Consider the following 57671-nt stretch of genomic DNA (forward strand, 5'->3'; position numbering starts at 1 on the left):
CTTGACACCCTGTATCATACCAAGGGGACTTTTTTTGTTTCAAATCTCATTTTTCCTCATTACAGGAATGCTCCCTTTATTTATTTTTTATGTAGAAGTACATAGCTTTTGTTCTTTTCCCAAACCCCCCTTTCAAAATATAAAAATGCCTCTTTCCGAAAGAAAGAGGCATGAAGGACACATTCTTCAAACCTCTTATCTCCCAGGAACTTTTCATATGCTCCTGTTGGATTTAGCACCGTGCCTTCGTGTAATATACACGGCCCCTAAAAATTAGGTGCCCCGCCTCACAGCGGTATTACGGTCGGTTGCTGCGGCTTCATCGGGCCAATTCCCTCCGCCAACTCTCGATAAGAGTGTTCAGCACGCTTATGCAGTTTTTATGAAGATATTACCTTCAATGGGCGAAAGTGTCAATCATTTTTTTCATTTTTTATAAAATATTTTTTTACTTCCTCAACGGTATGAACAGGTTGTTGACAAACAAATTGTTGGCAAATTTGAACGGTCCACTGCTTTGATACGTCTTCTTGTTTTTGAAAAACAGTAAACGGAAGAAAGCTCGTCCGCAACCACTGAAAAAGTTCTTCGTCTTTTCGTTCGTCTTTGCCCGAAACCACTACTTCCTCGCCACCATGACTAAGAGCCATGGCCGTTTGAACGGTACATAAATAACCGGAAGGATAGTGGGTGACTTCGTTAGCTGCTGCTTGTAACAATTGTTTAACCGTGGTGAACATTTGCTCATCATTTGTAAGCTTATATAAACGCCATAACTGATACGATGCGATGCCATTTCCAGATGGAATCGCTCCATCGTACCATTGCTTTTCCCGGACGAGTAGTTGTTCTCCGTTTTCATCAGTAAAATAAAAGCCTCCATTCGGGTCCCAAAAGCGGTTCATCATCTCTCGATACAACTTAAGAGCTTGGTGAAGGTAGGTTGACTGACCTTCAGCTTGGAATAATTCAACATACGCCCACAATAAAAAGGCGTAATCGTCAAGATATGCTTGGTATTTGACTTCTCCATCGCGGTAACGTGCCTTTAAGCCCGATTCGGTCCACAAGTGTTGTTCAATGAATTGAAGCGCACGGTTTGCCATTTGGAGAAAAGTGGCTTCTTTTAATGCGGCACCAGCTTTGGCAAGTGCTGCAATCATGAGACCATTCCATGATGTTAAGACTTTATCATCCACATGCGGATACACACGTTGTTGTCGTCGTTCGAATAAGGTCTTTTTTCCTTGCTGTATAATTTTCTCTACTTGATCGATGGAAATATTATGTTTAGACGCTAATTTTTCTAACGAAGTGCGAATCAAGTTTAATATATTTTTTCCTTCGAAGTTCCCTTGTTCCGTCATATTAAAGACGTCACAAAACACTTCGCCCTCTTTCGGTCCCAAAAGGTCGATGACTTCTTGTTTCGACCAAATGTAGTACGTTCCTTCTTCTCCCTCGCTGTCAGCGTCAATGGCGGAATAAAAGGCTCCTTGAGAATCGGTCATTTCCCGTTGTATAAACGAAACTACCTCTTTAATGACTTGTTTATACCGTTCATTCTTCGTTATTTGATATGCTTCTGTTAAAGCAAATAACATTAACGCTTGATCGTACAGCATTTTTTCAAAATGAGGCACCAACCACTTCCCGTCAACGGAATAACGAGCAAATCCTGATCCGAGCTGATCATAAATGCCCCCATCCAACATTGCATCAAGCGTCTTTGTGACCATTTGCAGCGCTTGATTGTTTCCGGTCCAATAATAATATCGCATCAAAAACAAATGTTGATGCGGCAACGGAAATTTAGGTGGTTGACCAAATCCACCGTAAATGGCATCAAATTGGCGTAATAGTCCATTGTACGCCTCATGAACATGCGTTTCTTGTATTCCTTTTGAAGTTTGGGCGTCTGGTCGTTCTTGTAGGGCTTCTGTTAGTTGGGAAGTAATTTTATCAATGCGTTGCGGATTACTTTTGTACGCGTTTGCAATTTGCGGTAGTAAATCGAGCATTCCCGGCCTGCCGTACTTACTATGCTTTGGAAAATACGTGCCCGCATAAAACGGTTTTTTGTCAGGTGTTAAAAATACCGTCAGCGGCCAACCACCTTGCCCCGTCATCATCTGGCATACTCGCATGTAAAGCGAATCAATATCCGGTCTCTCTTCACGGTCGACTTTTATAGAAACAAAGTTTTTATTTAGCAGATTAGCGACCTCTTCGTCTTCAAACGATTCTCTTTCCATTACGTGGCACCAATGACATGTACTATATCCAATACTTAAAAAAATAGGTTTATTTTCCCTTTTTGCCCTTTCGAATGCTTCGGGTTCCCACTCATACCACTCTACAGGATTGTAAGCATGTTGTAATAAGTATGGGGATTTCGAATTGATTAGGCGATTAGGCTTACGGTTGTCGTTCATCATTTCAGCCCCTTTCTACTTGATAGGTTTATTTTAAACCATTTATATCCATTTACAAACATTCTAATGGAACAAACGGTTATGCGCGACGTCATTTGTGTCACATTCGCCTAGATTGAATACAATGTATCGAGGATTATCGAAAGGGTGAATGAACTTGAATTATCAAAAAGCGTTAGAACAAATTATTCATGGACTTAATCTTGATTTAGCATGGGAATATGCAGCTGGGATTCAATATGCCCAACATACCAGCAAGCTTAAAGGGACTGTTTTTTATTCAATTGCTGAAGAATTAGAAGAACATTCAAAAGACGAAATTGGTCATGCTCACGTTTTAACTGAGCTGATTCAGTATCTTGGAGGTATTCCAACCACACAAGTAGCCTCGGTATCTACACCTATGGATCATAAAGAAATGCTACGTCAAGTCTTACAGGGGAAATACGATGCCATCAGCCGCTATTTGCAACGAATCTACCAATTTGAAGCGCTTGGGATGTATGACTCAGCACAAAAAATCAGGGATATTGTTGTTACTGAACAAAAACACGCCAAAGACCTCGAAATTGCCTTAGGTATTGAGAAAACGTTGGTTCAGCCTATTAAGTTGTCAATTGACTAATTTTACAGAACAGTCCCGTTCATTGGACAGCTTTAATCTAATTCATTTTTTAATAAATACTTATTTAGTTTAAAAAAATCATTTCATGTGATTAGAAAGGGTGAACGCTTTGTTCTTTTATCATCCGTATAGATATGTTAACCATCCTAATTTTTACGGTATCATTCAAAATGACCAAAATGTCTATCTTGAAAGAAATAACGGGGGAAAATGTCAACAAATTTTCAATGCTATACTCGACGCTATAAAAGGCGAAGCTGCGGCCATCGATTTTTACCCTCGACTTGTGCAGTTGGCACCAAATAAAAAGCATCGAGAAGACATTCTACATGCATTAGAAGATGAAAAAATCCATTTAAAAGAATTCACGAAACTTTACACGGACCTTACAGGAAAGAAGCCAATATATCAGGTAAAAAAAACCACTTTTCAATCCTATGAGGAAGGTTTAAGAAAAGCTTATGAAGACGAGCTGGAGGCTTATGAGGATTATCGAGATAGTTATTTATTAACTCAGAATCCACCTGTACGAGATGTATTTTTAAGAGCTTTTACCGATGAAATTGAACACGCCACCCGTTTTGGATTTTTAATATTGGGGCTATATTAGTCTTTTGATTCAATTTACGTATAGATGTCTATATAATAGTCGTCATTGATGATATGACGGCTTTTCTTTGTGAATTTTTCGTTCAGCTTCTTTATCTAATAAATTCCTTGTAAAAAAAACTCCGGTTCAATTCCCACCCCTTCCCAATATATTGTCTCCAATTAAAGTACATACTAACAATCGAACTTCTTATTCCAAAGCTTTTTTACCCATGTTCGATTTAGACCTGCATGTACGTTCGGCAGTTTAGATTACAGTCAAAAATAAGGATGGTGTTTTTTCGTTGCAATTGTCACCTAGAATATATCATAACTTTGTTCGTCAGAAATGGTTTAAAAAAATATATATTGAAAACATGGTTCGTAAGCATTTTGATTTGAAAGATAAAAAAGTACTGGATTTTGGTGCCGGTACAGGAGCAAATTGTTCCTTGTCTGAGCCGGATTACTACTATGGAATAGATCCCGATGAACGACGAGTTGTTTATGCAAGGCGACTATATCCTGAATATCGGTTTGATGTATTTTCAGGTAACAAAATACCCGCTGACAATAACAGCTTTGATGTTATTTTAATTATTGCCGTTTTACACCATATACCGCCTGACATCATTCCAGCTTATGTAAAAGAATTTAAAAGAATTTTAAAGCAAGATGGAAAAATTGTAGCAATTGAGCCTTGCTTATTTGACAATTGTTTTGTTAGCAATTGGTTTATGAAGAAATATGACAAAGGAGAATATATCCAAAAAGAAGCGGATTATTTAAATTACTTTACTGCTGAAAATTTTCAATGTAAAGTTCTGAAAAAATTTAAAAAATGTTTTCTTTATAACGAATTGTATTTTACCGCTTCGCATTAGTTTACTATTTCATTTCACAAAATATGAGGAGGAACAAAGGTTGTCCTCCTTTTGATTTGCACTTCAGACTGCGCTCCAGTATTTACCTCTAATTCTCCATCCTATTTTCTTCTATAATTTTGTTATAGGAGGAGATGGAAAAAGGATGATTATACTATCTATAATTTCGATTGCTATTATATTATTTTGGTATCGCGCCAATAAAAATACCCATCAAGTTATGTTAAATCAAATTCGTTTAAGTGATTCAGAGGGCAATGGCAGACCATCTACCGAGTTAAATGTCCTTCAAGTCTCAGATATGCACCTTGAAAGAATTTCGATTACACCTGAAGAACTATACAACAAGCTAAAAAATGAAAGGATTGACTTAATCGCTCTTACTGGCGATTATTTAGATAAAAAAAGAAGTATTCCTAAGCTTGTTCCCTATTTAAAGGTTTTCAATCAATTAAATGCTAAGTACGGAATTTACGTCGTTTTTGGAAATCACGACTACAAGCTAAAAAAGAACGATTTTACGACCCTTTTTAAAACATTTGAGAATTACGGATGTAAAGTATTGCAAAATCACAATGAAACGATTTTCGTGAAAGGAAAACAAGTCAATATTATTGGTATTGACGATCACTATTCGAATAGAAGTGACATTAAAAAATCATTTGTAGGGGTTAAAAAAGGATTCGACCTAGTATTAACTCACGACCCAAGCATCATTTTACAAATGAAAGATATACACTTTGACTATCTCCTATCCGGCCACTTCCATGGCGGGCAAATTCATTGGCCTAAGCCGTTCCATCTTGCTCATATGTCAAAGGAAATGATGGACATGAATATGATTAAAGGACTGCATTATTATCACGGAAAACCTTTTTATATCAGTGAAGGTTTAGGCCAAACATCTCTTAATATTCGGATAGGCAGCCGTCCTGAAATTACTCTACATCAAATTCTTCTTGATATAGAACTACAAGAAGTTGAAAAGACTCTAACAGCTATCTAACTGTTAGAGTCTTTATATGTATTAATAAAATGAAGTACTGTAATAGAGGGTGTAGGTTTTAATAATTTAAAGGGGTGAGGGACAGTCCCCTTGTCCTTTAAAACTTTAACAGAACGCGGGACTGTCCCTCACTACTTTAGCGAGTAAAAAAACCAATTGCCAGATAGAGATTGGTTAAGATACTTTAGAGATGGTGGATTGATCATCAGCTTTGACGTGTTGAAAGATGTTCCAGGCAAATAGGATAATGCTGATGGTTGTTAATGTGGCGCCGAATGGGATTAGGATATGTAAGGCTTCGTTACCATACATGAGGAAGCCAAGTCCAAACATCATAAGAGGCAATCCGATATTATGAAGCCAAAAATGAATACGCGCTAAAACTGTGGAGCCCGCTTTTGGAAAAAGCACATAATAAATACCAGCTAGCCCCATTGTTGCCCACCCAAGTAGATTAATGTGGGTATGAACGGGACGTAATTGGAATGTTTCAGACATGGACATGTACATCCCCATCAAAATACCAATCACTAAATAAAATGTCGCAATTTTAATAAGTTTAACACCAATCACTTTCTTATCCCCCCTTTTTCCTTTTTAATAGTACGCTTTCAATATACCATTTATGATAAAAATTTACTATATTTACATTATTTTATAGTAAAAAAGATGCAATTCTATGTGTTAGGGGACAGTCCCGCACTGCTTTAAAGCAGTGCGGGACTGTCCCCTAATCATTGTCCCCTAATCATTGTCCCCTAATCATTGTCCCCTAATCACTTCAACTCTTCTAACAACCGTTGAAGGATTTGGGCATGGCGTTGTTCATCGAAAGCGGCCTGGGTGAAGCGGCGTTTGATTCTTAGGTCATTCGTTCGTGAGGCGATGGAGAAATAAAATGGAGCTGTTTCGGTTTCGTCGCGAATCGATTCTCTTAACCCTTGCCGATACGAATTAGGAAATTGCTGGTTAAAAATATTCAGTTTCGGATACTTTCCAGATAATTGATAAAAGCTTTTTGTAAATTGATAAAAGTGACGAATTTCATCTTGACGAATACCCAATATTTCTTCTTTTGCCTTTTCAATAGGTGCTAGTTGAGCCAGTCTTGTATAATATTGGATTGCAGTATATTCATCATTAATCGCTTTCTGAATATCCCGCTTTTCCCGTTTGGAAACTTTCCCAATTTTATCATCATCTTGTTGAGCTTCTTGCTCTCGTTTCTGTTGATTCGCTAAAGAATGGGGTGGAACCATTGGCAATTGAAACGGTGGACTTTGAACGTATGGCGTATAATAATAACGCATCCTGACACACCCTTTCTTTCATTCAAATGGGCCATTTTCCTTCTATTAATATGTATGTGAAAAAGAGCTATGCATTCCCTATAAAATGCTCCCTTTCATTCGTTTAAAATCCATTGTGCGGCTTCCAATAAGCTACCACACGTATAATCTGCCAGATGAATAGCGGAATCATCTTGACGAGTAGATATCCATACCGTTTTCGTCCCCGCTTCCCTTCCTGCTAATAAATCGACATCGCGGTCGCCCACCATGTAGCTTTGAGATAAGTCAATGTTATATTTTTGTGCTAAATCTCGAATCATTTTCCCAGAAGGCTTCCGACACGCACACCCTTCATTAGGTCGATGAATACAGCAGGCGATCTCAACAATCTTTCCTCCTTCTATTTCTATATCGTAAATAAGTTTTTCATGGATTTTATCCAACAGTTGTTTCGTCATATACCCAAGTCCAACGCCACCTTGATTCGTGACAATAAACAATTGAAAACCAGCTTCTGTTAGCATTCGCATTGCTTTTTGTACACCTGGTAATAAATACAAATCTTGTGGTGTATTCACGTACTTTACCCGTTTTGTCAACACCTCATTGATTACCCCGTCACGATCTAAAAACACCCCGCGATTCATCAACGTTTCCCCCTTTTTATAAAAGTTTTTCCAAATCACACGAAACGTTTTTACCTTGCAAATGCTCTTCTTAAATAATCCAATAAAATGTGGCGATGACTGTTCCCTATTACGTTGCTTTTTTCGCTTTCGCTGTTGTTTTTCTTCTGGTTCGTTTTGGCTTTGCTTCTGGTTTCGTTCGGTCGATTGAGGCTTGTAAGGCAGCCATTAAGTCCGTTATTGGTTGTTCTTTTCTCTCGGCAGTAGGGGCAACTACTTCCATTCCTGTCTTTTTATTCTCAATGAGTTGCAACAATTGTTCTCGATATTCATCCACATATTTTGTCGGTTCAAATGGGTTCGTCAGTTGTTCGATTAATAATTTTGCCATATCTACCTCTTTCTTTGTTAGCTCCAAACTTTCTGGGACATTCGGTACATCATTTGCAGAACGAATTTCATCAGGGTAATGAATCGTCTCCATTAATAACGTTTTCTCATAAGGACGAATAACGGCTAATTTTTCTTTTGAACGAAGAATAATTTTTCCAATCCCTACCTTCCCTGAATCCTTTAAAGCTTGATGAAGTAACGTATACGCTTTTTTTCCACCTTCGTTTGGAGAAAGAAAATACGTTTTATCAAAATAGATCGGATCAATTTCGTTAATTTCGATAAACTCAACAATTTCGACCGCTTGATCTTCTAAAGCTTTTTTCAATGGTTGTAAATCTTCGTCTGTCACGATGACATACTTCCCCTTTACAACTTCATACCCTTTTACAATTTCGTCATTACCGACTTCCCGATCACAAACGGGACATGTTTTAACATATTTGATTGGACTGTGACATTCCTCGTGCAATGAACGAAACGATATATCTTTATCATCGGTCGCTGTATGAAGCTTAACCGGAATACTAACTAATCCGAATTGAATACTTCCTTTCCAAATCGTATGCATATTCTCGCCTCACTTTTTATTATTTAGTGTGAGAAATGAATCTCTCGTTCATACGAATCGTTTCATGGTAAATCGTGCACGTTATAGGTAGAAATTGAAAGCGGGGCGATGAAGTTGTTAAAACCGATGCTACCAACGTTAGTTACTGAACCACCACTTACAGATGACTGGCTATACGAAGTAAAATATGATGGGTTTCGGGGTTTACTTTTTTGGTCACACGAAAAAATAGAGCTGTTAAGTAGAAACGGAAAAGCGTTACTTCCCTTATTTCCAGAAATAGCGGAGTGGTTGGAAACATTTTCAACGAAAGCAGCACCATTTTTCCCTCTCGTCTTCGACGGAGAGATAACGATTTTAGACAATGATATGAAAGGAAGTTTTGAGGCGATTCAGCAACGAGGACGTTTGCGCTCACCTGACCGTATCACCCATCTTGCCAATGGTCGACCTGCGCATTATTTAGTGTTTGACCTATTAAAAGTAAATGGTGAATGGATCACGAATCAAACGTTTCTTCATCGAAAGGATAAGTTAAGACAATTATTTACAGAACTTGGATGGCCGATAGACGTTTCCCGCGTCCATAACAGTCGTGTTCAATATATTCCATTTTCCCCTTCATTTTCAGCGATTTGGGATCGTGTTGATTTATTTCAAGGAGAAGGAATTGTTGCGAAAAAGAAATCTAGTTCATGGGAAGCTGGAAAAAGGTCATCGAATTGGAAAAAAATAAAGCGGAAAGTAATAGGTACATGCTTTATTACTGCATTTGACGAGACAAATGATTATTATACAGTTGCCGTATTTGCCGAAAACCATCACATTGAGACGATCGGGCAAGTGAAACATGGTTTTTCTAAACATGACGAGCAAACACTAAAAGAAGTGATTCGATTAAACGGGAATAAGCAACATAACTTATGGACGATTCATCCGAGCATTTGTATCGATATTTCCTATTTAGAGCAGTCAAAACAGCAATTGCGTGAACCATCTTTTGAACGTTTTCGGCTTGATTTTCCTGTTCATCAATGTACGATAACTTCTTTTCGCTTACAACAACTTCATTTACCAGACGATGTGAATATTACTCATCCCGAAAAAGTCATTTGGCCTCTAGATGGTCGCACAAAATTAGATTACTTGCACTATTTACGTGAGATGGCTCCATTTATGCTCCCTTTTTTACACAATCGTCCATTAACGGTTGTTCGTTATCCAGATGGTGTGGACGAGGAATCTTTTTTTCAAAAAAATTGTCCATCTTACGCTCCAAGTTTCATTCAAACCGTGGAACACGACGGCCAACAAATGATGGTATGTCAAGGATTAAAGGAACTCATTTGGCTTGGGAATCAAGTAGCTATCGAATTTCATACACCGTTTCACCATTTATCAAACGAATATGTGAGTGAAATTGTTCTTGATTTAGATCCACCGTCTGAACAAGCATTTCCACTTGCCATTCACGCTGCGTTATTGCTAAAGGAAAAACTAGATGAATTTGGATTAATTTCGTTTGTGAAATATTCCGGCAAAAAAGGATTACAAATTTACGTCCCTCTTCCACTTCATACGTATCGGTGGGGTGATACCGCACCATTTTTAAAAACCTTAGCGGAATGGCTTGTATCACAACATCCCGATTGGTTTACGACGGAACGTATGAAAGAGCGGCGTGGTGACCGGTTATACGTAGACTACGTACAACATCATCGAAAAAAGACGATCATTTCTCCTTATTCCGTTAGAGGGACGTCAAAAGGTCGAGTCGCTGCTCCTTTATTTTGGGAAGAATTGAAGGAATCCTTTCAACCAGATCAATTTACAATGGACTTTGTTCGTGAAAGAGTCAAAAAAATCGGCTGTCCGTTTCAGCAATTCGATACAAGCCGAAACAAACAGCCGTTTGAACCTATTCGGCAATTTTTTACTAATGGTCTATCATAAAAATTAATTACTTTTGAAATACCATCTCCTCAACGACTTTTTGACAATGTGCTTGCAGTTGTTCATATTCTTGTTCTTCGTTCAGTTGTTCTCTTTTTACTACTTGGAATGAATTTACTTGATTAAGGTCGATTACTAATCGCTTAATATACGTAGCATTTCCGATTAAATCGATTGCTCGTTGATCCCTATGGACCACACAACGGACCTTACCGCCATTATTGTATACGTCTATTGGTTGATCCCAATTGTTAATACCTTCAAGACAAGTGACTAAACTGGAAGCAGACATTGCCGTTCCACAAGCATTCGTAAAACCTACACCACGTTCAAACGTGCGAACATATATTTGTTGTACTCCAAGCGGTTTTACAAAGCTGACATTGACCCCGTCTGGAAACCAATCGTTTGGTCCGTTAACGTATTCCGCTAGTTCTTTTTGTACATTCGATTGAATGATTTCTGAATCGACAATACTAATTAAATGAGGATTCGGTACAGCTACCGCCGTAAACGTCAACCGTTCTGATAATTCTGGGATTCGTTCATTTCTACAAGTCGGTTTATCAAAATTCATCGGAAGTTGAGACACATCAAATAAAATCGGGGAAATTTCAACTTGATAGGTTGGTAATTGACCAAAAATCGGTTCTGCTTTTTTCACTCGTAGATCAGCTTTCATCGTTTCGACGACAAATTCGTCTTCCCCAAATTTTTCTGCTACATAGCGAGCAACACAGCGAAGACCGTTCCCACACATCGATGCTTCCGATCCATCGGCATTGAAAATACGCATTTTTGCTAACCCAGTATGACTCGGTTGTACGAATAAAATCCCGTCTGCTCCTATGCCATTTTGCCGATCACATAACGTTTGGGCGAGCTGTTGGCGTTCCTCATCCGTCCAAGTCGCCAAATGTTCAAGCTCGTCAATTAATAGAAAATCATTTCCTGATCCATGACAATGAATGATTTCTCGTTGCATATCGTTCCTCCTGCTAATTAACGTTTCATTTTTCCCTTAGAATGACACAAGAAAAGAGGAAATTCAACTGTTTTTCGTTGCAGCCGTCTATTTTTTACACCGTATGGATATTGGTTTGAAACAGGCCAACTTGGTTGAGCAATTTTTTCAACCCGAAACCAAACTATTATTTCCTTCCATTCTCCAATAATATATCAACAACTACAAGTATCGTCTATATTTTTCCATCCGTATGATAGCCCTTTTTTCTTTATAAAAAAGGGCTTTGTTCTATTTCATTTTTGATTTTTAGCAAGTTGTTCACACGGCGGCGCCTCCAGCGGGAACAAGAAGCCGCAAGACCCATACTTGAGCGTAGCGAGGAAAGCGGCTTGCACCTTGCCCGCGGAAAGCGTCCGCCACAAGCGTAATGTATACATATCAACAGTATCGTTTAACAGACAACCATGCCAATAAAAATTGGCACATCGATGAATAAAATAACAGCAAAAGTTATCCACAGTTATTTCAGGGTAGAGCTAGTAAAAAAAGGAGTTAACACGTAACGTTAACTCCTTTTTTCATTATAGTTGTACAGAATGTAGCACAAAATTGATAAAGAATAACCCAGCAATCACATACAAAGGGAACGACACATCTTTACCTTTCCCACTCGCCACTTTTAAAATTGGATATAAAATGAATCCGATCGCAATTCCATCGGCGATACTAGATGTAAATGGAATCATTGCGATAATAAAAATGGCTGGGAAGGCTTCCGTGAGATCCTTCAGCTCCAAATTCCGGACGTTTTGAATCATTAACCCACCAATAATCATTAAAATGGGAGCAATGGCGTTATCCGGAATATATTTCATGTATGGAATAAAGAAGATGGAGCTTAAAAACAGTATCCCTGTTGTCACAGCTGTTAGGCCGGTACGTCCACCGCTAGCCATAGCAGCTGCACTTTCCACACTCGAAACGGTCGGACTCGTTCCGAATACCCCTGAAAGCATCGCAGAAATAGCATTTGCTTGGTATGCTTTTTTAAATTTCTCCGGTTGACGCAAAATCGTCACATGTCCATGAACAAGACCAATATTTTCAAAAACTATAACCATCGTGATGGAGAAGACCGCTACCCAAAAAGGTAACTCCATCCACGACGCAAAGGACATGTTAGCAAATACTTCTTGATAATCACTAAAACGAAATTTTGATGAAGATGCCTGTTTCGGTAATAAATCTAGCCACCAAGCAAGCAAGGTTCCAAATAAAATGCTCCAAAGAAAGTTACCCGGAACGTTTCGTAAAAATAAAATCATCGCTACAAAAAAGGAAATCACTGTAGCCATAACAATCGGTTCATTTAATTGGCCTAGTGCGATAATAGAATTGTCTCCCCGTTCGACGATGCCGCCTTTTTCTAATCCAATTAACATTAAAAACAACCCTAATCCAACGGTAATGGCTTCTTTTAATGTAGCTGGGATGGCATCACTTAACAGTTGAGACAAGCGTGTAAACGCTGTTACGACAAATAATGCACCCGAAATAAACACTACGGCTAATGCTTCTTGCCATGATAGACCCATTGATTGTACAAGAGTGTACGTAAACATAGCGTTAATGCCCATTCCAGGGACGAGAATTATTGGCGTATTTGCCCAAACCCCCATCAATAGGCAAGAAATGAAGCAGGTCAATATTGTTGCCAAAACGGCACCTTCAAGCGGTATACCCGCTTCAGACAAAATGAACGAATTAACTGCAATAATATACACCGTAGTCATAAAACCAATGACACCAGCGATGATTTCTTTACGAAGCGTCGAACCGTGTGCGTCGAGCTGAAACCAACCTCCTATTCGTGATTGTTTCATCTTCCATCCTCAAATTTTTAAGTCCCTCTCCCTACCCACTTTACCTTTTCAAGAAGGCAAGCCACAGTTTAGGATTTTATCAAATTTTGTCGAAAATGCAATCCTTATGGAAAGTGTCAATGAAGTAAAAAAATTATGTAAAAGAAAACAATCTCCCTCTGAATTGATACCATACACAGTAAAAAAACACCTTCCGCCTTTGTTCGGACAGAAGGTGTACATTCATTATGCGAGTTCCCGATAAAGGTTGGCCATTTCGATTGCGTTAACGGCTGCTTCCCAACCTTTGTTCCCTGCTTTCGTCCCAGCACGTTCAATCGCCTGTTCAATCGTATCAGTGGTTAAGACACCGAAGATGACTGGAACTCCAGATTGTAGTGCCACATTGGCTACACCCTTAGCGACTTCGTTAGAGACGTAATCAAAATGCGGAGTGGCCCCGCGGATGACGGTCCCTAATGTAATCACGGCATCGTATTTTTGGGACTCTGCCAATTTTTTTGCCGCCAAAGGAATCTCAAAGGCACCTGGCACCCATACGATGGTTACATCCTCTTTATTCACCCCATGGCGCTTTAGCGCATCTTCTGCTCCGCTTAATAATTTACTCGTAATAAATTCATTGAAACGTGAAACTACAATAGCAACTTTAACTCCTGTACCGACTAAATGACCTTCCAATACTCGTTTCATCTCATTATCCTCCTTAAAATTTTAATAAATGGCCTAATTTTTCATATTTTGTGCGTAAGTATCGCTCGTTAGCTTCTTTCGATGGCATTTGAATTGGAACACGTTCTACAACTTCTAATCCGTATCCTTTGAGTCCTGCGATTTTTCGTGGGTTATTGGTTAACAGTCGCATCTTACGTATGCCAATGTCACGCAAAATTTGAGCCCCGATTCCGTAATCGCGAAGGTCCGCTCCAAATCCAAGTTTATGATTGGCTTCAACCGTATCCAATCCTTCTTCTTGGAGCTTATATGCCTTTAATTTATTGATGAGTCCGATTCCACGTCCTTCTTGACGCATGTACAGTAAAACACCTTTTCCTTCTTCTTCAATTTGACTTAAAGCAGCAGCAAGTTGCGGGCCACAATCGCAACGATGCGAGCCAAACACGTCGCCCGTTAAGCATTCCGAATGAACTCGGACTAAGACAGGCTCATCTCCTGAAATCTCCCCTTTTACTAGCGCTACATGCTCTTTACCGTCAATGTCATTTGTATACCCAAACACGCGAAATGTACCAAAATCCGTTGGCAATTGAATTTCCACTTCCCGATGAACAAGCTTTTCTTTTATCCGACGGTAAGCAATTAAATCTTGAATGGTAATCATCTTCATGTTCCATTTTCGAGCCATCTCTTGTAATTCTGGTACCCTTGCCATCGTCCCGTCATCTTTCATAATTTCACAAATGACTCCAGCAGGTTTTGCTCCACATAATTTTGCTAAATCGACGGCTGCTTCTGTATGACCGGCTCGTCGTAACACCCCGCCTTCTTTCGCCACCAGCGGAAAAATGTGACCTGGCCGTTTAAAATCGTCAGGCTTAGCCCCCTCTTCAAGCATCGCTAACACGGTTGTTGAACGCTCAAATGCACTAATCCCCGTATGGGTAGATTTATGATCAATACTTACTGTAAAGGCGGTTCCATGCGTATCAGTATTAACGGTAGTCATCGGCTGAAGATCAAGCTTATCGGCTAACTGTTCCGTAATCGGTACACAAATGAGCCCCCTACCTTCTTTTGCCATAAAATTAATGACTTCGGGAGTCGCTTTTTCTGCTAATGCGACAAAGTCACCTTCATTTTCGCGGTCTTCATCGTCCACCACGATAACCACTTTTCCTTGCTTTAAATCTTCTAACGCTTCTTCGATTGAATGAAACATTCCGGATCACCTCATGATAAAAATCCGTTTTTTTGAAGAAATTCCATAGTAATTGTCTCTTTTTTTGTAACCGAACGTTGTAGCATATGTTGAACATATTTAGCTAACATATCTCCTTCAATATTGACTATGTCGCCGACACTTTTTTTCGCTAAAACAGTCATTTCTTGCGTATGTGGAATTAACGACACAGTTATTTCTCCATTTTTCACGTCAAAAATCGTTAACGATGTACCATCAATGGCCACCGATCCTTTTTCCATCATCAACGGTTGTAAAGAAGAAGGGATGTCGATCGTTACGTAAAGTGCATTATCAACGGCTTTCTTTCTTTTAATCGTTCCGGTCGCATCGACATGTCCTGAAACAAAGTGCCCACCAAATCGTCCTTGGGCATGCATTGCTCGCTCTAAATTCACTGGTGAACCTTTTTTTAACCATTTAAGCGACGTGTGGTGAAACGTCTCAGGCATTACATCCACATCGAACGTTGATTGGGTAAAAGAAGTAACGGTTAAACAAACACCATTAACGGCAATCGAATCGCCTATATGAACATCAGACAATACAACGGAAGCTTCAATGGTTAGTTTTAACGATTGTTGGCCTTGCTGAACCGCTAAAACTGTTCCAATTTCTTCTATAATCCCTGTGAACAAGCTGTCACCCACCTTTCGTTCAAATCGATTGACAATTAGTAAGTAAGGAATAGAAATGGAAGGAAATGCATCGAATGGGTTTTACAATTGGGGCACATTTGGGAGAAACCGTCGCGCAAATTGATGGATTATCTTAATGATAAAGTGGATCGACTTTTTAAAATTAATAAAATGCATAAAAATAAACAACAGTTCCTTTCCTCTTCTTCCACCATTTGGACTCTTTATTCGAGAAGAATAGATACGATGACACTTTTTCATCAAATTCGCACCTCCTTTCGAAAAAAATCACCCCTTTTTCAGCAAGGGGCGATAAGAAGGCACGACGAAATAAGCGTCTTATGAACCCTTTTTCAAACGGCTGTCACATCACAACTGTTGACAGTGGTATTTCATGTAGTAGGTCAAAGATCTATTTAGACGCTTCCTTTTCCTTCTCCCATCCAGACTATTACTGTCGGCTTTGGAATTTCACCAAATCCACCGTTTTCTTTGTTAAAGAAAACGGGTCACGGGCTAAGAGGAATGACCTCATCACCGCCGGTCGGGAATTTCACCCTGCCCCGAAGGAAAACCTATTCGATTTAATGCTATCGTACCATAATTATTAAAAAATTGCATCTTTTAACGAACTTCAAATGAAAAAGTTTGTTATTTAATGATTCTAAAAATAAACGGAATACGATATTCCTCTCCTTCAAACGCCTTAACGGCGGCCACAATGGTAAACACGATGGCTAAAATTCCAAGGATCCCTAATAAAAGTCCCCCTATCAGAACTAATACAAGGATACAAGAGACGAGACCGTACACGGAATAGCTAATAAAAAAGTTGAAATATTCTTTTCCATGATAGTCAACGAACGGAGAATCGTCTTTTTTGATGAGCCAAATCACAAGCGGACCGATAAAGGCAGTAACAAAACTAATTAAATAAATGGCCGCTGCAAAGATTCTTTCATCTTTTGAAGGCATGATAATCATCCTCTCTTTATTCGATTTCTCATTTATTCTACGTTACATCCTACCCGATTGTTTCACCCATTGAAAAAGTACGTCTTCCTTTTCGTTTGATTTCATATGACTATATATAGCTAAGACAAATCTTTTTCACGGATTGAACGCCAAACGGCTGTTTATTTTTCTTTCTTTTCCACCCGTAATTGGAGGAATTGTTGATGAATTCTATGGCTATATGGAAATATGACTTTTCCAAGTCTATTCATAGAAACAGTAGCGGCATCACTTTACAGTTATATAGCAATTGTATTGATGGTTCGTTGGATGAAAAAACTATCCTTGAAATGGTTTACCGGGCACGTGTTGTGAGTAGGAGCGATCATTAGGATGTTTTATTAAATATTTAAAAATTTTTATATTCAAATCTCTTACTTTTCAAATACTTCAAAGAATATAATAAGTTCATCTATGTGCAAAGGTGGAGAAAAAATGACAAAACGGTTACTGAAACAAGCGAAAATCATTCGGGTCACCTCACCAATGATGGAAAAAGGAGATGTTCTCGTTCAAGATGGAAAAATTCGCGCTATAGCTCCATCAATTGAACCAACGAGCGATATGGAAATTATTCTTTGTCAAGGCTATTATTTACTACCAGGGTTTATCGACGTTCATACACATCTTGGGTTGTATGATGAAGGTACAGGTTGGGCAGGAAACGATGCCAATGAAACAAATGAACCTTTAACTCCACATATCCGTGCGTTGGACGGAGTATATCCTCTTGATCCCGGATTTCAAGATGCCATTCGTCACGGGATTACGACAGTCCATGTGATGCCTGGAAGTGCTAATGTAATCGGCGGAACGACTTCTGTCATCAAGACATTTGGAAAAAGTGTCGATCAAATGGTTATCAAACGGACAGCAGGGTTAAAAATTGCCTTAGGGGAAAATCCGAAGCGTATACATAGTAACGGAAACAAAGATTCCATTACCCGAATGGGTATTATGGGGATGTTAAGAGAAGCCTTTTATCATGCAAAAGTTTCTAAGGCAATGGATGATATACGAGTGATTCCCCTTTTACTTGCGCTACGGAAAGAAATTCCCGTCCGAATACACGCCCACCGTGCCGATGATATTTTATCAGCTCTACGATTGGCTGATGAATTTGATTTAGATATACGGATTGAACATTGTACAGAAGGTCATTTAATCGCAGACAAGCTACTAGGTCGAGGGTTACAAGTTAGTGTAGGTCCTACCTTATCAAGACGCTCGAAAGTGGAATTAAAAAATAAAAGCTGGTCAACTTATCGTATTTTAACCGAACATGGAATATCTGTCTCCATCACAACCGATCATCCGTACACGCCTATCCAATATTTAAACGTTTGTGCAGCATTGGCCGTTCGAGAAGGTTTATCTGCTCAAAAAGCAGTAGAAGGAATTACGATAAACCCTGCCCGAAATTTACAGCTGGACAACCGAATTGGAAGTATCGAAGTTGGAAAAGATGCCGACTTAGTCCTATGGAGCGAATTTCCTTTCCATTTCATGGCTAAACCAGTATTAACGATGGTGGATGGATACATCGCCTATATTCAACGAGAGAAGCTAACAATCCAGCCAAAACAATAAAATCGAATTTCATAAAAAATTAACATTTTCCCTATTCCCCTTTTTATGATTTTTTTGTATGATACAGAAGAAACGATGATGAACCAATTTCATATGGTAATTGAGGGAAGGCAAATGGTGCGCCACCAGTTTTCGAACTGGTTCTAGTGGGTTCGATTCCCACCCCGAAATTTTTTATGCAACTTTAAAAAATTTCGAGGGTGGGCCCACTTGGACCGCCCTCTAGTGGAGGGATGATTTTGCTTAAAAAAAGAGACTTAACTGATTGTCATGTGCTGTACGAGCTGATGACGCATCCGGAGGTCTTCCCTTTCGTGCGTCAAAAAGCATACTCATACGAAGAATTTCTTTTCATTACAAAGCAAAACATTGAAGCTGAAGAACGCGGAGAACTAATTTCGCGAACGATTTTGGATGAGTGGGGTAATCCAATCGGTACAATAAATTTGTTTGATATTGAAAACGGAGCGGGCTTTTTAGGTACTTGGCTAGGAAAGCCGTTTCACGGAAAAGGCTATAACCGCCGAGCAAAAGAAGCATTCTTTCAGGAATTGTTTTACGAATTAAACATCCACACGGTTTTTATGCGTATTCGAAAAGAAAATATCCGCTCACGAAAAGCTGCCGAAAAACTTCCATACGTCATTTTAGCTAACGAAACGCGACCTCTCTTATACCAACAAGTAAATCAATCTTCCCATAGTTATGATTTATTTGAAGTTCCAAAAGATTTATTTCAACTATATGATCGTCGTCAATATCATTCCCTTGACGATAATCAAACAGCTTTGGAAGCATGAAAAACGAGTCATTCAGTTGACTCGTTTTTCGCTTGTCGTCCTTCATTTACATATTGAGCATAAAGTTGTCGTAGAATCGGAGTTTTGTATAATTCAATTTTTCGGAAATCTTGAGGATGGTTCCTTACTCCAGCTTCCTTTAATTGTTGCACAAACCATCCTTTTGAGTACTTAAACGCCATATTCTTCCTCCTTCACTAGGCTTGTCCCTTCCATCCTATGAAGAAAGGAAGCAAAATATGATATGTAAAAAAGAAAATCGTATGGTATAATATTTCACATTCGTTGGAAGAAGATGGAGTGAGCAGCATGATGGTTCAAACGTATACGAAAGGTCAAAAATTAAAGCAATTTTTTCTAATATTATTACCAATATTAATTACTCAATTATCGATGTATGCGATGAATTTTTTTGATACGATAATGGCTGGAAATTATTCATCCACCGATTTAGCAGGTGTAGCCATCGGCAGTTCGATTTGGGTCCCTATTTTTACAGGGTTAAGTGGTATTCTTTTATCTATTACCCCTATTGTCTCCCAATTAATAGGAGCAGGGGAAAAAAAGGACGTTTCGTTTTCTGTCATACAAGGAATCTATGTTTCTACTGTGATGGCTTTCATCGTAATCGGTATCGGTTCGATTTTTTTAGACCCGTTTTTAAACATGATGCAGTTAGATGATAAAGTGCAACAAATTGCCCATGATTATTTAGTGGCGCTATCTTTCGGAATCTTTCCTTTGTTTATGTATCAAGTCTGTCGATCGTTTATTGACGCTCTTGGAATGACCCGAACGACGATGATCATCACACTTCTTTCCTTACCGGTTAATGTTGCCTTAAATTACGTGTTTATTTATGGGGCACTATTTGTTCCTCCATTTGGAGGAGTAGGTGCCGGATATGCTTCGGCCATTACTTACTGGTTCATCTTATTTGTAGCCATTTGGATTATCGACCAACGTGTTCCTTTCCAACAATTTCGAATTTGGCGACAAGTTCAGCCAGTTGATTTACGAAAATGGAAAGAAATATTGATAATTGGTGTGCCCATCGGTTTATCGATTTTTTTCGAAACGAGTATTTTTTCAGCAGTCACCTTATTAATGAGTCCATTTGGGACAGTTACCGTGGCCTCTCACCAAGCAGCATTAAATTTTGCTTCGATGCTATATATGGTTCCATTAAGCATCTCAATAGCCTTAACGATTGTTGTTGGATTTGAAGTGGGAGCAAGAAGGTTTAAAGATGCCTCAACTTATAGCTTTTTAGGAATTAGCATTGCGGTCGGACTCTCATTTTTTTGTGGTTTATTGCTTTTTATATATAAAGATGTGGTAGCTGCGTTATATACGGATGATTCGAACGTCCTTACATTAACGAGCCAGTTTTTACTGTACGCGGTCTTTTTTCAATTATCAGATGCCATTCAAGCTCCCGTCCAAGGAGCGTTACGTGGATATAAAGATGTCAATGTAACTTTTTTAATGGCTTTTATTTCTTATTGGATCATCGGTCTTCCTCTTGGGTATATGTTAGCCAATTTCACTCTCTTAGGTCCTTTCGGGTACTGGCTTGGGTTGATTACTGGCTTAGCTGCTGGTGCTGTTACGTTGTCCTATCGATTATGGTGGGTACAAAAAAAATATCGAAAACAACACTCGATATAAAAACAGGATGGGAAATCCCCATCCTTCTTTATAACAGCATATCGGGTAGTAGGCTTTATTGTTGATGATACACTTTGCCGAGAACATCTTTTCCTCCCGTGACTGGAATAATACTCCCTGTAATAAAACTTGACTTTTCATCACAAAGAAAAGCAATGACACGTGAAATATCCTCGCCGGTCCCTGGCCGTCCTACTGGAGAAGACGAATCTTTATAAGTAATCGCTTCATCGATGCTTTTTTCTTTCCAGTCCCCGATAATGTCACCCGGACAAATCATATTAACGGTAATCCCATTGGGTGCTTCTTCTAAAGCCAGCGTTTTTGTTAAGGAAGCCAGTCCAGTTTTCGCTGCGGCGAAAGCCGAACGATAAATCCACCCAGGTGCGGATTCAACGCGGTCAAAACCGAACGTAATAATTCTTCCCCAACGATTCTCTCTCATTTTTGGAAGTAGCAGTTTCGTTAAATAAAACACACTTGTTAAATTTCCATTTAGTAAATAGAGCCATTCGTCTAACGTATATTGCTCCATCGTTTTTCGTTCCTTAATGTATGGTCCAGCATTATGAATGACAATATCAATGGAAGAGACATGTTGAGAAGCTTCGTGAATCATCTGTTCACATGCTTGTGGATTCGCAACATCTCCTTGAATGGTCCAAACGTTTATTCCATATACCTTTTTTAAGTTGGCTGCTAAATATTCCGCCTCTTGTTCACTTTTCCGATAATTAATAATGAGATCATGACCTACTTCGGCTAGCGTATACGCACTTCTCCTCCCAATTCCTTTTGATCCCCCGGTTATTAATGCCGTTCTCTTTTTCACAATCAATCCTCTCCAATGAACATGTACTTATCATTATAGTAAAAACAGTTGCCGTAAAATGCAAATAACTAATGTGTTATTCAAATGTACGATCGATGATACCATGGTCTTTCACATTCACCTTCGTGTGAACATTTATTTTTGACTTAGCAAACTCTTTGGGCCAACGATCTTCTACTTTTTTCCAGTGGTTATATGCATACGCTCTCGCATATACCCCTAGTCCTAATGGATCAATTTCTTCCTGCTGCAGTTTTTTAATTAATTCTTCTGTTTGCTTTTCAATTTGTTTTTCAATTAGCTTTATTAATTCCTTCTTATTTTTTATTGGATGATTATCTGATGAAACTTCCTCAATTGATACGTCCATGTTTAAATGTAAATCAAACTGAAGTTGTCCATTAACAGTTTTTACATTATTGTTATAATTCGTATTGAATATGTTCATTGTTACAACTTCTTCTTTCGTCGGAAGTTGAACAACGAAGGGAACAGGCTCATCTACTTGACGTGTTAGTAACAACAATAACGCACTTTCATAAATGTCAATGGATGTTACGTATTTACCATTTTCATCCAATAATGCAATACCTGTAACGCGAATACCATCTTTCACGATTTTTAGCTCAGCTATATATGGCGTGATTCCTTTTTCACTCATTTGTTTTCGAAACGTAGCTGCCGTTGTTTGCGCTGTTGTTTCATTTTTATAAGAACTATTAATTAAGTTATTTAAAAATAATCCAAAGCGGGGTTTGTCAGGGGTTTCAAATCTCATGATTTCATCTAATGGCCCATTGAACATTACTATTTGTGCATTTGCACTACTTTTGGCATCACGATAAATATAATCAATAATATTCATCGGTTCATATTTTTTTAGTATCTCTTTTGAAAAGATAATGATTTGGATTTTACCAGTGACTACGGTTCCATTACTCATCACGTCAAAATATTGTTTAGCTTCCCGTAAAGAATTTGCTTGAACTTCTAACAATTGGCTTTTTTCGGATGCTTCTTTTGAAAACACAGGACTCATTTGATAGATGGTAAATTTTTTATCTTTCCCTTCATCGATACCAAGGACAAGCATCACAGTTGTGTCCTCGATGTACAATACATCTCCACATCCACCCCCAAAAAGAAGGAGAATGAGCAAAGGAAAAGTAAGCAACTTTTTCATAAGCCAATCCCTTTCTTTTTCCATTTATTTTTTACATACATATACATGAGTAGAATAGGAGGAAAAACGAGGATTAACCATATTCCGAAATTTGCCCATTTCTCCCCTAATGATGAGACTGTATCGTACGAAGGATTAAAAATTAACGTTACGATGATTAACAGAACGGCAAATACATACAAAACGTATTGGTGATCTTTCCACCCAATGATTTGAGATATTCCAAGGGTCGTAAAATACAAAAATGGAATCCCGGTGGTTGAAATTTGAAACAAATAGGCTGAGAGAAAGACGATCTCCATCCGTTCTAAAAATTGGAAAGAAATTGGCTTTAATAAACTAAGCGTCGGCCAAATTAAACTGTTTAAATCCTCTAAACTAAAAACAACAAAACAACTAACCGTAATTTGTAAAAAAACTAATAGCGTAATCGTGTTGGCAATAAAAATCCCGAGATAGGCTCGTTCTTTATTTTTCAAAAAAGGATAAAGAATAAAAGCTACCTCAAATCCAAAATAGGAAAACATGGTGGTTTTCACTCCAACAAAAACCTCTTTCCAATTATCCTGGATAACCGGTAATAAGTTAAGCCAAGTCGCATCTTTGAGCGATATTAATAAAATCATTGGCATCCAAAGTGTAAGAAAAAACACTAATTGTGTGTATCTACTAATAATACGTAATCCGTTTCGAGCAATAAATACCCACGGAACAAGAACAAGAAATGCTAACAAAAAATAGAGGGTTTCTGGAAGAACCCAGATGACCATAATACGGATCGTTGCCGTTAAGAGAAGGAAACTTGCAAAAGCAAAATAACAAATCCAAACAATTGAAATCAGCCGGCCAAAATATTTCCCAAAATAACGATTTAGTAAGTCAAAAATCGTATCATTCGGGTGCTGCTTCATTATCGTAATAATAATAAAACTCGCTAAAATAGATATTATCCAACCAAATATAATTGAAATCCATCCGCTCGTGCCAGCGACACTTGCAATTTCCCTTGGAAGTGTTAATACACCAATTCCTATTTGGATACCATTAATGGCAAAAATATATTGTAACAACGTAATATCGTTAAATGTCGTTCGGTTCATATCAACCACCTAACTGTCTCGACGGGCCTTTTCGACTAACTTATTTCCCGTTTTTGGTAATCGTATAATTAAATCTCCCCAATGTTTAAAGCGAGTAGGAGCGAATGGATTTCCATACGGTGTTCCTAAAGACTCTAGTGAAATTACATGCCCAATCAAAATCATAACCCCAAACATCATTCCTACCATCCCAAAAAGAGCGGAAATAATCATAAACGGAAATCGAAGAATTCGTGCTCCTGCCGCAAAGTCTTGATTTGGTAAAATAAACGATGATATCGCCGTAAGCGCTACGATAATGACCATGATATTACTTACAAGCCCAGCTTCAACTGCTGCTTGTCCAATAACAATACCACCAACAATCCCAACCGTTTGTCCGATTGGGGCTGGTAAACGTAACCCTGCTTCTCTTAACGTTTCTAATGTGATTTCCATAATAAACGCTTCAATAATTGGTGAAAACGGAATGGCTTCACGTGATTCTGCCACCGACACATATAAATTAATCGGAATGACTTCATAGTGAAACGATAAGACCGCGATATAAAGAGATGGTAATAAAATCGATAAATAAAAGGCAATAAATCGTAACACCCGAATAAAAGAGGTGACATTCCAGCGAATACTATAGTCATCAACAGTATGAAAAAATGAAGAAAATGTAGCGGGGCCAATTAAAACAGCCGATGAATGATTTATTAAAATCGCTATTCTTCCTTGTAATAAATGCATGCCTACCGTATCCGGACGTTCTGTTGAAATGAATTGCGGCAACGGAGAGTAAGGATTATCTTCAATTAATTCTTCTAACGTTCCAATGGTTAACAACGTATCGACGTTTAATTGTTGAATACGTTTCTCTAATTCTTTTACCACATCCTGATGAACGAGGTCTTGTAAGTACATAATCGCAATCGTATTCTTTTTTCTACTTCCAACTTGGAAATTTTTTATTTTCAATTGGGGACCATCGATGAACTGGCGGATCATCGAGATATTGTCTTCAATAACCTCAATAAACCCTTGATGGATTCCTTTTAACATCGATTCCGTTTGCGGTTCTTCAATGGAACGTTTCGGTATACCTGTCGTGTTAAAGACAAACAGTTTATTCAATCCATCAATGATTAAAATTGTATCCCCGTGTAATAACTTATCTATAATATCCTCTAATTTTAGTTCCTTGACTTCATTATATTCATATAATGCTGCAAGTGGATTAAATTGATCAGAGTGGTGTTCATACATTAGCGGGTGTAAAATTTTCTCTTGAATTTTTTTCTCATCAGCCAAACCTTTCACAAACAAAATCGCTGCTTCTTTTGTATGGTTAATAAGAAATTGCCGATGAATTAAATTAGCAATTTGAAGCTGATTTTGTAAAAGCTCTAAATTATCTCTTAAAGAGTAGCTCCATTTCATATCATTAGACTGTTGTTTCGTAGTTGTCGGCTTTGAGAAAAGCTTATTTTTCTTCCACTTCATAACCATTGATGAAACCCACCTTTTTTTCATCCTGTAGTCCCTATTATCTACTTATAGGTAACAATTATGCGCGATGGGTAAATCTTGCTTTCCAGGGAACATTAAGGATAGGAATCGATAGAGGGGTTTGAAAAGATATGGCCAACGAATTGATTTTCATCATCATCTTGACGATTGTTTCTGTCCACCTTATTGGTTTTCTAATCCTCTTGTTCGGTTGGAAAAGGATTGTGAAAAACATCGTTCACTCCATGGGGAAAATAGTGATTACTGACTCTTATGAAGAAAATATCACTGAATTAATACCAGGTGTGAAAAAGTACGGGTTATTAAGAATTATCGAAAATAGTTTGCGTGCTGAACGCCCGGAAGTACTTCACCGCCCGCTTGGATCCGTTCGTGAGTGGCCCAGTTTTGATGCCATTACCTTTATTCCAGCTCAAACCGGCCCATTTCCGATTGATAAAAATGTAGAAATCGATATGAAAGTATTTATTGGCCCAAAGGCTAAAAAGCCTTTACGAATTGGCATTCCTTTAATGATTACCGGGATGGCGTATGGAGTTGGATTGAGTGAACAAGCAAAAATTGCGTTAGCACAAGCCTCTGCAAGGATGGATACCGCTATTAATAGTGGTGAAGGGGGCATTCTACCAGAAGAACGGCAACATGCCAAATACTATATTTTGCAATTTTCCAAAACGGAATGGGCAAAAGAAGAAGAGCATATAAAAAACGCCGATATGATTGAAATAAAATTCGGACAAGGAGCTTTAGCAGGTATGGGTTCGGTGATTCCTCCTGAAAAGTTAAAAGGGAGAGCACGAGAGGTGATGAACTTACAAGATGGGGAGGATGCCATTATCCATGAACAATTTTTTGAAAATCAAACATTAGAGGATTTTAAAGAACTGATTGACGAATTACGAACTTTTACAAAAGGTATTCCAATTGGCGTCAAAATGATGGCTGGTGGTAAAATTGAGCAAGATATATACCATTTATTACAAATAGGCGTGGATTTTATTACGATTGATGGCGGCCAAGCAAGTACTCATGATGCCCCACCGATTTTACAAGACGATTTTGGAATTCCGACGTTACATGCTTTGATAAGGGCTGACCAATATTTGAAATCGATCAAAAAAAGGGAAGACGTTAGTCTCATTGTTTCGGGCGGCCTTTCTTCTCCCGGTGATTTTTTAAAAGTACTTGCTCTAGGAGCCGATGCGATTTATGTCGGTTCGGCCATTTTATTTGCCTTAAGTCACGCCCATAGCGTTAAGCCGCTTCCATTTGAGCCACCTACACAAATGGTCTGGTACAACGGAAAATTTGCTAATCAATTTAATATACAAAAAGGTGCGGATGCCGCCTATCGTTTCCTCTATTCTAGTACGGAAGAAATGAAAATGGCTTTACGGGCGATGGGCAAAACTTCATTAAAGGAATTAACGCGCGATGACTTAGTGACGTATGATAAAGACTTAGCCCAAGATGCCCATATCCCATATACGTTTCATCCTTTGCAAAGTGAATAAATAGAAAAGAGGACTGGCCCCGCTTGGTAGATGCCAGTCCTTACACGTACAGTCGACGATGGGATTTATTTTCCAATAAACATTTGTGTCCAATAATGACCATTTTCTACATATCCAACACCGATATGGGTAAAGTTCGGATTTAAAATGTTTTTACGATGCCCTTCCGAGTTCATCCAATCGTTTACTACCTGTTCTGGTGAGCGTTGACCCATTGCAATATTTTCTCCAGCTGTTCGATAGCTAATACCAAATTGCTTGATCATATCAAATGGAGAACCGTACGTTGGGCTTGTATGAGAAAAATAGTGATTACGAGCCATATCATTCGCTTTTTCACGTGCAACTTTAGCTAACTCCGGTTCGAAAGTTAATGCTGGAAGTCCGTATTTTGCTCTTTCGTTATTCGTTAATTCAACTACTTTTTGTTCAAACGCTTTTACTTCATATGAAGAGGAGTTTGTTGGCTGATTGACCGATGGCACTTGTTGTGGTGGCGTTGTCACAGTTGAATTGGATTCTGGAACTTGAATCGTTTTAGGAACCTCTGTACATTTAGGCTGTGTCCCCTCTTCTACTGGAATTTGCTTATAGAACTTCGAATTTTTTGATTGATAGCTTGCTAAAATGTCATCAATCCATTGATGAACCTTTTGAACGTCCTTGTCGGTCATTTGGTAAACATACACTTTTCCATGCGTAGTCATATGACCTTGTGCGGCTTCAGCTTTTCCCACTAGCGGAGAAACAAGTAAAGCGAACGAAGTAACAGTTGAAAGCAACGCTTTTTTCTTCATCTTTTTATTACCTCCGACGTTTTTGTTTGCACCATCATCATATCATCGTATTTTTGTAACATTTGATAAGCGATTGTTAAAGAGTGATGAGTCAATTTTGGAATGGATGAAAGAGGAAATAAGGAAGGCGTTTAGTTTCTTGAAAAAGAAGTAACTCAATGGTTCTAGTGGTTTAAAGAAATAATTAGAAACAATACAAATTTCATCTAAAGAATTAAATTTTTTTCAACTATCCCAATAAATATATCGGAATTCACCCTTGACAAGTTATTCTGTCTCCTAGTTTTCTAACAATTTTTGCTGTCATATAACAAAAGAACAAATTTCATAACAATTCTATCTATTAAGTAAAGGCTCTATTAAACGATACTGTTGATATTTATACATTACGCTTGTGGCGGACGCTTTCCGCGGGCAAGCCGCAAGCCGCTTCCCTCGCTACGCTCAAGTATGGGTCTTGCGGCTTCTTGTTCCCGCAGGAGTCGCCGCCGTGTGAATAACTTGCTAAAAAACAACAATGACATATAACATAGCCTAAGTAAAAAAGACAGCTTGAACGTAGAAAAAGCTGTCTCTGTAATAAATAAATTATTTAGAAGATTTTATCGCGTCTAACGTGTGTGTATACAACTGGATAAGCGATAGTTGATCGTTCTGAGAAAGCTCACCACGAAGCACGCGCTTAATAGCTATGTAATATTTTTCCTCTGGTTTTATCCGAAGACGCGGATGCGTTCGCTCATCCAATAGTTCAGTTTTCATTAAACTATATAATCGACTTTTCGCGTCAGCGTCTTCCTCATTCGATAGGGAAAGGTGAAGAAGTTTAGCATATTGATTAAGTAAATGGTTAAAATCCAACACAATCTCCCTTTCTTATACATAAAAAAGAACTTGTGATAAATACTAAAATTGATTTATTCATCTACCGTAAAGGAGGTATACGATGTCTTCACCATACCGTTGTCCAAATTGTAAAACAAACCGTACACGCTTTAACTTAATAGAACAAGTCCCTACGGCAGTCAAATTAGATCCAATGACTGGAGAAGTCGTTCAACAATACGAGAATGGGCATTTAGATCCGTTTCATACACCATATCGGGGTCCCCATTTAAAAGTTCAATGTGCTGCCTGTGGACTCATTGAAGATGAACGGACATTTATTAAATTTGGCGAACAAAAATAATTAGACTGTATTACACATGCATATTTGGGATGTGTATCAACTTTGTTCTAACTTTTTTAATTGCGAATACAGTCTTTCTTGATCCAATTCTTCTCCGATAATGACTAAAGTTAAAGGCATTTTCATATATTCTGGCATATAAACAGGCATTCCATATGAATATTGAAACAAAAATGGATATGAAGAATGGGTAAAGGCCACATATCCTTTCATCCGATAAACAGTAGACGGTAATGACCGAATCCACTCTTCAAATTGGATTTGTTCAATCGGTTTCGAAAATTCATAGACTACTGATTGTAAATGAAGATGGTGATGATGGGTTGTTTCATGATGCCCTTGTTGAACTCGCTTTAACTTCTTTAATTGATTGATCGAAATGTTTGCGTGTTGCGTAAAAACACAAGTGGCGTGTGAATTTACTTGTTGAATTTCATACACGAACGTACTTAATTCGAATTCTGAAACAAGATCGGTTTTATTAACGATAAGTAAATCCGCATGAGCAATTTGTTCATGATATAACTGCAACACTTGTGGTGATAATTGACTTCTCTCCTTCCACCGTAGCACATCAATGACTGTTATGATACCTTTAAATTGTAATTGCCCAGCATATAGGGGGGACATGACAGCATCCAACGTTTCAACTGGGTGGGCTGCCCCCGTTGTTTCAATATAAATAGCATCAATAGGGTACGTACGTAATAAATCCGCAATTTGAGCTTCTACTTGATCCGATAACGTACAACACACACAGCCCCCCATCAACTCTTTTAAAGGAGTCCGGTCGTCTATCGCATTTGAATCAATGGAGACTTCTCCAAGTTCGTTCATCAATACCGCGGGAAATCTCCCTTGTTTTTGTTCTTCTTTCAACAAATGTTTGAGTAACGTTGTTTTTCCACTACCTAAAAACCCAGACAAAAGATAAACTTCCACTAGCTTCCCCATTAAACTTGTTCCTCTCCTTCATCGGTCATCATTTCTTCAATCGTGTGAACAATCGTTTGCCTTAGTTCCTCAATCGAAAACGGAGTTGAGTAACCTATTCGTTGGCACCATTCGTTCCGACACTTCCAAATGGTAATGTATTGATAAGAATAAAACTCTTCGTCTCGTTCGATTCCTATTTCAATAAACGATTCATATCCTGGGTCAAACATTTCGGTGGCAGATGCTATTTTACATTTCTTTTTCCGTAAAAAATCAACGACGAGTTCACCGGAATTTTTAAAACAATCTCGATACTGATGATATAAATCTTGACAAAGTTGTTCACATTGTCGTTCAAACGAAATCATCCGAGACTTAACCTCTTCGTTCATGCTTGTCAGTTGCCTCATATGACCACCTCATGTTGCTTCTCGAAGTCACCTCAAATTGTTATTCTATCGAATTCTAGTCCGTATGACAATGAAACAAACTTCATTACGTTGTGTTTTTAATGGTCTGACAACGACAAGGATTCTTGACCGTGTAAAAATAGGCGAATCGCTTGTAAATTCTCTTCCAGGTCAAAATCTAACACTAAACCTGCGGATGCAGTTCTTTTATTTTGGTACGAATTTGGAACAGGAATACGCAATGTTTCAACCGTTTCTATTGGATTCGAGAGGAACGTTAAACCGAGCTGAACAAGTTCTACAAATGAGGCGTCTGTTTCTACATAATGAGTGCATTTCCGAACTAGTTGTAAAAGGAGTGGTACATTTTTTTTGGTGATAATTTCATCTTTTACAACTTGAAAAATTTGCAAAAACACTTCCTGTTGACGTTCGACACGTCCGAAATCACTTTGCCCATCTTTTCGAAAACGGACATATTCCAATAGTTCCTTTCCGTGTAATGTTTGTACTCCCGGAGATTTGTCCCATTGATAATATGAAATCATTTCAGACGTTACGTTTACTTCTAGTCCTTCAGGTACCAAAACGTCCATCAAGTGAATAAACCCTTGAAAATTAATGGTCACGACGTAGTCAATCGAGAGTTGAAAATTTTTTTCAATGGTCGTTTTGAGCATTTCTGCTCCCCCCCAATAATATGCATGATTAATTTTACTTAATCCTACTCCGGGAATTGGTACATAGCTGTCGCGCATAATAGAAATGATTTTTAACGACCTTTTGAATGAATCATAATTTCCTACCATTAGTACATCTGCTCTCGCTTGTTCATCATTTCGTTGATCCGTTCCAATTATTAAAAAGTTGATGTTTTTATGTGATGGAACAGCTGGATCTTTCTCTTGTTTGTTAGGAGCTTCTAATTCGGAGGACAACGGTACAAGAGGAGAATTTTTGGAATGAGAAGGTTGTTCTCTTTCAGGATCAGTGAACGTAGCATGATCATGAAGGTATGTCTGGAAAAGCCATCCACATACTAAAATAGCAAGAATTACCCGCAGTTTCATAACATCACCCCCTAATTGGATGTATTCTCATTGTTGGAAGTGGGGTCATACTTTATTCAATTCGATTTCATTTTCAACAAAAAAAAGTGACGCATCTTAAAGACGCGTCACCTATTCGTTTTCTTCCGTACTCGTATTTGTCATTAACAGTTCCATCGCTTTTTGTATTTGGGTATCATTGTCGATGATCAGTTGCCGAACTTGTTCCATCAATTGAACGGTTGATGATCCTGTAAGCACTCCCGTCGGTTCTAGCTCATTTTCTTTTTGGAAAGCCATAACCGCTTGTTCAGTCTGCTCGTCAAAATACCCATCTACTGTTCCTGGTGTAAACCCTAATGCTTGTAACATTTCTTCGGCCGCTTTCACATCTTTGGATAAAGTCGATACCTTTAACTCTTTGTCCGGTTGAATGTATGGTAAGTTCGCATATGGAGGAAGTTGCACTTCATAATCAGGCTGAATGCCTTTTTCATGAATCCATGTTCCGTTAGGTGTTAACCATTTTGCTGTTGTAATTTTCATATTTGATCCATCAGAGAAATCTGCAGCCGATTGGACTGTTCCTTTACCAAACGTCGTTTCTCCAATCAATGGAATATTGGCGGATTGACTCACAGCTGCCGCTAAAATTTCCGACGCACTCGCACTACCGTTATCAATTACGACAGCTACTGGTACATCTACTTTTTTTCCACCTTCGGCATAATAGGACTCCCGCTTTCCGTTGCGATCCTCAATTTGGAGCAAAACTTCTCCTTCTTTTACAAAAAGATTAGAGACTTTCAACGCTTGATCAAGGAGCCCACCCGGATTTTGTCGTAGATCAATAATTAATCCTTTCATTCCTTGTTCTTCCATGGAATCTAAAGCATCAAGCAACTCATTGTATGTGTTTTCCGAGAAGCTTGTAATTTGTACTTTTGCGATTCCATGATCCATCATTTCGGCATAAACGGTTTCTAATGGAATCGTATCACGGACGATCGTTACGTCCATTGTGTCCTCCATGCCTGGACGAGATATGGTTAATGTTACCTCTGTTCCTTTTTCCCCACGGATGAGCATCACCGCTTCTGTTACACTCATTCCTTGAATCGATTTGCCATCAACTTTTAAAATTTTGTCATTTGGTTTTAAGCCTGCTTTTTCCGCTGGCGAGTTTTTGAGTGGGGACACAATCATAATAAAGCCATCTTGTTCTTGTATTTCTGCACCTATTCCTTCAAAAGAAGAAGTAATACTTTCATGGAATCTTCTTGCTTCTTCCTCATTCATGTAATCAGAGTACGGGTCATCTAACGCCTCAATCATCCCGTCAATGGCTCCATTAATTAACGTTTCTTCGTCTAGTGGACGATAGTATTCCTTTTTTAATTTATCATAGGCGTCATACAATTTGTGAAATTCTTGACGTTCGACGACTCCTACTTGAACGGCTTTTTCGTCTCCAAATGCAAGGGCAACAATTGTAATTCCTGCCGTTAAAAATACGACAAAAAACATCAGCATTACGAAATGAAACTTTTTAATTTTCAAATATTGTTTGTTCGTCCCTTCGTTTAACACTTCGTGATTTTGCTGTTCCATGCTCATCACCACTTTCATCCCTATGTACATACGTCAAATATTAACTTCTTCATTTTAACAGTTTTTTTTATATCCTAAAAGTACAATTAATGTTGATAAGTTATATTTGTGGTCAAATACGATGTAAAAAAACCAATAACCGAAACGGAAAGTAACGAAAACAAAAACCGCTCCGTTCCGACAATTTGCCAACCAATACAAAGGACCACCGCATCAATGATAAAAATACAAAGTCCAACATTCCATTTGTAAGCTTTACTTATACATTGCGCTAAAAGGTCCGTCCCCCCTGTACTTGTATGGACAATCAACATTAACCCGATGCCAATGCCAACAAAACTCCCTCCAAGGGGAGCACTGATCCATAATGGTAATACAATCCATTCACTGAGAGGACGCAAGGAATCAATGCATAAAGAGGAACTAACTAAACCGATTAAACTGTGAAAAAAAAACGGTCGCTCGTATGTCCATGCATACAAGTAGAGCGGGATACTTAAGAATATCATGGTCAATCCAACTGGTATGTCAATCGTATAATGTAATATTAAGCCAAGACCAATCATACCGCCATCTAACAAACGATGGGGAACAAAAAATCCATTGATTCCGATTCCAATAAGAAAGCACCCAAGAAAAATATGTAGCCCCTTTATTACCATTCCAATAATCCCCCACTCATTGTCATTTAATATAGTTTATGAATGAAGCATGGGGGACTTGTACGAAAAATAGGTGTACAGAGAAGATCTCCTTACTTCGTCTGAAGATAGATCATCTTCCGATTAGATTGGTTTAACCACTTCAAAATATTCTTCTAACGTCCAATTGTTTTCATAAAGAATTTTCGCAATTTCTTTACCGACATAGCGAAAGTGCCACGGCTCATATTTGTATCCAGTAATCGATTCTTTCCCCTTTGGATATCGCAAAATAAATCCAAATTCATGGGCATGCTCAGCCAACCATAATCCTTCAGGTGTTTCACCAAATTGTTCGGTTAAAATATAATTCACATTAGGCGAGGATATGTCGATGGCTAAACCGGTTTGGTGTTCGCTCATCCCTGGAAATGCAACAGACATAGCCGCTTGTTCTTCTCCTACTCGCTCGACCTCTGCGTGAAAAATCGCTTCTTGTCGTTCATACGAACGATACCCTGAGACCGCATATAACTCCAATCCTTCATGGCTAGCGGCTTGAAACATTTCTTCTAATGCTTGGGCCGCATCTTCTCGTAAATAGCTTTTTTCTAATAATAAATCCCCAAAGGCAAATGGTACATCCGGACGTACAAGGTTGGCAGGTACGTAGTCAGAAGGTAAACTAAACGTTTTATTTACTAACGCAAGGATATTGTCAGCATTCGTAATGAATAATTTCCCGTCGACTTCTTCTACTTGATTAAAATATTGCGCTTCTAACGACAGGATGCTTTCATCCGGTTCATCAATTAGTATTTCCTCTTGTTCTGGTTTAGGATCAGAAGTTACATCTTTTGGTGCTTCCGTTTCTTGATCGGTGACTTGTTCATGTTCCTCCACCGAACTCTTTTCAGTAATGGGGCTTTCTTCTTGAACCATGTTACAGCTTGTTAGTAGAAATAGGCATACGATGCTACCTATCCATTTATTCATAATTTCACCTTTTTCTTTCTATCATCATTTATGCTCTATATATTATAGCACACCTATATAAGATATTTGGTATGTAAAAAAAGTGCCATTCCAATTAGGAATGACACAACGGTATTACTCTTGAATCGCCGCTTCTAAAGCAACTTCAATCATATCATTAAATGTTGTTTGGCGCTCTTCCGCTGTTGTCTCTTCTCCTGTTAAAATATGGTCGCTTACCGTTAAAACTGATAACGCTTGACGGCCAAACTTCGCGGCTAACGTATATAGTGCGGCCGTTTCCATTTCAATTGCTAAAATGCCGTATTGCGCCCACTTCTCATGTTCAGCATTATCATTATAGAACATATCGGCTGTAAACACGTTACCTACTTTTAAGTCTAACCCTTTGGCCATTCCCACATCATACGCTTTCTTTAATAATTCAAAGTTCGCAGTTGGTGCGTAATCTACCCCACCAAATGTTAAACGGTTCATTTGGGAATCTGTTGAGGCGGACATAGCTAAAATAACATCACGAACTTTAACATCTTTTTGTATGGCACCACATGTACCTACACGGATTAACTTTTGAACGTTATAGCTTTGCATTAATTCGTTAATGTAGATAGAAATAGAAGGTACCCCCATCCCTGTTCCTTGAACAGAAATACGCTTTCCTTTGTATGTACCTGTAAATCCGAACATGTTTCGAACTTCATTGTAGCAAACAGGATTTTCTAAAAACTTTTCAGCAATGTATTTCGCTCGGAGTGGATCCCCTGGTAATAACACCGTGTCAGCAATTTCATGTTCTTTTGCAGCAATATGAATACTCATTGTTTAACCTCCTTGGTTTTTCTTTAGCACGACCATTGTACTTGGTTTTTTTGCTGGATGCAATGACATCTAATCATATTCTGTTCAATTACGGGAAAAATAAAAACGTTCACAACTGTTTGCCGATCCACATACGCTTAAGACGATCAAGGGAGGTCAAAAAATGGGAAAAAAACACCGTAATCGAGTGAATCAGCCGAAAAAAAATAATCATATTCCAGAAGAACAAATGCTTGCTGAACATGAAGCCCATGGGAAAGAACAATCAGCAGCCAAACGGAAAAATTCACCTGGACATCATTTAAGAGATTATTAAAAAAACAACTCGGTCGTATCAACCGAGTTGTTTTTTTAGCTCGTCTGTTTTTTGGCCAGTCGAAGATGTACACGATGTATTTGTCTCCACCCTCCTGTTTGCAGTTGATAGTAATAGTGCCCGTTACGTCCTTCGTCGATAAATACAATATCTCCCGTCCCTAAATATCGTCCTCTATAATCTTTCGGTACTAAGTCTTGTACATTAAACATTCGGAACACTTGGCTTATTAATGTTTCATGATCGGTACTATGGATAAAAAAACGGTACACTTGCCGATACCCTTTTTTTTGACCAAATTGCGGTGTTTGAAAAATCGTTACATCATACTCATTATATTTTTCCGTATACTTACGAAATCGACGAAAGACTTTCAAATATACCACCTCGTTCCCCTTTATTTATATAGGTAAGTTAGGCAACGACTTTGTCGATTCCTTTATCAAAATAATTCTTTTTTTGTCGAAAAGAAAAAATAGACTCTTCCATATGAAGAGTCTAAAAAATATTTATGTATAACGAGTAATAATCTCTTGAAAATTGTTGGTTAACTTTGGAACATCACTTTCTTGAATGGTTAAGCGAATTAAAGATTCATCTAAGTTTAATGCTTCTGCTAAAAACCCTCCAAGACCTCGTGCACGACGGTCGACTTCTAAAATAATCTCACATTCAGATGTAGAATGGTGAAAGAACATTACTTCCAGTTCATCTAATTTTCCACGGAACGGACCATTTACAGGAATCAATTCAAATTCTTGAACAAACGGATATTTTTTTCTAAGCGAATGCGGTGCTTCCTTGCATTCTACCTCTCGTAAATAGAAACCTAAATCGGTTAGCGCCGAAAGAACAGCGTCAGTTAAACGGTTTGGCTTCACTTCAATATAATCCTGGTCTTTCGGGTCAACGGCATTTTTAATATCTAACCCTGTAGCGACCCAAACACGTGTGTTACCATACGTCACCGGTGTATCAATGGGTAGTTGTAATTCGAATGGAATGATTTTTTCTTCGTTTGGACCAATCGTAAACGACTCAGTAATTCGAATTTGTTCAATAGTTGCATAGTCCGTCCATTTTTTATCATCTGATTCACGAATATACGTGGTATGAATCGTTAAATAAATTTCATCAATGTGTTGTTCAACATTTCCACCATGTATTTCTACGACACCTTTCATTTTTTCTCCAGCATGATAGCTACTTTTTTCCAACTTCGTATCTACTTTAGCAGCACCAATACCGAGACTTGCAAAGACTTTGTTAAAAAACGACATCAACTAATCCTCTCCTTTCTTCGGTACGTTTTTACCCTTATTTTATTTTATTTTATTTAATGTACGAATAAATCACAAAGAGGTTTCAAAAATACAATGATTTTATTGTTCCAATAAAAACAGCCCTTTAGCAAGGGCTGTTGTTCCATCAATCAGTAATCTCTTCATCAATGATACATTTTTCAATTAAGTAATCAAACGTTATGTCGGCGATCTCCGCTAATTCTTCCTCACTTGGAACATACCCTCTTTCCGTTAAATGTCGAAAAAAGAATTCCGCAATTTCTTCCGTATCAATGTATACCTCCATCTCACGCATACAACCGCCTCCTTTATTGTTTACATTTTATGTTCATGCCCCTTCGGATATGTGTGAAATATTTTATTGGAATAAATACTTTTACCACGTCATAAAGATGAGAATAAAAGGACAAGCTCGAAGGAGGAGAATGATGAAACAAATAACGGTAACAAATCAATCGGAATCATTTGTAGGAGAAGAACAAATTTTGGTTTGGATGGAGTTTTTATTAACCTTTTTGTTTCGAGGATTTTTACTATTAGCCATTCCAGTTTTTATTCTTGCCATAAATTTATTGTAAAGGTTCATTAGCCACTGCTGTATTTCTTTAAATAGTCACGAATTTGCTGTAAAACGGCTAAATAATATTCATCCTGAAATATTTCGTATAGCATTTTATAATCATTATAAGCATCTAGTAAGCGGTCAATCATTGCTTTTTTCCTTTGTTCTTTTTGGAAAGAAGACTTTTCATTGTCTTTTTTCTCTGGAAGGGAAGCAAACTCTTTTTCTCCGTGTTGTATGGGGTAATGGAGTTCGTACTGTTTACTGACAGAATGCGAAGATGAAGATGTTGAATCACCAATAAGGGTTAATTCTTCCTCTCCAGCTTCTAACCACTCTCCATCTGACAAACGAGATAATTCATAGATCACATCTTCCCATGCGTCTTCTTTGTATCTCCAAATTTCTGTCCGAAAACCAACTACTTTAAAAATATCTCCTTTATACCCATTTACTGTTACTATATCCCCGAAGTAAAATTTATAGTGAATATCAATTGTTTCTTTTTTGATCAACTTTCCTTCATAATCTTTTAAATAAGATAAACAATGTTCTCGAAATAAACCATCACTTTTGTTTATTTCATAAACGTACTGATTTTCAAGTTTTTTAATCGCAGTAATCTTACCAACAGTCCCGTAAATCGTTATGACAACCGTATCACCTACTTTGAATTTCGGTTTTTTACGACTCCCCACTTTTGCCCATCTCCTCACGGAAACTTTCGATGATATATTAGTATATGCGCGCGGACAAGTTTCGGTTGTGTAAAAAGGTGAATTATATTCAGAATTTTTAAACAAAACAAAAAATTGCCCTTATTTAATTAAGGGCAATTTTTTATTTCATCGGCGACATAAATTTCCCAAACTTGATCGAAAACGGTCATACTAGGTAGGTAGTCGCCGTTTAATTCCAAATACCTACTTACTTCATCGTAAGAAGAAGATTGTTTTGGAAAGCTATGGTCTTTGTATACATGATTGGCAAATACAGCTAGTTCGTCGGTTGGATTCGAATCGCGAAATTTCATTAAAAAGTGATAAAATGACTTTCTCATATAGACGCCTTCCTTTAATTCTTTTTTCTATCACTATAACGAATGATAAACCATTCGTAAAGAAAGGGGTCCTGTGCATTATGAACAGGTATCATCGTCATCAAAAGCAAAATAATTCCGCTTCAATAAACGAGGTATTTGCAATAGTTTTTGAAAATTGATTTCTTTTTGGATGGACGACGTATCGATTAAAAAAAGTTGGTCTTCGATTTCACGAATGATCGATTCCGGTTGATAAATCATTCCACATTCACTACAACGTACAGAAGGCGTTTCATTTATCGCAATCGCTCGAGATCCATCAGGTAGCTCCCAATAAACGGTTTGCTGTTCTTCTACAACCTGTTCACTTTGGCACCAATCACAAATCGGTTTTAACTCCCATTTAGGCATCTTTTTTACTCCTTTTCCTCGATCTTTTTTAAATGGGCTTGGTATTTTTTCTCTTTTAGTTGGTCTCGTTTCTCTCGGAAATCTTTTAGTGACTGATGATTCGGATCTTGTTCAAACGTTTCTCGACGCTTTAAGCGTTGTAAGTTTTCCGGAACGAGATTGAAATGCTTCTCATTCATGACACCAGCAATACCCGTATTTGATTGTTTTTGATCGATATCCGGATAGATTTCTTTAAAATAAGCATCGGCTTGACCTGGGACATAATTCGTTGGTTCTGGATAAGATGTAATGACGCCTTCATAGTTACGCAATATGACTTTGTCAGCACTTTGGGAAATTAAATAGTTTGGTTGGAGGGCAATTTTTCCCCCACCACCAGGAGCGTCTACAACAAACGTTGGTACACAATAACCGGAAGTATGTCCTCTTAACCCTTCAATGATTTCTAACCCTTTAGAAATCGGGGCTCGGAAATGCCCTATTCCTTCAGATAAATCACATTGATAAATATAGTAAGGTCTAACGCGTATTTTAACTAAATCATGCATCAGTTTTTTCATAATTGGTACACTATCATTGATTCCAGCTAGAATAACAGCTTGATTCCCAACCGGTACACCGGCATCGGCTAACATTTCACAAGCACGTTTCGAATCTTCCGTTATTTCTATCGATGTATTAAAATGCGTATTTAACCAAATCGGATGATATTTTTTTAAAATAGTACATAAGTTTTCGGTAATACGTTGAGGAAAGACGACTGGTGCCCGCGTACCGATTCGGATGATTTCTACATGCGGAATTTCGCGCAATTTTTTTAAAATGTACTCTAAAATTTGGTCATTAATTAACAAACCATCTCCACCAGACAGCAACACATCTCGGACTTCCGGTGTTTGTCGAATATAGTCAATCGCTCGATCTAACTGCTTCTTGGGAACTCCCATTCCAATTTGTCCGGAAAACCGCCGGCGTGTACAATAACGGCAATACATGGAACATTGATTCGTGACTAAAAAGAGCACGCGGTCTGGATAACGGTGAGTGAGTCCTGGGACAGGTGAATCTTCGTCTTCATGAAGAGGGTCTTCGAGATCGTATTTCGTTTTATGAAGTTCACTTGATATCGGAACGGATTGCATACGAATGGGACAGCGTGGGTCATCCGGATTCATCAGCGAGGCATAATATGGAGTAATATTTAAAGGAATCGTTTTTGTTGAAATTTTAACCCCTTCTTCTTCTTCCGGTGTTAAATGAATGACTTTTTTTAAGTCATCTAGCGTGCGAATAGTATGGGTCAGCTGCCACAACCAATCATTCCATTGTTCTTCTGTTACATCTTTCCATAATTCGATGTCTTTCCAATGACGCTTTGGCCGATAAAGATCCATTTTCATACGTATCCCCCCAACAACGTGTTTCTATTATTACATGCAAGAGATATACCAAAGGTAACCGATTAGCAAAAAAGGTGAAATCATTACTTCCGGCTTCAAGCTGGGGGGCAAACAACATCCACTGTAACGCCTAAATATTGGCACAAAACTCTTTGACATGAATTTTATATTTTCCTATTTTATATTGTAACGTTTGTCTTGGTATTTGAAGAAGTTTTGCCGCTTGCTTCACATTTCCGTTTACCTTTTGTAACGCTTTTTCAATCCATTCTTTCTCTGTTTTCTGAACGATTTGCTGTAATGGTACTGGCCATTCTTCTTGCTGTTTGACTCGACCTTGCTTAACAGATTGGAAGTTATAGCTTTCTCTAACCCTTTTTAGTAACAGGGGGGGTAAATGATGTTCCTCTAACCATTCGTCCTCACATACATTCATCATATATTCCACCGTATGTTTTAATTCGCGAACGTTTCCAGGCCATTCATATTGTTGAAAGAATGAAAGTAATGATGGGATCATTCCTCTTACCTTTTTTCCTAGCTTTCGATTCCATTCGTTGATAAACGCTTCCACAAGCAATGGGACGTCCTCTGTTCGATGACGAAGCGGTGGTAATTCGAACATGAGTACATTTAATCGATAGTATAAATCTAAGCGTAATTGATTGTTTTCTACCGCTTCCAACGGGCTGATGTTTAACGCTCCAATGATTCTAACATTCACCTTTTTTGCTTGAAGGGCCCCCACGCGACGGACTAGACCGTCCTCTAATACTCGTAATAGTTTCGCTTGCAATGCAATGGGCATCGTATGAATTTCATCTAAAAATAATGTGCCGCCGTCTGCTAACTCGAACAATCCAGGACGTTCGACTGCACCTGTATAACTTCCTTTTGCCGTACCGAATAAAATGCTTTCTAATAATGACTCCGGAAGGGCGGCACAATTTTGGGCTATAAAAGGTTGGTCTCTCCTGAGGGACGAATGGTGTATACCTTGAACAAATAATTCTTTCCCTGTCCCACTTTCTCCAACTACTAATACAGGACTTTCAGAAACAGCTAATTTTTTAGCGAATTGAATCATATCCAAAAGAGGTTGATGCTTTGTTATAATATGGTGAAAATGGTAAGAGGAAGTGGATACCTCTGTTCTATTGGTTGTTTTCTTCATTTGTTGATGTAAGTCGATGAGCTTTTCATTCAGTTGTTTTAATTTTGAATAATCTCTAGCAATTTCAACCGCACCGGCTAATTTCCCTTTTACAAATAAAGGAATGGTTGTATTCACCGTTTCAATCCATTTTCCGTGAAAATTTACATATGACTGAACTTGGTTTACAATTGGTTTTTTCGTTGTTAATACTTTTAACAACGTGCTTGTTTCTTTCGTTAACGATGGAAAAACATCAAGCACATGTTTTCCTAATACTTCCTTTGAATGTAATCCATCATATTTAGCGGAAACATCGTTATAAAAAACAGTGTAGCCATAAGGGTCTACCAGATGAATCCCTTCATCAATATTATTTAATACTTCCGAAAAAACAGCTAATAAGTCATCGTGCACGAATCATCCCCCTTTCTCGTACTAAAAATTGAGCATTGGTGCTTAATTTTTGGCACCACCTAATTGTTTATACCAGACGTTCATATCTTCTAACTTGTCGTAAATATAACAATTATTCCCTAACCTTCCTCCATACGTATAGCCTAATTGAGAAAAGGCGGCATTCATTCCGTAAGAAAGGGAACGGGCAATCGTATAAACACAAAAAATTTGTTTGTTCTTCAACTCTTGCTCAAGTGAAAAAAGAAGCTCTTTCATCAATCCACCTTTTCGATAAGAAGGTAATGTCGCGCAATCAGTTAATTCGGCATTTTTATATGTCTGATTCACTTCTGCTGACGCGGCGGAAATAATTGTGTTGTTTATTTCGATACAATAAAAAATCGTTCCTTGATCGATACTTTTTTCAATATAGGAAGAATCATGAAGTGGAACAGGATAAATTTGAAACACTTCTTTGTATAAGGACGATAAGTTATAGGCATCGGATTTTGTTGCACGCCGAATAACTCCATTGATTTCTTTCTTCATTGGAGGGGTTCCATCAGAAATAACAGAAGCTACAATTTCATCTTCCTTTGTCCACAGATCACTGGATCGACGATCACTCCTTAAAAATTTAGAAAAAAAGAACATATCACTGCCATGATAATATCCAGGAACAATCGCTTCTAAAACAAATCCTTTGGCTAGCGCGATCGCATGATGTTCCCATCGCAGTTTAACAATTAACTTCTCTATCCCTTGGTCTTTCCCTGCTTGTTCAATCCATGTAATCAAGTCTTCAACATTTCCCCGATAATCATCGACACGAATGCGTTTATTAAACAAATCAACGTAAACTTTCGCGAACAAACGAGGTTGTCGAATCGTCATCACCGTTTGGTCCATAAAAATTCCTCTCCCTTCCCCTGATAAAAAGGGCTGATGAAGGTGTCATCAGCCGAAAAAAGTTGCTATCATTCAGTTAGTTTAAAACTGATCAGTTTGATTTCAGTCATCTCTTCAATAGCGTATTTAATTCCTTCGCGCCCCATTCCGCTCATTTTCACTCCACCATATGGCATATGGTCGACACGGAAGGTTGGTATTTCATTAATCATGACTCCACCGACGTGTAATTCACGGGATGCGCGAAAGGCTTTATTTACATCATTTGTGTACACCCCTACCTGTAACCCATACGAGGAATCATTCACTGCCTCAATCACCTCATCGAAATAATCGAAACGATTAATATGCACCACGGGGCCAAAAACTTCTTGACATGAAATTTTGTCAGATAATGAAGCATTTAATAAAACAGTTGGTTGCAACATACGATTGATTACTTTACCACCATATTCGAGCCTCGCACCATGGTTAACAGCTTCTTGAATCCAATTTTGGATACGTTCGACCTCTTCTTCTGATATCAGCGCGGAAATATCGGTTTCATGATGGAGTGGATTTCCTAACGTAAGTTTTTTTGTTTCTTTGACAAATTGGTCAACAAAGGAATCATACAAGGATGAATGTACAAAAATGCGTTGGACAGAGATACAAACTTGACCTTGGTACGTAAATGCCCCTGTGACAACGCGAGGAACTATGTTAGAAATATTTACCCCTTCATCGACAATGACAGCCGAATTGGAACCAAGTTCAAGGGTAACACGTTTTAATCCAGCATGTTCTCTTAACCATTTTCCTACTACAGGACTACCGGTAAATGTAATCATTTTCACCCGCTCGTCCTTAACAAACGCTTCCCCGGCAATTTTTCCGCTACCTGTAACGACATTTAAAACTCCTCTCGGAAGGCCGGCCTCATGGAAATAATGCGCAATTCGATACGCACTTAGAGGGGTTTGACTTGCCGGTTTTAACACGACGGTATTTCCTGAGGCAATCGCTGGTCCCACTTTGTGGGCAACTAAATTCATTGGAAAATTAAACGGAGTGATCGCCGCAACCACACCAAGTGGTTCTCGGACTGTAAAGGCAACGCGTCCTTCGCCGCCAGGAGCCGCATCTAGCGGAATCGTTTCCCCGTATATTCGTCTAGCCTCTTGTGCTGCAAACGTATACGTCATTATCGTTCGGTCGACTTCCGCCAAGGCAGTTTTTATTGGTTTTGCTGCTTCTTGGGCAATCAGACGAGCACATTCCTCGCGGTCTCTTTTTAAAAAAGCAACCACTTTTTCTAAAATTTCAGCCCGTTTAAAAGCTGGTATGGATTTAAATGTAGGAAACGCTTCATGTGCTGCTTGAATCGCTTCATGAAATTGTTCTTTTGATGCTCTCGCTACTTCACTTATCATTTCTTTAGAATATGGGGAGAATAGTGGTTCGGATATCTCACCTTCCACGTGTTCTCCGTTAATCCATAACAACTGCTTCATTTCGAAACCTCCTTAAGCGTAAACGAAGGGTGGATGTTTTCTATTACTCTTTTATCCTATAAACGATTGGATAAAAACGTCAAACAATTCCTACTTTTTACTGAACTTTTCATTAATTCCTTCTTAATCATCTTTTCACTCTTCGAGACCACACCAATCGATCATTGTTAACGCAATAATTTCGGCCGCTTCAAACACTCGGTCGAGGACAATACTTTCATTGGCGTCGTGTGCTAACTCTGTCGTACCTGGGCCAAAAACGACGACAGGAATGCCGCCACCTTTAGACAAAATGCCACCATCCGTTCCCCATGGAGAAGCTTCAATCATTGGCAAATAACCCATCACTTGTTGAAATGCTTTTTCCACAGTTTTCATGATGGGATGGTCGATCTCAATATCTCCTGGTTGCCAACGACCACCAAACCATTCTAATTTTAGAGCATGTTGGTTGAGCCACTCATCTTGTTCCATCAGTTGTTTTAAACATTGCTCCATTTCTTGTTCTGCTTCGTGTAAAGTCTCATTAGGTGCCACTCCCATTCTTCCTTCAATAATAGCTACATCGGGCACAGATGAAGGCCATGTCCCACTTTGAATTTTACCTATATTAATCGGAATAGGAATGGGGATTCCATCATATAACGGGTCCGTGATTCGTTCGTTTCTTCTTTTTTCTAATTGTTGTAACCCTTGAATAATGTACATCGCTTTTTCAATCGCGTTTATACCTTCATATCTTGTTCCCCCATGGGCTGCCTTTCCTTTCACGGTTATTCGAAACCACATGGAACCTTGTTGTTTAGGGAATAGTTTCATATTAGTTGGCTCAGGAATAATGGCAGCATCCGCTGTATATCCTCTCACTAAAGCGGATAAGGTGCCGGTTCCTCCACTTTCTTCTTCAATAACGCTTTGAAAAATCACATCTCCTTTTAAGCGAATATCGAGCGTTTTCAACGCCTCAATCGCTAACAGAAGACTGACAGTTCCCCCTTTCATATCCGTAGAACCTCGTCCATACAGCTTTCCGTTTTGAATGTGTGCACCATAAGGGTCAAACATCCAATCGTTTTCATTTCCTTCAGGAACGACATCGATATGTCCATTTAAAATAATAGATTTTCCTCCACCTGTCCCTTTCCACAAGGCAACGACATTAGGATTTCCTGAGAAGTCATGACGATCGCAACGGAAAAACGAATGGGAACGTACTTCATTGATATCTACTTCCCAAATATCTAGCGAAAGTCCTAATTCCCGACACTTTTCTATAATAATCGCTTGCGCCTTTCCTTCATTTCCTCGTGTACTATTTTCTTGTATGAGCCGTCGTAATAACCGAATCCCATCATCGCGATGATGTTGAAGCCATTGGTGGATTTTTTGTTGAATGTCATTCATTGGCTCTCCCCCACTTCCCCTTCACCCAATTTTTTTAAAGAATGCGATATGACAAATGGAGCATTTGTCGTTTCTTTCAATTCCTCTAACGTCACATCTGCATATATTTCAATCAGTTCCAACCCTTTTGATGTACATCGAAAAACCGCCTTCTCCGTAATAATCAGATCCACGCACTTCTTCGCCGTTAATGGCAACGTACAGTTGGGAACAATTTTCGATTGGCCGTCTTTACTCGTATGACTCATCACGACCACAACTTTCTTAGCTTTAGCGGCTAGTTCAACCGCTCCTCCGATTCCTGGCACCCGCTTTCCTGGTACAATCCAATTTGCTAAATCACCCTTCTGACTTACTTGTAACGCTCCAAGAACGGTAATGTCGATTTTCCCTTTTCGGATGATGCCAAAAGCAATACTTGAGTCAAAATAACTTCCACCAGGAAGTAACGTAACTGGAAATCCAGCAGCATTACATAAATGGGCATCTTCCTCTCCTTTTATTGGGCTTGGCCCCATTCCTAAAATTCCGTTTTCAGCTTGAAATAAGATCCCTTCTGTACTCGGTAAATAATTCGGTATCAGGGACGGAATCCCAATCCCTAAATTGACAACCATACCTGGCTGAATTTCTTTTGCAGCCCTTTTCGCCATTCGATGTCGCGCTTCTATTCCCATGCCCATTTCCAATTCACCCCTTCCGATCGGATTATCATATCAACAAATACACCTGGCGTGACAATTTCTTCAGGTGATAGCTCTCCGACCGGGACAATTTCCTCTGCTTCCACAATCGTATAGTGGCCTGCCATTGCAACTAGTGGGTTCGTATTTCGGGCCGTTTTGTCATAGACAAGGTTCCCTAATGGATCGGCCTTTTTGGCATAGACGATACTGACATCCGCTGTTAATGCTGGCTCAAATACATAGTCTTTTCCGTTAATTTGAACAAACGTTTTTCCTTTCGACAACCATTCGTTATCCAATCCGATATCTGTTAAAATTCCGATTAAACCGACTCCACCTGCCCGTATTCTTTCAGCCAATATCCCTTGCGGACTAAATTCTACTTCTAGCTTTCCTTCTGTCATTAACCTTCCTGCATTGGGATTGGAACCAATGTGTGACACGATAATTTTTTTTGCTCGCTCAGCTGTAATTAAGCGTCCAATACCTATGTTGGGAAACCCTGTATCGTTACCAATAAGTGTTAAGTCCTTTACTCCTTTTTCCCAAATAGAATGAATAAGCGTAGGCGGAGAACCTACTCCTCCAAACCCCCCGAACATAATCGACATCCCATCATAAAAATAAGTTAACGCTTCGTCAATTGAAGCTAGTTTATGATTTTTCTTTTCCTTCCCCATCGTTACCCACCTTTTTCGAAAGCTCTTTTTCTATATCAATAAATACATTTTCTAAACGCGTCATAAGTTCATCGATTTCTTTTTTCGTAATCGTTAATGGCGGTGCCACCAATATGGCATCCCCGTGTTTTCCATCAAGTCCAGCAGAAGCAGGGTATAAAATAATTCCATTTTCAAACCCTTTCTCAAGGACCATGTTTGTAAAAAGGGCTTCCTGAGGAAATGGTGATTTTGTTGCCACATCTTGAACAAACTCAATTCCACAAAGCAACCCTTTCCCTCGTATATCACCGATAAAGTTGTATTTTTGCTTTAATTGATGCAAGTTTTGAGTAAAGTAATCACTTTTTTCTTGTACCCCTTCGATGATTCGGTTTTTTTCTAAATAACTTAATACACTTAATGCAGCCGCACATGATAATGGATTTCCACTATACGTATGACCACTCATGATCATTTTTGACCCTTTTAATATAGGCTCCATGACTTGATCAGTCATTAAAACAGCAGCTAATGGGGAATATCCAGCGCTCAAACCTTTTCCTAATGTAACAATGTCCGGTCGTATATTCCAATGATCACAAGCGAGCATGAAACCAGTCCGACCACATCCAGTCATCACTTCGTCAGCAATAAGGAGTATGTTATGTTTTCGACATATCTCTTGGATTCGCTCCAAGTATCCATCCGGAGGTGTAATGGCACCTCCTGAAGCTCCAATAACCGGTTCAAAGATAAAGGCAGCGATATGATCAGCACCTATACGGTTAATCATCGTTTCTAACTGATTTGCACAATGAAGACGGCAGGAAGGATAGGTTTTATCAAAAGGACAGCGATAGCAGTAAGGAGGTTCAATCACAGGCCACGCTTCTAAAATGGCATCAAAACGTTCTCTTCGGGTAGAGTGACCGGACATGGATAAGGCCCCTAACGTAATTCCGTGATAACTAATCCAGCGCGAAATGATTTTTCTTTTTTGGGGCAACCCCTTTTCCTGCCAATATTGGACAGCAATTTTTAAGGCGGTTTCGGTCGATTCCGATCCACTGTTGACAAAAAAAACCCAAGGATAGATTTCATTTGTTAATTCACATAGTTTAGATGCTAATATCTCTGCTGGTGCATTTGAAAATTGGGACCTGTAAACAAACGTTACTTTTTTTGCTTGTTCAGCCATTGCATGTAATACTTCTTCAACACCATGACCAATATTGGCTGTTACTGCTCCAGAACAGGCATCTAAGTACTCATTACCGTTCATATCGTATAAGTAAACACCTTTTCCGTAGTCAATGACCGAGTACGTCCGGTCAATAATTGGTTTAATTAGTCGTGAACGTGGCACAAGCGCCCCCCTCCCCTTTCCTTCCTTTCCTTCCTTTCTTTCTATATGTCTATGATTAATTGAAAGAAATCTTTCATTCGATGGACAAAACCTTAAATGAAATGATTACTGGTCCCTCTCTAAAACGACGATTCATTCTGACATTTTTGTAAAAATCAACTAATTACTAGATAATTTTTGACAAAAAGTTTAAAATATTGATAAATATTTTAAACTTTTATCAAGACACACAAAGGGGGGAATACGATGAGGCGGATTTACTTCAAAAAAATAACAAAACTAAAATTTCCTCGTATCCGTCTTCCAAAGTTTTCACTGAAGCGTCGTCAAAATTCACCTAAATCGATCATCCCCGCTCCATCTACAAGCTATTTCTCAACGATTCGCGGGAAAGTGTTACTTTCATTTGGGATTCTTTCAGTCGTTTTATTTGGGCTAACGCTCACATCATATGTAAATATGAAAAAGCTAGAACGAGAGATTGATTACGTTGTCGAACATGACTTGACTGTACATAATGAGGTGCAAGAACTTTCCAAAGCTTTTGTCGATATTGAGACAGGGCAACACGGCTTCGTCATCACTGGCGATGATCAGTTTTTAACCCCTTACAACGAAGGGAAAGAAGTCGTTGAAGAAAAGATGAAAAGTTTGGAGAATTTGTTGAAAGGACAACCAGACCAACTTGAACGACTGGCAGCGATTCAAAAATTCTACCATTTTTGGATGGGATGGATTGATAAAGTTATTGAAACACGACGCTATTATGAACGTGATGTAGCCTTTAGTATGGTAGAATCGTACCAAGGTAAAAATTATATGGACCAAATTCGAACCGAGATTGAAGCGGTCATTGAACAAGAAAAATCTTTATCGAAACAGCGGATTGAAGCCCTACATCATCAAGTATCGATCGCTCAATTCGTCACGATTGCCTTATCAATTTTAGCTATTCTTTTATCGATTTTCTTTGGAATAACGTTATCAAAACGAATTAAAACAAATGTTGAAAAAATTAGTGAGTCTATCGTGGAAATTGCGAATGCTGGAGGAGATTTAACAAAACGCATTGAAGTACATACGAAAGATGAGTTGGCTCAGTTAGCCCAAGATACGAACTTATTAATTGAAGGAATTGGAAGTTTAGTTCGGGAAGTAACAAAACTTGCTGAAAACGTCTCTGCAAGTAGTCAAGAGCTGGTCGCATCAGCGGAAGAAACATCCAAAACCATTTTATCGATTGCTGAAACAACTGGGGAAATTGCCTCCGGTAGTGAACAAACATCATTAAAAATGCACGAATCCCTTGAAAAGATGAATGCTTTAGAAGAATCCGCTCGCTTACTCGATGAAAATGCGAAAAGGGTAAAACAATCAGCAAATGATATGCGGCAAGCAGCACAAAATGGTGGAGATTCAGTAAAACAAGCGGCTCTCATTATGATGAACATTGAGGAAACAATGGCTGATACGACAGCAACTGTAGAGTCACTTGGGGAACGGTCAAAAGAAATCACAAAAATTATTCAAACGATTACCAATATTGCTGATCAAACGAATTTATTGGCACTGAATGCTGCCATTGAAGCAGCTCGTGCTGGAGATCATGGTAAAGGCTTTGCCGTTGTAGCCAATGAAATTAGAAAATTAGCCGAACAATCGCAACATGCAGCTAAAGAGGTTACTGCTATTATTCATTCAATTCAACAAGAAGTCGATACAATTGTAAAGCAAAATCAACAAGGAGTTAAAGAAGTCATCTCCGGAGTAGAAATATCAAACAAAACGACAGAAAATCTTGATCACATTTTACATTATTCGAACCATACTTCATTGATTATTGATGAAATGGTTAAACAAATTCAACAAACGATGGAATTAAGTCATGAAGTAGCTCGCTCCTTCGCCATAGTGAATGAAATTGCTGAAGCAACCGCGGTCAATACGGAAACAACCGCAGCTGCATCAGAAGAAGGTTCCGCCGCGATGGAACAAGTGACAGCTTCGGCTAACGAGCTCTCTAAACAAGCCGAACAACTCCGTGATCTCATTTCCAATTTTAAAATATAAATGAATAATGAGCTGAATAGGTAGAAATACCTTTCAGCTCTTTTTTAATATGAAGATTCGTTATTCAATATCAATGATTTTTTCGTCATATCTTTAGATTGTAATAGGTTTTACAAAATGTAATCGGAACTTTTTGTCAATTATATCTATATTCTTATTATGTTATTTTACTTACAGCCATTCACGACAATCACGTTGTGTTTATTCATCACCCATACCCTTTTTTCAACTGAAAATGAAAAAGTGTCCTAACGTAATAGGACACTTTATCTCTTACCTCGGGAAGTAGCAAACAGCACCAATAATGATGAGTAAAATGAACAATACAACAATTAACGCAAACGTATTTCCAACCCCACACGGATAACCATACCCACCATATCCATACCCGCAACAATCTTGACCGTAGTACATACCTTTCACTCCTCATATCTTTTTGTATTTTTTACTACGGTATGATAGTTGCCTTGTATACGTTTGTGTGTTTGCCTACTTCCTCTGCTAAATTATTTTACTTTTACTGTCATCAATTCTTGTTCTTTCGCATTTACCTCAGTGACATCTTTCTTCTCTAGCGACTCTACAACATCACCATTGGTAATAATCATTGGTGTAATGGTACTTTTCGCCTTTTCTTTTACTAAATCAAGGTCAAACGAAATTAATGGATCTCCTTGTTTTACTTTATCCCCTGTTTGTATATGTGCGGTAAAACCTTCACCATTCATCGATACGGTATCAATTCCAATATGAATTAACACTTCTAAACCGTTTTTTGTTTTGATCCCTATCGCATGTTTTGTTGGGAAAAGTTGAACAATTTCACCGTTAACAGGTGCATAAACAACTCCTTCGGTTGGATCCATCGCCAAACCGTCCCCCATCATTTTTTGGGAAAATACCGGATCTGGCACTTCTTCTAATGGAATAACTTTGCCCGTCATTGGGGCTACAAATGAAACCGTCTTATTTTTTTTAAATAAATTTTTAAACATTGTACTCACCCTCCGAACTACATACTAACCAAATAAAGGTTGTTTTGCAAGTTAGACATCCTTTGAATGAATGTTTATACACGTTTCACACGCCATTTATAAATCCATTTTAGTATGGTCTAATTCACTTTTAGGTGGATACATCCTCCACTAATTTTTTCAATGGGTATGTATATTTAATCAACAAGGATTTAGAAAAAAGGAAAGTATTCGGCTTATACATTTGGATAATGGGAAGGGAGGTTGCGTTTTTCCTTTTCCCCGTTCATAATGGTGAATGAATGTGGAAGAAAGGAGTTTGCCCTTTGAATTTACCAATTCCTTTTATCAATAAAATGAACCATCTGCTTGGGGAAGAAGGAAAATTATTTTTAGAAACATACAACGGGCCCAAAACGTCCGGTTTACGAATAAACGAACAGAAAATAACGAAAGAAGAATGGGAACAGCTCAACCCGTTTCAGTTAACCCCAATCCCGTTTGTACCAAATGGATATTATTACGATGAGTCAAAAGATTATCCAGGAAAGCATCCTTATCATGCCGCAGGCCTATATTATATTCAAGAGCCAAGTGCGATGTTTGTCGCCCAAAATCTAGGTGTACAACCAGGGGAAAAAGTTCTTGACCTATGTGCCGCACCTGGTGGGAAATCGACACAGCTGGCGACATTTCTCGGCCCTCAGGGTTTGCTTGTAGCAAACGAAATTCATCCAAAACGGGTAAAAGCTTTATCTGAAAATATTGAACGCTTTGGATTAAATAATACGTTAGTAACTAACGAAACCCCTGAACGATTAGCCGCAAACTTCCCTGGCTATTTTGACAAAATTTTAGTTGATGCCCCGTGTTCAGGTGAAGGGATGTTTCGAAAAGATCCGGTGGCGATTGAATTTTGGAGTGAAGAACATGTCAATCAATGTGCATTGCAACAAAAACAAATTTTGGCACATGCCATTCAAATGTTAAAACCAGGTGGAATTTTAGTTTATTCTACTTGTACCTTTTCTCCTGAAGAAAATGAACAAACGATTGATTATGTTTTAAAGGAATATCCAGAAATGAAACTTATAAACATCCAAAAAGAACATGGGATTCAACCGGGACGGCCCGACTGGACTAGCTCGCATAACAAACATCTCAAACTGACAGCTCGCCTATGGCCTCATTATGTCAAAGGCGAGGGACACTTCGTTGCTAAATTACAAAAAACAGATGGACCGGAATACGAAAGCCAACCATTTCGCTCTCGGTTGAAAAAAGCCCAGTTAAAAGAGTATGAACAGTTTGTAAAAGAAAACATTCTCCAATTTGAAGCCAATCAATTCTATTTACAAAAACAACATTTATACTCTTTACCTTTTGATTGCCCAGATTTTTCAAAAATAAAGGTCATACGTCCAGGATTACACTTAGGCGAGATGAAAAAGAATCGATTTGAGCCAAATCATGCCTTCGCGCTGCACCTTAAACCAGCGCAAGTACAGCATCAAATCGATTTATCGACAAAATCGGATGAATGGGTCCGATATTTACGTGGGGAGACGTTACCGGGCGAAAAAGATCGAGGATGGATATTGATGACCATTGACGGATATTCCATCGGTTGGGCGAAAGAAGCAAAAGGAACGTTAAAAAACTTTTATCCAAAAGGATTACGCTGGATGTCATAAAGAACAGGTAGCACAAAATAGGCTACCTGTTCTTTATGGTTGGATTTGAAGTAAAAACGAAATATCGTTATTTTTTAAATCGAATGTTTGGGCATAGATTGCTAAATCGTCTCGAATGTTCAATTCTCTCATGGACACGTAAATTTCCTCTTCTTTTGGATCAATCGATACCCATGTTGGTAGGTGGTAAGATTTTTGAATGAGTTTCAGAATAAATGAGACAGGTAAGTTTAAATTCCCTACTGAAACAGATTCTTGTTTTAATAGTAAATCACCATTTTCTAATGCCATTGGTTCAAAGGTCATTTTAAATTGAATTTCTTCCGAAAATACTGGAAGCGATCCATATAACTCGACCTTATCCGTTAAATACACGTCAAATTGTACCGGAGAAGAAATATTTTCTTTTTCTAAATAATGTTTTATCATCTCATTGACATCTTCTTTTGTGGTTTGTAGTTCGATCGCAATTCCTTCACGCTTTGGCATGTCCGTTACTTGTTTTTTTTCAACCGGACGAATTATCCAAACGAGAAAAATGGAAATTGCTATCAACTGTAAGACTACATAGACTAAAAAAATCCCTTTCCATTTGTTCTTCATTGTTACTCCTCTACCTTCATCATTCGATGTTTTCTGTTAGATGAAAGAGGTCTTTCTCTAACACGTAAAATAACCGTTCTGCAATGAATGCATAGCCCTTTTCATTCGGATGAAAATAATCGTCATATAACAAGTCATCTTCTTTATTATAAAAAACTTCTTCTATCGAAACAAAGGATGTTTGCGGATATTGCATGATTACCCTTTTTCCAGTTTCATTCCAATTACGAATGATGGCATCTATTTCTTTAATGTCCGAAAACCATAAGTGAAATGGGTTATATAACCCCACAAGCACAATGCCAATGTTTTTATTTTCTTTACGAATGTGTTGAATGATTTCCTGAAGACGCTTTTCATACTCCACTTTTGCTTCTTCAAAATATGATAGTTTTAAGTGGGTAATATGCTTTTGAAACACTTTCATCACATCATTCCCACCAATGGTAATTATAACGATATCTGCTTCTTTCAACGCGTTTTTCATTGTTTTTTCTTTGTCCAATTTTTTTAATAGCTGATCCGAACGGAGACCTCTCACACCAAAGCTTTCAAATGTGACCTCTTTCACCGATTTTAAAGATTCTAATTTCTGTTGTAAATATGGAACGTACCCTCCACGGTTTGTACGATCTCCAACCCCTTTGGTTAAGGAATCTCCTATGGACACAATCGCCACTTCTTTCGGTATAAAGTCTTTAGGTGGTTTCTCTTTTTCTACAATAGATGTCTCCTTAAAGACATGGGTAGTTGCTCCAGTCCAGGTACACCCATATAATGTAAAAAAAAATGAAATAGTAACGAATAACCACTTAGGCATATTATCCCCCCTTAACACCTTCCGGCCATCGATTCGTCGGATGTAAAAGTTTTTTCTTTAGTTTATGTCACAAAATTGTTAAAAGTTTGCTTCATTTTACCGAACCGTTGCTGTACCTATTAAAAGTTATTGTATGCAGGTTTATCCAGAGTTATCAAGCGCAAAATAAATGGTTCATTGAAACCCTTTTATGCTATGATGATGTTAGTATATACGAAAAGGAGTTGTGCTTATGAAAAAATACTTGTCCTACTATCTACTTCTCCTCTTCGGACTATTCCTAGTGTTATCTGCTTGTTCCTTACAAAGTACCGAGGATTCATCTTCCGTTACCCATACCGAACATGGGGATATTCGTGAAAAAACTTTATCTAAAAATGAACTTCCTAAGTTTTTACAGGCCGCACATCAAGAAATCCAAACTATCTATCAATTGGCTGCAAATCACGAACATGTGCTTAAATATATCCCTTGCTATTGCGGATGTGCGCTTTCCGCCAATCATAAAAACAATTATGATTGCTTTATTTATGAACAAAGTGGACATGCTGTTGTTTGGGATGACCATGGAACAAAATGTAACGTATGTCTAGAGATTGCTAATCAATCAATATATATGTTCCAACAAGGACATTCGGTAAATGAAATTCGCCAAGCCATTGATTCAATATATCAAGAAGGATATGCTCCCCCAACACCTACTCCATTTCCTAGTTAACGAAAAAAGGTGACCAGAAAAATCTGGTCACCTTTTATTTACTCTGCATAAAACATAAATCCAATCGCCCCTGTTCCCGTATGGGCGCTGATGACTGGGGTCGTATCAACAATTTGAACATTTTCAAATCCGGTATGTTCAACTACTTTTTCCTTTAGTTTCATAGCGAGATCGACCGCATCTGCTTGAGCAATACCTACTCCTTTAATCGCTTTTCCAGCCACTTTTTTCAACATTTCGTTTAATAGAAACCTAATGATTTGCGATTGACTACGAACTTGTGTTACTGGAGAATATTCACCGTCTTCTAAACAAGCAATCGGTTTAATATTTAATAAGGAACCGATCAGGGCACGTCCGCGACCAATTCTACCGCCTTTTACTAAGTTTTCCAATGTACTAACAACGACATACAATGACGTATTTTCTTTAATTTCAGTAATTCGTTGAATAATTTCTTCTTTTGAATAACCTTGTTGTGCCATTTTAGCAGCTTCACATACTTGAAAGCTTAACGCTAACGAAATAAAGAAGGAATCTACGACAGTCACGTTGGCCCTCGACAATTGTGCAGCCTGCTCTGCCGTCCGAACGGTTCCGCTTAATTTACCGCTAAGATGAATGGAAATTACTTCATACCCTTCATCTGCCAATTGATCATAGACTTCTTGAAAGCGACCAATCGATGGTTGGGAACTTTTCGGAAGCTCCGAAGACTGCTTCATTTTTTCGATAAATTCTGTTGGCGTAATTTCTGTTCGATCCAAATACGATTGACCATCAATTGTGATGGTAAGTGGTACAACATGGATGTTTAATTTTTCAATTTGTTCATTCGGTAAATCTACTGTCGAATCGGTGACAATACGAATATTTGCCAAAAATTTCACTTCCTATCTATCTACTCTCAATTATTATATCTTTTATGCCATCATATTCAAAAAAAACAACAAAAAGCACGTCTAAACGGCGTGCTTATGCATTATTTTTTAATACGTTCACTTGATAAATTTGTTCATATTCCGTCCATTTTAACACTTTCTTTAAGTACTCACGGAACGAGTACACTTTTTTTGGACTGGACTGGTGGTGAATTTGTGATAAAAACAACTGTAATCGTGCATTTACTTTAAAAAATAACGGATTATCTTCCTCCAATACTGGGATATCCAAGATTTTTACCTTCTGTCCAACATTCGTTCTGAACTCAAGGTTTTTTAATAACAAAATATCAATCCTCTTTTTCACCCGTTTGATTTTATTATAACCTAAAACATTTGCAAATGTTGTCGTAAAATGCGAAAAAATCAATTAAATTTTGACAGATTCATCCCTTTCTATACACAAGGGAACATCGTTTTTTGGAGAATTGACAATCGGTCGCACCGGATATTTTATCAGCATATCGTTTGCAAGTGGTTGTAGAAAATCAGTGGTGTCATGGAACGTATATGATTCCACGTCAAGCCACCGCTTTCTTTCCTCTTCTGTTATTAAAATGACGGGCATCCGGTGATGAACCGATTTCATAAACTCGTTCGCTTCCGTTGTAAGAATGGTACACGTCACCTTTTCATCCCTACCCTCGACATGTCGGTCCCAAAGGGCTGCAAAAGCAAATGGACGGCTATCTTTCCGCATGATTCGAAACGGTACCTTTACTCCGTTCACAAGCCCCCACTCGTAAAAGCTATCTGCGAGCAACAACGCTCGTCGTCGATGAATCAACGATTTGAAACTCGTCTTCTCTTGCAGCGTTTCTGCTCGAGCATTAATTAATGGCTTCCAAGCTTTTCTGTCTTTTACCCATGATGGAATGAGCCCCCACTGGAAATAACCTGCCTTTCGGACGCCGCTGCGCTCAACGACTCCTAACACTGGTTGAGTGGGTGCAATATTATAGCGAAGGTCAAATTCCTCGGGAAAATGGTCAATGAGAAACTCCTCTATTAATTGTTTTGGTTCGACGATTAACGTATAGCGTCCACACATAACTCTTCTTCCTTTTTTATTTTTTTATTCCCACTTTTTTATTAATTAAACCATCTGTCATTTATTTTTTAGGCTATGTTATATGTCATTTTTGATTTTTAGCAAGTTGTTTAAATGAAGCGAAAGTCGGCGACTCCAGCGGGAACAGCCGTGCCAGGCAAGACCCATACTTGAGCGTAGCGAGGGAAGCGGCTTGCGGCTTGCCCGCGGAAAGCGTCCGCCACAAGCGTAATGTATAAAT

62 protein-coding genes and 2 riboswitches are annotated in these 57671 nt (G+C 38.4%); of the genes, 15 read left to right on the forward strand and 47 right to left on the reverse strand.

The window, feature by feature from the left end; all coding sequences use genetic code 11:
- Positions 1 to 192: 192 nt before the first annotated feature.
- A riboswitch (SAM riboswitch) is annotated at positions 193 to 357 on the reverse strand.
- Positions 358 to 413: 56 nt separating this feature from the next.
- Positions 414 to 2435 (reverse strand): thioredoxin domain-containing protein, encoded by a 2022-nt coding sequence (locus H0Z31_07770; GenBank protein MBO8177334.1) that lies wholly within the window; start codon positions 2433 to 2435, stop codon positions 414 to 416.
- A 151-nt stretch (positions 2436 to 2586) separates the two neighbouring features.
- On the opposite strand from H0Z31_07770, the gene H0Z31_07775 reads away from it, so the two are divergent.
- The 4 genes from H0Z31_07775 (at position 2587) to H0Z31_07790 (ending at position 5538) form a co-directional block, all read left to right on the forward strand.
- Complete coding sequence (locus H0Z31_07775) at positions 2587 to 3060, forward strand: ferritin-like domain-containing protein (GenBank protein MBO8177335.1); 474 nt, start codon at positions 2587 to 2589, stop codon at positions 3058 to 3060.
- Positions 3061 to 3220: 160 nt separating this feature from the next.
- The gene (locus tag H0Z31_07780; protein MBO8177336.1) at positions 3221 to 3670 is read left to right on the forward strand and encodes a ferritin-like domain-containing protein; all 450 of its coding nucleotides are present in this window, start codon (positions 3221 to 3223) and stop codon (positions 3668 to 3670) included.
- Between the two features lie 283 nt (positions 3671 to 3953).
- Entirely contained in the window at positions 3954 to 4532 is a 579-nt protein-coding gene (locus H0Z31_07785) for a class I SAM-dependent methyltransferase (GenBank protein MBO8177337.1), read from the forward strand.
- A 145-nt stretch (positions 4533 to 4677) separates the two neighbouring features.
- On the forward strand, positions 4678 to 5538 hold the full coding sequence (locus tag H0Z31_07790) for a metallophosphoesterase (GenBank protein MBO8177338.1): 861 nt from the start codon (positions 4678 to 4680) through the stop codon (positions 5536 to 5538).
- A 174-nt stretch (positions 5539 to 5712) separates the two neighbouring features.
- On the opposite strand, the gene H0Z31_07795 is transcribed toward H0Z31_07790, so the two are convergent.
- The 4 genes from H0Z31_07795 to H0Z31_07810 form a co-directional block, all read right to left on the reverse strand.
- Positions 5713 to 6108 carry a cbb3-type cytochrome c oxidase subunit I gene (locus H0Z31_07795; GenBank protein ID MBO8177339.1) on the reverse strand — a complete coding sequence of 132 codons (396 nt, stop codon included), beginning with the start codon at positions 6106 to 6108 and terminating at the stop codon, positions 5713 to 5715.
- 206 nt (positions 6109 to 6314) lie between these two features.
- Positions 6315 to 6797, reverse strand: a complete 483-nt coding sequence (locus H0Z31_07800; protein ID MBO8177340.1) for a ferritin-like domain-containing protein — start codon at positions 6795 to 6797, stop codon at positions 6315 to 6317.
- A 146-nt stretch (positions 6798 to 6943) separates the two neighbouring features.
- Positions 6944 to 7477: an HAD family hydrolase gene (locus H0Z31_07805; protein ID MBO8177341.1), complete on the reverse strand. Its 534-nt coding sequence runs from the start codon at positions 7475 to 7477 to the stop codon at positions 6944 to 6946.
- 109 nt (positions 7478 to 7586) lie between these two features.
- On the reverse strand, positions 7587 to 8420 hold the full coding sequence (locus H0Z31_07810; GenBank protein ID MBO8177342.1) for a Ku protein: 834 nt from the start codon (positions 8418 to 8420) through the stop codon (positions 7587 to 7589).
- A 126-nt stretch (positions 8421 to 8546) separates the two neighbouring features.
- On the opposite strand from H0Z31_07810, the gene ligD reads away from it, so the two are divergent.
- The gene (ligD, locus tag H0Z31_07815; GenBank protein ID MBO8177343.1) at positions 8547 to 10373 is read left to right on the forward strand and encodes a DNA ligase D; all 1827 of its coding nucleotides are present in this window, start codon (positions 8547 to 8549) and stop codon (positions 10371 to 10373) included.
- A gap of 7 nt (positions 10374 to 10380) precedes the next feature.
- Here the strand turns inward: ligD and H0Z31_07820 are convergent, their stop codons facing one another.
- The 6 genes from H0Z31_07820 to H0Z31_07845 all read right to left on the reverse strand — a co-directional run bounded on the left by H0Z31_07820 (position 10381) and on the right by H0Z31_07845 (position 16757).
- The gene (locus H0Z31_07820) at positions 10381 to 11358 is read right to left on the reverse strand and encodes a diaminopimelate epimerase (protein MBO8177344.1); all 978 of its coding nucleotides are present in this window, start codon (positions 11356 to 11358) and stop codon (positions 10381 to 10383) included.
- A 563-nt stretch (positions 11359 to 11921) separates the two neighbouring features.
- Complete coding sequence (locus tag H0Z31_07825; protein ID MBO8177345.1) at positions 11922 to 13223, reverse strand: NCS2 family permease; 1302 nt, start codon at positions 13221 to 13223, stop codon at positions 11922 to 11924.
- Positions 13224 to 13448: 225 nt separating this feature from the next.
- A complete protein-coding gene (locus H0Z31_07830) occupies positions 13449 to 13916 on the reverse strand; it encodes a 6,7-dimethyl-8-ribityllumazine synthase (GenBank protein ID MBO8177346.1) in 468 nt (155 codons plus the stop codon).
- Between the two features lie 13 nt (positions 13917 to 13929).
- Positions 13930 to 15123, reverse strand: a complete 1194-nt coding sequence (locus tag H0Z31_07835; GenBank protein MBO8177347.1) for a bifunctional 3,4-dihydroxy-2-butanone-4-phosphate synthase/GTP cyclohydrolase II — start codon at positions 15121 to 15123, stop codon at positions 13930 to 13932.
- A gap of 11 nt (positions 15124 to 15134) precedes the next feature.
- A complete protein-coding gene (gene ribE / locus H0Z31_07840) occupies positions 15135 to 15782 on the reverse strand; it encodes a riboflavin synthase (GenBank protein ID MBO8177348.1) in 648 nt (215 codons plus the stop codon).
- A 427-nt stretch (positions 15783 to 16209) separates the two neighbouring features.
- A riboswitch (FMN riboswitch) is annotated at positions 16210 to 16357 on the reverse strand.
- Positions 16358 to 16433: 76 nt separating this feature from the next.
- Positions 16434 to 16757 (reverse strand): DUF4870 domain-containing protein, encoded by a 324-nt coding sequence (locus H0Z31_07845; GenBank protein MBO8177349.1) that lies wholly within the window; start codon positions 16755 to 16757, stop codon positions 16434 to 16436.
- 474 nt (positions 16758 to 17231) lie between these two features.
- On the opposite strand from H0Z31_07845, the gene H0Z31_07850 reads away from it, so the two are divergent.
- Both H0Z31_07850 and H0Z31_07855 read left to right on the forward strand, forming a co-directional pair.
- On the forward strand, positions 17232 to 18386 hold the full coding sequence (locus H0Z31_07850; protein MBO8177350.1) for an amidohydrolase: 1155 nt from the start codon (positions 17232 to 17234) through the stop codon (positions 18384 to 18386).
- 239 nt (positions 18387 to 18625) lie between these two features.
- On the forward strand, positions 18626 to 19186 hold the full coding sequence (locus tag H0Z31_07855) for a GNAT family N-acetyltransferase (GenBank protein ID MBO8177351.1): 561 nt from the start codon (positions 18626 to 18628) through the stop codon (positions 19184 to 19186).
- 8 nt (positions 19187 to 19194) lie between these two features.
- Here H0Z31_07855 and H0Z31_07860 read toward each other — a convergent pair whose 3' ends face one another.
- Positions 19195 to 19368, reverse strand: coding sequence for a YflJ family protein (locus H0Z31_07860; protein MBO8177352.1), 174 nt, complete (start codon positions 19366 to 19368; stop codon positions 19195 to 19197).
- A gap of 130 nt (positions 19369 to 19498) precedes the next feature.
- Between H0Z31_07860 and H0Z31_07865 the strand changes: the two genes are divergently transcribed.
- Positions 19499 to 20857: an MATE family efflux transporter gene (locus H0Z31_07865; GenBank protein MBO8177353.1), complete on the forward strand. Its 1359-nt coding sequence runs from the start codon at positions 19499 to 19501 to the stop codon at positions 20855 to 20857.
- A gap of 55 nt (positions 20858 to 20912) precedes the next feature.
- On the opposite strand, the gene H0Z31_07870 is transcribed toward H0Z31_07865, so the two are convergent.
- From H0Z31_07870 to H0Z31_07885, 4 genes are all read right to left on the reverse strand, one after another.
- Complete coding sequence (locus tag H0Z31_07870) at positions 20913 to 21689, reverse strand: SDR family oxidoreductase (GenBank protein MBO8177354.1); 777 nt, start codon at positions 21687 to 21689, stop codon at positions 20913 to 20915.
- A 76-nt stretch (positions 21690 to 21765) separates the two neighbouring features.
- Positions 21766 to 22872, reverse strand: coding sequence for a Ger(x)C family spore germination protein (locus H0Z31_07875; protein ID MBO8177355.1), 1107 nt, complete (start codon positions 22870 to 22872; stop codon positions 21766 to 21768).
- Positions 22869 to 23972, reverse strand: coding sequence for an endospore germination permease (locus tag H0Z31_07880; GenBank protein ID MBO8177356.1), 1104 nt, complete (start codon positions 23970 to 23972; stop codon positions 22869 to 22871). Before H0Z31_07880 ends, H0Z31_07875 begins: the two co-directional genes overlap by 4 nt.
- A 9-nt stretch (positions 23973 to 23981) precedes the next feature.
- Positions 23982 to 25466 carry a spore germination protein gene (locus tag H0Z31_07885; GenBank protein MBO8177357.1) on the reverse strand — a complete coding sequence of 495 codons (1485 nt, stop codon included), beginning with the start codon at positions 25464 to 25466 and terminating at the stop codon, positions 23982 to 23984.
- Positions 25467 to 25597: 131 nt separating this feature from the next.
- Here H0Z31_07885 and H0Z31_07890 point away from each other — a divergent pair, with 131 nt between their 5' ends.
- Positions 25598 to 27001, forward strand: coding sequence for an FMN-binding glutamate synthase family protein (locus H0Z31_07890; GenBank protein MBO8177358.1), 1404 nt, complete (start codon positions 25598 to 25600; stop codon positions 26999 to 27001).
- Between the two features lie 65 nt (positions 27002 to 27066).
- Here H0Z31_07890 and H0Z31_07895 read toward each other — a convergent pair whose 3' ends face one another.
- The 3 genes from H0Z31_07895 to H0Z31_07905 all read right to left on the reverse strand — a co-directional run bounded on the left by H0Z31_07895 (position 27067) and on the right by H0Z31_07905 (position 28659).
- Positions 27067 to 27798, reverse strand: a complete 732-nt coding sequence (locus H0Z31_07895) for a sporulation protein (GenBank protein ID MBO8177359.1) — start codon at positions 27796 to 27798, stop codon at positions 27067 to 27069.
- A gap of 386 nt (positions 27799 to 28184) precedes the next feature.
- Positions 28185 to 28322 carry a hypothetical protein gene (locus H0Z31_07900; GenBank protein MBO8177360.1) on the reverse strand — a complete coding sequence of 46 codons (138 nt, stop codon included), beginning with the start codon at positions 28320 to 28322 and terminating at the stop codon, positions 28185 to 28187.
- Between the two features lie 64 nt (positions 28323 to 28386).
- Positions 28387 to 28659: a hypothetical protein gene (locus H0Z31_07905; protein ID MBO8177361.1), complete on the reverse strand. Its 273-nt coding sequence runs from the start codon at positions 28657 to 28659 to the stop codon at positions 28387 to 28389.
- Positions 28660 to 28744: 85 nt separating this feature from the next.
- On the opposite strand from H0Z31_07905, the gene H0Z31_07910 reads away from it, so the two are divergent.
- Positions 28745 to 28987 carry a DNA alkylation repair protein gene (locus H0Z31_07910; GenBank protein MBO8177362.1) on the forward strand — a complete coding sequence of 81 codons (243 nt, stop codon included), beginning with the start codon at positions 28745 to 28747 and terminating at the stop codon, positions 28985 to 28987.
- A 36-nt stretch (positions 28988 to 29023) separates the two neighbouring features.
- Here H0Z31_07910 and H0Z31_07915 read toward each other — a convergent pair whose 3' ends face one another.
- From H0Z31_07915 to deoD, 7 genes are all read right to left on the reverse strand, one after another.
- Positions 29024 to 29941 (reverse strand): GTP-binding protein, encoded by a 918-nt coding sequence (locus H0Z31_07915; GenBank protein ID MBO8177363.1) that lies wholly within the window; start codon positions 29939 to 29941, stop codon positions 29024 to 29026.
- A complete protein-coding gene (locus H0Z31_07920) occupies positions 29941 to 30333 on the reverse strand; it encodes a hypothetical protein (protein MBO8177364.1) in 393 nt (130 codons plus the stop codon). Before H0Z31_07920 ends, H0Z31_07915 begins: the two co-directional genes overlap by 1 nt.
- 98 nt (positions 30334 to 30431) lie before the next feature.
- Positions 30432 to 31403, reverse strand: a complete 972-nt coding sequence (locus tag H0Z31_07925) for an LCP family protein (GenBank protein ID MBO8177365.1) — start codon at positions 31401 to 31403, stop codon at positions 30432 to 30434.
- Positions 31404 to 31514: 111 nt separating this feature from the next.
- Positions 31515 to 33011 (reverse strand): S41 family peptidase, encoded by a 1497-nt coding sequence (locus H0Z31_07930; protein ID MBO8177366.1) that lies wholly within the window; start codon positions 33009 to 33011, stop codon positions 31515 to 31517.
- 68 nt (positions 33012 to 33079) lie between these two features.
- A complete protein-coding gene (locus H0Z31_07935; GenBank protein ID MBO8177367.1) occupies positions 33080 to 33655 on the reverse strand; it encodes a YitT family protein in 576 nt (191 codons plus the stop codon).
- 123 nt (positions 33656 to 33778) lie between these two features.
- Positions 33779 to 34576: a M15 family metallopeptidase gene (locus tag H0Z31_07940; protein MBO8177368.1), complete on the reverse strand. Its 798-nt coding sequence runs from the start codon at positions 34574 to 34576 to the stop codon at positions 33779 to 33781.
- Between the two features lie 168 nt (positions 34577 to 34744).
- Positions 34745 to 35449, reverse strand: a complete 705-nt coding sequence (gene deoD / locus H0Z31_07945; protein MBO8177369.1) for a purine-nucleoside phosphorylase — start codon at positions 35447 to 35449, stop codon at positions 34745 to 34747.
- A gap of 163 nt (positions 35450 to 35612) precedes the next feature.
- On the opposite strand from deoD, the gene H0Z31_07950 reads away from it, so the two are divergent.
- Positions 35613 to 35765, forward strand: a complete 153-nt coding sequence (locus H0Z31_07950) for a hypothetical protein (protein ID MBO8177370.1) — start codon at positions 35613 to 35615, stop codon at positions 35763 to 35765.
- A gap of 35 nt (positions 35766 to 35800) precedes the next feature.
- Here the strand turns inward: H0Z31_07950 and H0Z31_07955 are convergent, their stop codons facing one another.
- The 3 genes from H0Z31_07955 to H0Z31_07965 all read right to left on the reverse strand — a co-directional run bounded on the left by H0Z31_07955 (position 35801) and on the right by H0Z31_07965 (position 37364).
- Positions 35801 to 36142, reverse strand: a complete 342-nt coding sequence (locus H0Z31_07955) for a hypothetical protein (protein MBO8177371.1) — start codon at positions 36140 to 36142, stop codon at positions 35801 to 35803.
- Positions 36143 to 36274: 132 nt separating this feature from the next.
- Positions 36275 to 37045, reverse strand: a complete 771-nt coding sequence (locus H0Z31_07960; GenBank protein ID MBO8177372.1) for a sporulation protein — start codon at positions 37043 to 37045, stop codon at positions 36275 to 36277.
- Between the two features lie 148 nt (positions 37046 to 37193).
- Positions 37194 to 37364 carry a YozD family protein gene (locus H0Z31_07965; protein MBO8177373.1) on the reverse strand — a complete coding sequence of 57 codons (171 nt, stop codon included), beginning with the start codon at positions 37362 to 37364 and terminating at the stop codon, positions 37194 to 37196.
- Between the two features lie 133 nt (positions 37365 to 37497).
- Between H0Z31_07965 and H0Z31_07970 the strand changes: the two genes are divergently transcribed.
- Entirely contained in the window at positions 37498 to 37647 is a 150-nt protein-coding gene (locus H0Z31_07970) for a hypothetical protein (protein MBO8177374.1), read from the forward strand.
- 7 nt (positions 37648 to 37654) lie between these two features.
- Here the strand turns inward: H0Z31_07970 and H0Z31_07975 are convergent, their stop codons facing one another.
- From H0Z31_07975 to H0Z31_08025, 11 genes are all read right to left on the reverse strand, one after another.
- Positions 37655 to 38329: a hypothetical protein gene (locus H0Z31_07975; protein MBO8177375.1), complete on the reverse strand. Its 675-nt coding sequence runs from the start codon at positions 38327 to 38329 to the stop codon at positions 37655 to 37657.
- A 128-nt stretch (positions 38330 to 38457) separates the two neighbouring features.
- Positions 38458 to 38691 carry a YozE family protein gene (locus H0Z31_07980; GenBank protein MBO8177376.1) on the reverse strand — a complete coding sequence of 78 codons (234 nt, stop codon included), beginning with the start codon at positions 38689 to 38691 and terminating at the stop codon, positions 38458 to 38460.
- A gap of 78 nt (positions 38692 to 38769) precedes the next feature.
- The gene (locus H0Z31_07985) at positions 38770 to 39084 is read right to left on the reverse strand and encodes a YokU family protein (protein MBO8177377.1); all 315 of its coding nucleotides are present in this window, start codon (positions 39082 to 39084) and stop codon (positions 38770 to 38772) included.
- Between the two features lie 5 nt (positions 39085 to 39089).
- Positions 39090 to 40487, reverse strand: coding sequence for a lysine 2,3-aminomutase (gene ablA / locus H0Z31_07990; GenBank protein ID MBO8177378.1), 1398 nt, complete (start codon positions 40485 to 40487; stop codon positions 39090 to 39092).
- A 130-nt stretch (positions 40488 to 40617) separates the two neighbouring features.
- Positions 40618 to 42057, reverse strand: a complete 1440-nt coding sequence (locus tag H0Z31_07995) for a sigma 54-interacting transcriptional regulator (protein MBO8177379.1) — start codon at positions 42055 to 42057, stop codon at positions 40618 to 40620.
- A 42-nt stretch (positions 42058 to 42099) separates the two neighbouring features.
- Positions 42100 to 42948 (reverse strand): putative beta-lysine N-acetyltransferase, encoded by an 849-nt coding sequence (ablB, locus tag H0Z31_08000; protein MBO8177380.1) that lies wholly within the window; start codon positions 42946 to 42948, stop codon positions 42100 to 42102.
- A 68-nt stretch (positions 42949 to 43016) separates the two neighbouring features.
- Positions 43017 to 44441 carry an aldehyde dehydrogenase family protein gene (locus tag H0Z31_08005; protein MBO8177381.1) on the reverse strand — a complete coding sequence of 475 codons (1425 nt, stop codon included), beginning with the start codon at positions 44439 to 44441 and terminating at the stop codon, positions 43017 to 43019.
- A gap of 135 nt (positions 44442 to 44576) precedes the next feature.
- Positions 44577 to 45845: a peptidase gene (locus tag H0Z31_08010; protein MBO8177382.1), complete on the reverse strand. Its 1269-nt coding sequence runs from the start codon at positions 45843 to 45845 to the stop codon at positions 44577 to 44579.
- Entirely contained in the window at positions 45842 to 46528 is a 687-nt protein-coding gene (locus tag H0Z31_08015) for a 3-oxoacid CoA-transferase subunit B (protein ID MBO8177383.1), read from the reverse strand. Before H0Z31_08015 ends, H0Z31_08010 begins: the two co-directional genes overlap by 4 nt.
- Entirely contained in the window at positions 46513 to 47211 is a 699-nt protein-coding gene (locus H0Z31_08020) for a CoA transferase subunit A (protein MBO8177384.1), read from the reverse strand. The genes H0Z31_08015 and H0Z31_08020 overlap by 16 nt, the downstream gene beginning before the upstream one ends.
- Positions 47186 to 48559 (reverse strand): aspartate aminotransferase family protein, encoded by a 1374-nt coding sequence (locus H0Z31_08025; GenBank protein ID MBO8177385.1) that lies wholly within the window; start codon positions 48557 to 48559, stop codon positions 47186 to 47188. The genes H0Z31_08020 and H0Z31_08025 overlap by 26 nt, the downstream gene beginning before the upstream one ends.
- Positions 48560 to 48805: 246 nt before the next feature.
- On the opposite strand from H0Z31_08025, the gene H0Z31_08030 reads away from it, so the two are divergent.
- Positions 48806 to 50629 (forward strand): methyl-accepting chemotaxis protein, encoded by a 1824-nt coding sequence (locus tag H0Z31_08030; GenBank protein ID MBO8177386.1) that lies wholly within the window; start codon positions 48806 to 48808, stop codon positions 50627 to 50629.
- 273 nt (positions 50630 to 50902) lie between these two features.
- Here the strand turns inward: H0Z31_08030 and H0Z31_08035 are convergent, their stop codons facing one another.
- Positions 50903 to 51043 carry a YjcZ family sporulation protein gene (locus H0Z31_08035; GenBank protein ID MBO8177387.1) on the reverse strand — a complete coding sequence of 47 codons (141 nt, stop codon included), beginning with the start codon at positions 51041 to 51043 and terminating at the stop codon, positions 50903 to 50905.
- 92 nt (positions 51044 to 51135) lie between these two features.
- Positions 51136 to 51624: a PTS glucose transporter subunit IIA gene (locus H0Z31_08040; protein MBO8177388.1), complete on the reverse strand. Its 489-nt coding sequence runs from the start codon at positions 51622 to 51624 to the stop codon at positions 51136 to 51138.
- A gap of 305 nt (positions 51625 to 51929) precedes the next feature.
- Between H0Z31_08040 and H0Z31_08045 the strand changes: the two genes are divergently transcribed.
- Positions 51930 to 53297 carry an RsmF rRNA methyltransferase first C-terminal domain-containing protein gene (locus tag H0Z31_08045; GenBank protein ID MBO8177389.1) on the forward strand — a complete coding sequence of 456 codons (1368 nt, stop codon included), beginning with the start codon at positions 51930 to 51932 and terminating at the stop codon, positions 53295 to 53297.
- A gap of 33 nt (positions 53298 to 53330) precedes the next feature.
- On the opposite strand, the gene H0Z31_08050 is transcribed toward H0Z31_08045, so the two are convergent.
- Positions 53331 to 53900: a YpmS family protein gene (locus tag H0Z31_08050; protein MBO8177390.1), complete on the reverse strand. Its 570-nt coding sequence runs from the start codon at positions 53898 to 53900 to the stop codon at positions 53331 to 53333.
- Between the two features lie 19 nt (positions 53901 to 53919).
- Positions 53920 to 54720 carry an SGNH/GDSL hydrolase family protein gene (locus H0Z31_08055; protein ID MBO8177391.1) on the reverse strand — a complete coding sequence of 267 codons (801 nt, stop codon included), beginning with the start codon at positions 54718 to 54720 and terminating at the stop codon, positions 53920 to 53922.
- A gap of 232 nt (positions 54721 to 54952) precedes the next feature.
- On the opposite strand from H0Z31_08055, the gene H0Z31_08060 reads away from it, so the two are divergent.
- Positions 54953 to 55438, forward strand: a complete 486-nt coding sequence (locus tag H0Z31_08060; GenBank protein ID MBO8177392.1) for a hypothetical protein — start codon at positions 54953 to 54955, stop codon at positions 55436 to 55438.
- A 38-nt stretch (positions 55439 to 55476) separates the two neighbouring features.
- On the opposite strand, the gene H0Z31_08065 is transcribed toward H0Z31_08060, so the two are convergent.
- The 3 genes from H0Z31_08065 to H0Z31_08075 form a co-directional block, all read right to left on the reverse strand.
- A complete protein-coding gene (locus H0Z31_08065) occupies positions 55477 to 56319 on the reverse strand; it encodes a DegV family protein (GenBank protein ID MBO8177393.1) in 843 nt (280 codons plus the stop codon).
- A gap of 94 nt (positions 56320 to 56413) precedes the next feature.
- Positions 56414 to 56665, reverse strand: a complete 252-nt coding sequence (locus H0Z31_08070) for a DUF2535 family protein (protein ID MBO8177394.1) — start codon at positions 56663 to 56665, stop codon at positions 56414 to 56416.
- Positions 56666 to 56749: 84 nt separating this feature from the next.
- Complete coding sequence (locus H0Z31_08075) at positions 56750 to 57430, reverse strand: SOS response-associated peptidase (GenBank protein MBO8177395.1); 681 nt, start codon at positions 57428 to 57430, stop codon at positions 56750 to 56752.
- Positions 57431 to 57671: the final 241 nt, after the last annotated feature.

The organism is Bacillus sp. (in: firmicutes), from assembly GCA_017656295.1.
In the GTDB taxonomy this organism is placed as follows: Bacteria; Bacillota; Bacilli; order Bacillales; family JACDOC01; genus JACDOC01.

Bases quoted from the DNA above. Each gene is read 5' to 3' on its own strand.
- deoD (MBO8177369.1), bottom strand. From the start codon at position 35,449: ATGAGTATTCATATTGCTGCAAAAGAACATGAAATTGCTGACACGGTG.
- H0Z31_07895 (MBO8177359.1), bottom strand. From the start codon at position 27,798: ATGAAGAAAAAAGCGTTGCTTTCAACTGTTACTTCGTTCGCTTTACTT.
- H0Z31_08040 (MBO8177388.1), bottom strand. From the start codon at position 51,624: ATGTTTAAAAATTTATTTAAAAAAAATAAGACGGTTTCATTTGTAGCC.
- H0Z31_07860 (MBO8177352.1), bottom strand. From the start codon at position 19,368: ATGGCGTTTAAGTACTCAAAAGGATGGTTTGTGCAACAATTAAAGGAA.
- H0Z31_08005 (MBO8177381.1), bottom strand. From the start codon at position 44,441: ATGAAGCAGTTGTTATGGATTAACGGAGAACACGTGGAAGGTGAGATA.
- H0Z31_08035 (MBO8177387.1), bottom strand. From the start codon at position 51,043: ATGTACTACGGTCAAGATTGTTGCGGGTATGGATATGGTGGGTATGGT.
- H0Z31_07910 (MBO8177362.1), top strand. From the start codon at position 28,745: ATGTCTTCACCATACCGTTGTCCAAATTGTAAAACAAACCGTACACGC.
- ablA (MBO8177378.1), bottom strand. From the start codon at position 40,487: ATGAAAATGGATCTTTATCGGCCAAAGCGTCATTGGAAAGACATCGAA.
- H0Z31_07810 (MBO8177342.1), bottom strand. From the start codon at position 8,420: ATGCATACGATTTGGAAAGGAAGTATTCAATTCGGATTAGTTAGTATT.
- H0Z31_07845 (MBO8177349.1), bottom strand. From the start codon at position 16,757: ATGCCTTCAAAAGATGAAAGAATCTTTGCAGCGGCCATTTATTTAATT.
- H0Z31_07770 (MBO8177334.1), bottom strand. From the start codon at position 2,435: ATGAACGACAACCGTAAGCCTAATCGCCTAATCAATTCGAAATCCCCA.
- H0Z31_07820 (MBO8177344.1), bottom strand. From the start codon at position 11,358: ATGCAACGAGAAATCATTCATTGTCATGGATCAGGAAATGATTTTCTA.
- H0Z31_07980 (MBO8177376.1), bottom strand. From the start codon at position 38,691: ATGAGAAAGTCATTTTATCACTTTTTAATGAAATTTCGCGATTCGAAT.
- H0Z31_07930 (MBO8177366.1), bottom strand. From the start codon at position 33,011: ATGAAAGTGGTGATGAGCATGGAACAGCAAAATCACGAAGTGTTAAAC.
- H0Z31_07865 (MBO8177353.1), top strand. From the start codon at position 19,499: ATGGTTCAAACGTATACGAAAGGTCAAAAATTAAAGCAATTTTTTCTA.
- ablB (MBO8177380.1), bottom strand. From the start codon at position 42,948: ATGGACCAAACGGTGATGACGATTCGACAACCTCGTTTGTTCGCGAAA.
- H0Z31_08050 (MBO8177390.1), bottom strand. From the start codon at position 53,900: ATGAAGAACAAATGGAAAGGGATTTTTTTAGTCTATGTAGTCTTACAG.
- H0Z31_08015 (MBO8177383.1), bottom strand. From the start codon at position 46,528: ATGGGCATGGGAATAGAAGCGCGACATCGAATGGCGAAAAGGGCTGCA.
- H0Z31_07925 (MBO8177365.1), bottom strand. From the start codon at position 31,403: ATGAAACTGCGGGTAATTCTTGCTATTTTAGTATGTGGATGGCTTTTC.
- H0Z31_08075 (MBO8177395.1), bottom strand. From the start codon at position 57,430: ATGTGTGGACGCTATACGTTAATCGTCGAACCAAAACAATTAATAGAG.
- H0Z31_07880 (MBO8177356.1), bottom strand. From the start codon at position 23,972: ATGAACCGAACGACATTTAACGATATTACGTTGTTACAATATATTTTT.
- H0Z31_07960 (MBO8177372.1), bottom strand. From the start codon at position 37,045: ATGTCGTTTTTTAACAAAGTCTTTGCAAGTCTCGGTATTGGTGCTGCT.
- H0Z31_08010 (MBO8177382.1), bottom strand. From the start codon at position 45,845: ATGAATGACATTCAACAAAAAATCCACCAATGGCTTCAACATCATCGC.
- H0Z31_08030 (MBO8177386.1), top strand. From the start codon at position 48,806: ATGAGGCGGATTTACTTCAAAAAAATAACAAAACTAAAATTTCCTCGT.
- H0Z31_07935 (MBO8177367.1), bottom strand. From the start codon at position 33,655: ATGGTAATAAAGGGGCTACATATTTTTCTTGGGTGCTTTCTTATTGGA.
- H0Z31_07835 (MBO8177347.1), bottom strand. From the start codon at position 15,123: ATGTTTCATTCAATCGAAGAAGCGTTAGAAGATTTAAAGCAAGGAAAA.
- H0Z31_07830 (MBO8177346.1), bottom strand. From the start codon at position 13,916: ATGAAACGAGTATTGGAAGGTCATTTAGTCGGTACAGGAGTTAAAGTT.
- H0Z31_07805 (MBO8177341.1), bottom strand. From the start codon at position 7,477: ATGAATCGCGGGGTGTTTTTAGATCGTGACGGGGTAATCAATGAGGTG.
- H0Z31_07985 (MBO8177377.1), bottom strand. From the start codon at position 39,084: ATGCCTAAATGGGAGTTAAAACCGATTTGTGATTGGTGCCAAAGTGAA.
- H0Z31_07800 (MBO8177340.1), bottom strand. From the start codon at position 6,797: ATGGTTCCACCCCATTCTTTAGCGAATCAACAGAAACGAGAGCAAGAA.
- H0Z31_08055 (MBO8177391.1), bottom strand. From the start codon at position 54,720: ATGCCTAAGTGGTTATTCGTTACTATTTCATTTTTTTTTACATTATAT.
- H0Z31_07885 (MBO8177357.1), bottom strand. From the start codon at position 25,466: ATGGTTATGAAGTGGAAGAAAAATAAGCTTTTCTCAAAGCCGACAACT.
- H0Z31_07850 (MBO8177350.1), top strand. From the start codon at position 17,232: ATGACAAAACGGTTACTGAAACAAGCGAAAATCATTCGGGTCACCTCA.
- H0Z31_07915 (MBO8177363.1), bottom strand. From the start codon at position 29,941: ATGGGGAAGCTAGTGGAAGTTTATCTTTTGTCTGGGTTTTTAGGTAGT.
- H0Z31_07825 (MBO8177345.1), bottom strand. From the start codon at position 13,223: ATGAAACAATCACGAATAGGAGGTTGGTTTCAGCTCGACGCACACGGT.
- H0Z31_07940 (MBO8177368.1), bottom strand. From the start codon at position 34,576: ATGGTTCAAGAAGAAAGCCCCATTACTGAAAAGAGTTCGGTGGAGGAA.
- H0Z31_07875 (MBO8177355.1), bottom strand. From the start codon at position 22,872: ATGAAAAAGTTGCTTACTTTTCCTTTGCTCATTCTCCTTCTTTTTGGG.
- H0Z31_07920 (MBO8177364.1), bottom strand. From the start codon at position 30,333: ATGAGGCAACTGACAAGCATGAACGAAGAGGTTAAGTCTCGGATGATT.
- H0Z31_07775 (MBO8177335.1), top strand. From the start codon at position 2,587: ATGAACTTGAATTATCAAAAAGCGTTAGAACAAATTATTCATGGACTT.
- H0Z31_07790 (MBO8177338.1), top strand. From the start codon at position 4,678: ATGATTATACTATCTATAATTTCGATTGCTATTATATTATTTTGGTAT.
- H0Z31_07965 (MBO8177373.1), bottom strand. From the start codon at position 37,364: ATGCGTGAGATGGAGGTATACATTGATACGGAAGAAATTGCGGAATTC.
- H0Z31_07970 (MBO8177374.1), top strand. From the start codon at position 37,498: ATGAAACAAATAACGGTAACAAATCAATCGGAATCATTTGTAGGAGAA.
- ligD (MBO8177343.1), top strand. From the start codon at position 8,547: ATGCTACCAACGTTAGTTACTGAACCACCACTTACAGATGACTGGCTA.
- H0Z31_07950 (MBO8177370.1), top strand. From the start codon at position 35,613: ATGGGAAAAAAACACCGTAATCGAGTGAATCAGCCGAAAAAAAATAAT.
- H0Z31_08020 (MBO8177384.1), bottom strand. From the start codon at position 47,211: ATGGGGAAGGAAAAGAAAAATCATAAACTAGCTTCAATTGACGAAGCG.
- H0Z31_08060 (MBO8177392.1), top strand. From the start codon at position 54,953: ATGAAAAAATACTTGTCCTACTATCTACTTCTCCTCTTCGGACTATTC.
- H0Z31_07890 (MBO8177358.1), top strand. From the start codon at position 25,598: ATGGCCAACGAATTGATTTTCATCATCATCTTGACGATTGTTTCTGTC.
- H0Z31_07900 (MBO8177360.1), bottom strand. From the start codon at position 28,322: ATGTCATTGTTGTTTTTTAGCAAGTTATTCACACGGCGGCGACTCCTG.